Source organism: Amycolatopsis orientalis, from assembly GCF_000943515.2.
In the GTDB taxonomy this organism is placed as follows: domain Bacteria; phylum Actinomycetota; class Actinomycetes; order Mycobacteriales; family Pseudonocardiaceae; genus Amycolatopsis; species Amycolatopsis orientalis.
The window spans coordinates 6778187-6834100 of sequence record NZ_CP016174.1 but is presented as its reverse complement, the minus strand read 5'-3'; the positions used below and the strand labels follow the sequence as shown (position 1 = coordinate 6834100).

56 protein-coding genes (2 of these 56 only partly in view) are annotated in these 55914 nt (G+C 69.7%); 39 read left to right on the top strand and 17 right to left on the bottom strand.

All coding sequences use genetic code 11. The annotated features are described in order from the left end of the window. A protein-coding gene (locus tag SD37_RS29580) for an amidohydrolase family protein (RefSeq protein WP_044855412.1) crosses the window boundary here: on the top strand, window positions 1–646 show its 3' portion. 191 nt of this gene lie to the left of the window's left edge; the window shows 646 of its 837 coding nt (coding positions 192–837); the start codon falls outside the window, past its left edge; the stop codon is at window positions 644–646. A 250-nt stretch (window positions 647–896) separates the two neighbouring features. Here SD37_RS29580 and shbA read toward each other — a convergent pair whose 3' ends face one another. The 4 genes from shbA to SD37_RS29560 form a co-directional block, all read right to left on the bottom strand. After that, on the bottom strand, window positions 897–1553 hold the full coding sequence (gene shbA, locus SD37_RS29575; RefSeq protein WP_044855411.1) for an RNA polymerase sigma factor ShbA: 657 nt from the start codon (window positions 1551–1553) through the stop codon (window positions 897–899). Between the two features lie 250 nt (window positions 1554–1803). Further along, on the bottom strand, window positions 1804–2100 hold the full coding sequence (locus SD37_RS29570; protein WP_044855410.1) for a DUF202 domain-containing protein: 297 nt from the start codon (window positions 2098–2100) through the stop codon (window positions 1804–1806). Window positions 2101–2113: 13 nt separating this feature from the next. Next, a complete protein-coding gene (locus tag SD37_RS29565; protein ID WP_044855409.1) occupies window positions 2114–2464 on the bottom strand; it encodes a YidH family protein in 351 nt (116 codons plus the stop codon). Between the two features lie 10 nt (window positions 2465–2474). Next, window positions 2475–2930 carry a GtrA family protein gene (locus SD37_RS29560; protein ID WP_044855408.1) on the bottom strand — a complete coding sequence of 152 codons (456 nt, stop codon included), beginning with the start codon at window positions 2928–2930 and terminating at the stop codon, window positions 2475–2477. A 171-nt stretch (window positions 2931–3101) separates the two neighbouring features. Between SD37_RS29560 and SD37_RS29555 the strand changes: the two genes are divergently transcribed. Then, window positions 3102–3317 (top strand): hypothetical protein, encoded by a 216-nt coding sequence (locus SD37_RS29555; RefSeq protein WP_037303632.1) that lies wholly within the window; start codon window positions 3102–3104, stop codon window positions 3315–3317. Between the two features lie 81 nt (window positions 3318–3398). Then, on the top strand, window positions 3399–3704 hold the full coding sequence (locus SD37_RS29550; RefSeq protein WP_044855407.1) for a hypothetical protein: 306 nt from the start codon (window positions 3399–3401) through the stop codon (window positions 3702–3704). Between the two features lie 365 nt (window positions 3705–4069). Here the strand turns inward: SD37_RS29550 and SD37_RS29545 are convergent, their stop codons facing one another. Together SD37_RS29545 and SD37_RS29540 are read right to left on the bottom strand one after the other, a co-directional pair. Beyond that, window positions 4070–5197, bottom strand: a complete 1128-nt coding sequence (locus tag SD37_RS29545) for a glycerate kinase (RefSeq protein ID WP_044855406.1) — start codon at window positions 5195–5197, stop codon at window positions 4070–4072. After that, on the bottom strand, window positions 5194–6159 hold the full coding sequence (locus tag SD37_RS29540) for a 2-hydroxyacid dehydrogenase (protein ID WP_044855405.1): 966 nt from the start codon (window positions 6157–6159) through the stop codon (window positions 5194–5196). The genes SD37_RS29545 and SD37_RS29540 overlap by 4 nt, the downstream gene beginning before the upstream one ends. Window positions 6160–6316: 157 nt before the next feature. Between SD37_RS29540 and SD37_RS29535 the strand changes: the two genes are divergently transcribed. The 15 genes from SD37_RS29535 to SD37_RS29465 all read left to right on the top strand — a co-directional run bounded on the left by SD37_RS29535 (window position 6317) and on the right by SD37_RS29465 (window position 18857). Further along, complete coding sequence (locus SD37_RS29535; RefSeq protein WP_044855404.1) at window positions 6317–6844, top strand: hypothetical protein; 528 nt, start codon at window positions 6317–6319, stop codon at window positions 6842–6844. Between the two features lie 173 nt (window positions 6845–7017). Then, entirely contained in the window at window positions 7018–7827 is an 810-nt protein-coding gene (locus tag SD37_RS29530; protein ID WP_044855403.1) for a CoA transferase subunit A, read from the top strand. After that, window positions 7824–8579 (top strand): CoA-transferase subunit beta, encoded by a 756-nt coding sequence (locus SD37_RS29525; protein ID WP_044855402.1) that lies wholly within the window; start codon window positions 7824–7826, stop codon window positions 8577–8579. Before SD37_RS29530 ends, SD37_RS29525 begins: the two co-directional genes overlap by 4 nt. Next, a complete protein-coding gene (locus SD37_RS29520) occupies window positions 8576–9754 on the top strand; it encodes a thiolase family protein (protein WP_044855401.1) in 1179 nt (392 codons plus the stop codon). The genes SD37_RS29525 and SD37_RS29520 overlap by 4 nt, the downstream gene beginning before the upstream one ends. Before the next feature lie 28 nt (window positions 9755–9782). Next, entirely contained in the window at window positions 9783–10517 is a 735-nt protein-coding gene (gene pcaH / locus SD37_RS29515; RefSeq protein ID WP_044855400.1) for a protocatechuate 3,4-dioxygenase subunit beta, read from the top strand. Then, a complete protein-coding gene (gene pcaG / locus SD37_RS29510) occupies window positions 10517–11065 on the top strand; it encodes a protocatechuate 3,4-dioxygenase subunit alpha (RefSeq protein WP_044855399.1) in 549 nt (182 codons plus the stop codon). Before pcaH ends, pcaG begins: the two co-directional genes overlap by 1 nt. Before the next feature lie 7 nt (window positions 11066–11072). After that, window positions 11073–11852 carry a 3-oxoadipate enol-lactonase gene (pcaD, locus tag SD37_RS29505; RefSeq protein WP_044855398.1) on the top strand — a complete coding sequence of 260 codons (780 nt, stop codon included), beginning with the start codon at window positions 11073–11075 and terminating at the stop codon, window positions 11850–11852. Next, a complete protein-coding gene (gene pcaC / locus SD37_RS29500) occupies window positions 11849–12253 on the top strand; it encodes a 4-carboxymuconolactone decarboxylase (protein WP_044855397.1) in 405 nt (134 codons plus the stop codon). Before pcaD ends, pcaC begins: the two co-directional genes overlap by 4 nt. A gap of 9 nt (window positions 12254–12262) precedes the next feature. After that, window positions 12263–13069, top strand: a complete 807-nt coding sequence (locus SD37_RS29495; RefSeq protein WP_044855396.1) for an IclR family transcriptional regulator domain-containing protein — start codon at window positions 12263–12265, stop codon at window positions 13067–13069. Beyond that, window positions 13062–13631: a nucleotidyltransferase family protein gene (locus tag SD37_RS29490; RefSeq protein WP_044855395.1), complete on the top strand. Its 570-nt coding sequence runs from the start codon at window positions 13062–13064 to the stop codon at window positions 13629–13631. Before SD37_RS29495 ends, SD37_RS29490 begins: the two co-directional genes overlap by 8 nt. Before the next feature lie 31 nt (window positions 13632–13662). Next, window positions 13663–14535, top strand: a complete 873-nt coding sequence (locus SD37_RS29485) for an AAA family ATPase (protein WP_044855394.1) — start codon at window positions 13663–13665, stop codon at window positions 14533–14535. 72 nt (window positions 14536–14607) lie between these two features. Further along, the gene (locus SD37_RS29480) at window positions 14608–15192 is read left to right on the top strand and encodes a TetR/AcrR family transcriptional regulator (RefSeq protein ID WP_201788853.1); all 585 of its coding nucleotides are present in this window, start codon (window positions 14608–14610) and stop codon (window positions 15190–15192) included. A gap of 127 nt (window positions 15193–15319) precedes the next feature. Beyond that, window positions 15320–16567, top strand: coding sequence for an FAD-dependent oxidoreductase (locus tag SD37_RS29475; protein WP_335622492.1), 1248 nt, complete (start codon window positions 15320–15322; stop codon window positions 16565–16567). Between the two features lie 81 nt (window positions 16568–16648). Next, entirely contained in the window at window positions 16649–17752 is a 1104-nt protein-coding gene (locus tag SD37_RS29470) for a vWA domain-containing protein (protein ID WP_044855391.1), read from the top strand. Next, on the top strand, window positions 17745–18857 hold the full coding sequence (locus SD37_RS29465; protein WP_044855390.1) for an XdhC family protein: 1113 nt from the start codon (window positions 17745–17747) through the stop codon (window positions 18855–18857). Before SD37_RS29470 ends, SD37_RS29465 begins: the two co-directional genes overlap by 8 nt. Here the strand turns inward: SD37_RS29465 and SD37_RS29460 are convergent. After that, on the bottom strand, window positions 18835–19314 hold the full coding sequence (locus SD37_RS29460) for an Lrp/AsnC family transcriptional regulator (RefSeq protein WP_044855389.1): 480 nt from the start codon (window positions 19312–19314) through the stop codon (window positions 18835–18837). The two genes, SD37_RS29465 and SD37_RS29460, sit on opposite strands and share 23 nt — an antisense overlap. 70 nt (window positions 19315–19384) lie before the next feature. Here SD37_RS29460 and SD37_RS29455 point away from each other — a divergent pair, with 70 nt between their 5' ends. From SD37_RS29455 to SD37_RS29425, 7 genes are all read left to right on the top strand, one after another. Next, window positions 19385–20320, top strand: a complete 936-nt coding sequence (locus tag SD37_RS29455) for a threonine ammonia-lyase (protein WP_236725142.1) — start codon at window positions 19385–19387, stop codon at window positions 20318–20320. A 143-nt stretch (window positions 20321–20463) separates the two neighbouring features. Then, a complete protein-coding gene (locus tag SD37_RS29450; protein ID WP_065913011.1) occupies window positions 20464–21129 on the top strand; it encodes a TNT domain-containing protein in 666 nt (221 codons plus the stop codon). Window positions 21130–21344: 215 nt separating this feature from the next. Next, entirely contained in the window at window positions 21345–21875 is a 531-nt protein-coding gene (locus SD37_RS29445) for a (2Fe-2S)-binding protein (protein WP_037303592.1), read from the top strand. Continuing rightward, window positions 21875–24313 carry a xanthine dehydrogenase family protein molybdopterin-binding subunit gene (locus SD37_RS29440; protein WP_044855386.1) on the top strand — a complete coding sequence of 813 codons (2439 nt, stop codon included), beginning with the start codon at window positions 21875–21877 and terminating at the stop codon, window positions 24311–24313. The genes SD37_RS29445 and SD37_RS29440 overlap by 1 nt, the downstream gene beginning before the upstream one ends. Beyond that, window positions 24310–25164, top strand: a complete 855-nt coding sequence (locus tag SD37_RS29435; RefSeq protein WP_044855385.1) for an FAD binding domain-containing protein — start codon at window positions 24310–24312, stop codon at window positions 25162–25164. The genes SD37_RS29440 and SD37_RS29435 overlap by 4 nt, the downstream gene beginning before the upstream one ends. A gap of 22 nt (window positions 25165–25186) precedes the next feature. Further along, window positions 25187–25816: an SRPBCC family protein gene (locus tag SD37_RS29430; RefSeq protein ID WP_044855384.1), complete on the top strand. Its 630-nt coding sequence runs from the start codon at window positions 25187–25189 to the stop codon at window positions 25814–25816. 59 nt (window positions 25817–25875) lie between these two features. Continuing rightward, window positions 25876–26934 (top strand): NAD(P)-binding domain-containing protein, encoded by a 1059-nt coding sequence (locus tag SD37_RS29425; RefSeq protein ID WP_044855383.1) that lies wholly within the window; start codon window positions 25876–25878, stop codon window positions 26932–26934. Here the strand turns inward: SD37_RS29425 and SD37_RS29420 are convergent. Beyond that, the gene (locus SD37_RS29420; protein ID WP_044855382.1) at window positions 26903–27769 is read right to left on the bottom strand and encodes an alpha/beta fold hydrolase; all 867 of its coding nucleotides are present in this window, start codon (window positions 27767–27769) and stop codon (window positions 26903–26905) included. The two genes, SD37_RS29425 and SD37_RS29420, sit on opposite strands and share 32 nt — an antisense overlap. A gap of 177 nt (window positions 27770–27946) precedes the next feature. Here SD37_RS29420 and SD37_RS29415 point away from each other — a divergent pair, with 177 nt between their 5' ends. The 4 genes from SD37_RS29415 (at window position 27947) to SD37_RS29400 (ending at window position 34124) form a co-directional block, all read left to right on the top strand. Next, window positions 27947–31747, top strand: a complete 3801-nt coding sequence (locus SD37_RS29415) for a non-ribosomal peptide synthetase family protein (RefSeq protein ID WP_044855381.1) — start codon at window positions 27947–27949, stop codon at window positions 31745–31747. Window positions 31748–31769: 22 nt separating this feature from the next. Further along, a complete protein-coding gene (locus SD37_RS29410; protein WP_044855380.1) occupies window positions 31770–32516 on the top strand; it encodes a maleate cis-trans isomerase family protein in 747 nt (248 codons plus the stop codon). A gap of 49 nt (window positions 32517–32565) precedes the next feature. Then, window positions 32566–33144, top strand: coding sequence for a TetR/AcrR family transcriptional regulator (locus SD37_RS29405; RefSeq protein ID WP_044855379.1), 579 nt, complete (start codon window positions 32566–32568; stop codon window positions 33142–33144). 122 nt (window positions 33145–33266) lie between these two features. Next, entirely contained in the window at window positions 33267–34124 is an 858-nt protein-coding gene (locus SD37_RS29400) for an NAD(P)-dependent oxidoreductase (RefSeq protein WP_044855378.1), read from the top strand. A 13-nt stretch (window positions 34125–34137) separates the two neighbouring features. On the opposite strand, the gene iolD is transcribed toward SD37_RS29400, so the two are convergent. Genes iolD through SD37_RS29365 form a run of 7 tightly spaced genes read right to left on the bottom strand, consistent with a single transcriptional unit; the run spans window position 34138 to window position 41509 of the window. Then, window positions 34138–35982 carry a 3D-(3,5/4)-trihydroxycyclohexane-1,2-dione acylhydrolase (decyclizing) gene (iolD, locus tag SD37_RS29395; protein WP_174567863.1) on the bottom strand — a complete coding sequence of 615 codons (1845 nt, stop codon included), beginning with the start codon at window positions 35980–35982 and terminating at the stop codon, window positions 34138–34140. Further along, window positions 35979–36869 carry a 5-deoxy-glucuronate isomerase gene (iolB, locus tag SD37_RS29390; RefSeq protein WP_044855377.1) on the bottom strand — a complete coding sequence of 297 codons (891 nt, stop codon included), beginning with the start codon at window positions 36867–36869 and terminating at the stop codon, window positions 35979–35981. Before iolB ends, iolD begins: the two co-directional genes overlap by 4 nt. Next, on the bottom strand, window positions 36866–37798 hold the full coding sequence (gene iolC / locus SD37_RS29385; protein WP_044855376.1) for a 5-dehydro-2-deoxygluconokinase: 933 nt from the start codon (window positions 37796–37798) through the stop codon (window positions 36866–36868). The genes iolB and iolC overlap by 4 nt, the downstream gene beginning before the upstream one ends. Further along, entirely contained in the window at window positions 37795–38580 is a 786-nt protein-coding gene (locus tag SD37_RS29380; RefSeq protein ID WP_044855375.1) for an ATP-binding cassette domain-containing protein, read from the bottom strand. The genes iolC and SD37_RS29380 overlap by 4 nt, the downstream gene beginning before the upstream one ends. Next, a complete protein-coding gene (locus tag SD37_RS29375) occupies window positions 38577–39611 on the bottom strand; it encodes an ABC transporter permease (protein WP_044855374.1) in 1035 nt (344 codons plus the stop codon). Before SD37_RS29375 ends, SD37_RS29380 begins: the two co-directional genes overlap by 4 nt. After that, window positions 39608–40594, bottom strand: coding sequence for a sugar ABC transporter substrate-binding protein (locus SD37_RS29370; RefSeq protein ID WP_044855373.1), 987 nt, complete (start codon window positions 40592–40594; stop codon window positions 39608–39610). Before SD37_RS29370 ends, SD37_RS29375 begins: the two co-directional genes overlap by 4 nt. A gap of 24 nt (window positions 40595–40618) precedes the next feature. Next, on the bottom strand, window positions 40619–41509 hold the full coding sequence (locus SD37_RS29365) for a sugar phosphate isomerase/epimerase family protein (protein WP_044855372.1): 891 nt from the start codon (window positions 41507–41509) through the stop codon (window positions 40619–40621). A 106-nt stretch (window positions 41510–41615) separates the two neighbouring features. Between SD37_RS29365 and SD37_RS29360 the strand changes: the two genes are divergently transcribed. The 3 genes from SD37_RS29360 (at window position 41616) to SD37_RS29350 (ending at window position 44236) form a co-directional block, all read left to right on the top strand. Then, on the top strand, window positions 41616–42614 hold the full coding sequence (locus SD37_RS29360) for a LacI family DNA-binding transcriptional regulator (protein WP_044855371.1): 999 nt from the start codon (window positions 41616–41618) through the stop codon (window positions 42612–42614). A gap of 13 nt (window positions 42615–42627) precedes the next feature. Beyond that, entirely contained in the window at window positions 42628–43629 is a 1002-nt protein-coding gene (locus SD37_RS29355; protein ID WP_044855370.1) for a Gfo/Idh/MocA family protein, read from the top strand. A gap of 112 nt (window positions 43630–43741) precedes the next feature. Beyond that, window positions 43742–44236: a hypothetical protein gene (locus SD37_RS29350; protein WP_044855369.1), complete on the top strand. Its 495-nt coding sequence runs from the start codon at window positions 43742–43744 to the stop codon at window positions 44234–44236. Between the two features lie 27 nt (window positions 44237–44263). Here SD37_RS29350 and SD37_RS29345 read toward each other — a convergent pair whose 3' ends face one another. Beyond that, on the bottom strand, window positions 44264–47251 hold the full coding sequence (locus SD37_RS29345) for an AfsR/SARP family transcriptional regulator (RefSeq protein ID WP_065913010.1): 2988 nt from the start codon (window positions 47249–47251) through the stop codon (window positions 44264–44266). 454 nt (window positions 47252–47705) lie between these two features. Here SD37_RS29345 and SD37_RS29340 point away from each other — a divergent pair, with 454 nt between their 5' ends. Genes SD37_RS29340 through SD37_RS29325 form a run of 4 tightly spaced genes read left to right on the top strand, consistent with a single transcriptional unit; the run spans window position 47706 to window position 50726 of the window. Beyond that, a complete protein-coding gene (locus SD37_RS29340) occupies window positions 47706–48101 on the top strand; it encodes a GntR family transcriptional regulator (RefSeq protein ID WP_044855367.1) in 396 nt (131 codons plus the stop codon). Then, window positions 48098–48961, top strand: coding sequence for an ABC transporter ATP-binding protein (locus tag SD37_RS29335; RefSeq protein WP_044855366.1), 864 nt, complete (start codon window positions 48098–48100; stop codon window positions 48959–48961). The genes SD37_RS29340 and SD37_RS29335 overlap by 4 nt, the downstream gene beginning before the upstream one ends. Window positions 48962–48970: 9 nt before the next feature. Further along, window positions 48971–49777, top strand: coding sequence for a transporter (locus tag SD37_RS29330; protein ID WP_044855365.1), 807 nt, complete (start codon window positions 48971–48973; stop codon window positions 49775–49777). A gap of 28 nt (window positions 49778–49805) precedes the next feature. Beyond that, on the top strand, window positions 49806–50726 hold the full coding sequence (locus SD37_RS29325; protein ID WP_044855364.1) for an ABC transporter permease subunit: 921 nt from the start codon (window positions 49806–49808) through the stop codon (window positions 50724–50726). A 42-nt stretch (window positions 50727–50768) separates the two neighbouring features. On the opposite strand, the gene asnB is transcribed toward SD37_RS29325, so the two are convergent. Then, window positions 50769–52601 (bottom strand): asparagine synthase (glutamine-hydrolyzing), encoded by a 1833-nt coding sequence (gene asnB / locus SD37_RS29320; RefSeq protein ID WP_065913009.1) that lies wholly within the window; start codon window positions 52599–52601, stop codon window positions 50769–50771. Between the two features lie 340 nt (window positions 52602–52941). Here asnB and kdpF point away from each other — a divergent pair, with 340 nt between their 5' ends. The 3 genes in view from kdpF to kdpB are tightly spaced (each overlapping or abutting the next) and all read left to right on the top strand, a layout consistent with a single transcriptional unit that may run on beyond the window. After that, window positions 52942–53043, top strand: a complete 102-nt coding sequence (kdpF, locus tag SD37_RS29315; protein WP_037303559.1) for a K(+)-transporting ATPase subunit F — start codon at window positions 52942–52944, stop codon at window positions 53041–53043. Next, the gene (gene kdpA / locus SD37_RS29310) at window positions 53043–54713 is read left to right on the top strand and encodes a potassium-transporting ATPase subunit KdpA (protein ID WP_044850938.1); all 1671 of its coding nucleotides are present in this window, start codon (window positions 53043–53045) and stop codon (window positions 54711–54713) included. Before kdpF ends, kdpA begins: the two co-directional genes overlap by 1 nt. Next, window positions 54710–55914 carry the 5' portion of a potassium-transporting ATPase subunit KdpB gene (kdpB, locus tag SD37_RS29305; protein WP_044850937.1) on the top strand. Its footprint extends 889 nt past the window's final position, so only the first 1205 of its 2094 coding nucleotides appear in the window; it begins with the start codon at window positions 54710–54712; its stop codon lies beyond the right edge, outside the window. The genes kdpA and kdpB overlap by 4 nt, the downstream gene beginning before the upstream one ends.

Sequence of the window (55914 nt, the reverse complement as noted above, 5' to 3'; positions counted from 1 at the left end):
CGCGACCGCTTCCGCCGAACCCCTGATCACCGGTGTCGTCGGCTGGGTCGAACTCACCGCTCCCGATGTCGCCGACCGCCTCGCCGCCCTTTCCGGGCCACTGGTGGGAATCCGCCATCAGGTGCAGGACGAGCCGGACCCGTCGTGGCTGACGCGGCCCGAGGTCCTGCGCGGTCTCGCCGCCGTCGGCGAGGCGGGACTGGCGTACGACCTGCTGGTGAAGCCGCCCCAGCTCGACGCCGCCCTTGCCGCGGCGAAGGCGTTGCCAGATCAGGTTTTCGTGCTCGATCACGCCGCGAAGCCGCCCATCACGTCGGGGGAATGGCAGCCGTGGGCCGATGGTGTCGCCGCTCTGGGCGCGTTGGAGAACGTGTACTGCAAGCTCTCGGGGCTGGTCACCGAGGCGGACTGGGCGGAATGGAAGGTCGGGCATCTGACGCGCTGGACCGAGCACGTGCTGGAGTCCTTCGGGGCTTCGCGCCTGATGTTCGGCTCCGACTGGCCTGTCTGCGAACTCGCGGCCGCGTACGAGGTCGTCGTGGACACGGCGGTCTCACTGACGAGTTCGCTCAGCGACGCCGAGCGGCTGGAGTTCTTCGAGGGCACGGCGCGGCGGGCCTACCGCCTCGTGGGTGGGCTGGCGTGAGTCACGTGAAGGCCGTTGCGATCGGTGGTGCTGTGGTGGTCGCGCGGGCATAACCGCCCGGTCTCACACCTTGATCAACCGATCACGACCTGCGCACCGGCGACCGAGCGGGGAAGATTCCGGCCGTCCCACGGCCGGAATCCTCCCCACCCGACCACACCGCCAACCCGCACAAGCTCCACGTCAGCGGGTAAACAAATACGACCCCCTCAAGGAGTCCTTCACGGCCCGGCCGCTACTCACGAGAGGATCAGAATTCGTCCTGGTTGACCATCGTCCGCAGGCGGGCCAGTGCGCGGTGCTGCGTCACGCGCACGTTGCCGGCGGAGATCCCGAGCGCTTCGGCGGTTTCGGCGGCGGAGAGGCCGACGGCGATGCGCAGGGCGAGGATCTCCTGCTGCACACGAGGAAGGGTGGAGAGCAGGCGGCCGAGCCGGGCGCCGAGGTCCAGGTGCAGGGCGTGCGTTTCGGGCCCGTTGTCGCCGATGGGCCGCTCCGGCAGCTCCGGCACCGGTTCCGACCGGTCACGGGAGACCGCGCGGTAGGCGTCGGCGACCTTGTTGGCGGCGATCGCGTGCACGAGGTAGAGGAACGAACCGCCGCGATCCTGGTAGCCGGGCAGCGCCTTCAGCACGGCCATGCACACTTCCTGCGCGACGTCGTCCGCCGACAGGTAGGACAGGTCGCGCCCGCCCATCCGCGCGCGGCAGTACCGGACCACGACGGGCCCGATCATCCGCAGCAGCGACTGGATGGCGGCGGGATTCCCGTCGCCCGCGTCCTTGACGAGGGGGTCGAGGTCCTCCTTCGTCAGCCGTCCCCCCGGACGAGGCAGGTGCTCCGGAGTCGTGTACCCGGGGACCGCATCGGTGGTGACGGTTCTGGACGCGCTGGAGATTGCTTGCATGGTCGTCCTCCCCGGCCGACCCTGCGACCGTGGCTGTCGAGGGGCCAACACTCCGTAACTATTGAGGGCGGCAGATGCTCCGTAAGATCAGATTCACCTGCCACCGTTGCGACGCAGCGTAATCGTAGGCGTCGATCGGACGGCAGTAAAGATTTCAACTAGAGATAGCCCATTCGACGGAGTCGGCTTAATAGAACCGAGACTCTGTGTCGCGAAAAGGGACGCCGGGATCGCTGGATGTGTGCGGTGGTTAGCGCACCGCGATCAAGGCGGCCGCTGTCGCTACGACGAGTGCCGACGCGGTGACGGCCAAGGCAGGGTTAAGAGATTTCGGGATTCCGGCCTTGTGCAGTGCCCGTTCACGAACCGCGCCGATGGCGGTCAAGGTGACCACCGTGGCGCCGGCGAGCACGACCGGGACGACCGTCGCCCCCCAGCCTCGTCGTGCGGCCGAATGCAGGAGCAGGAGTGTGCAGGCAGTAGCCGCCAGCGCGGTCCGGCGCCAGGCGAGCCCCGTCCGTTCCGCTTGCGCTCCGTGATCGCTCACTTGCTCGTCCGGTTCACGAGAAGACCACCAGGGCCGCGGCGGTCAGGGTGATCACGAGAATCCCGGCGGTCAGCACGATCAGCATCCCGCTCTTCGGCAGTGGCCGTCCCGCGCGCATCGCGGTCTGCACCTGCCGCCAGCGCGGGTACGCGCTCGCCGCGAGCACGGCGGCCAGTACGACGCACAGTCCGGCGAGGACGCTGCTCAGCGCCGTCGGGTTCGGGACCAGCTGGTGCACGGCGACACCGCCGGCGAGCAGGCCCAGCGCCGTCCGGAGCCAGGCGAGGAAGGTCCGTTCGTTGGCGAGCGTGAATCGGTAATCGGGTTCCGAACCGCCGTCGTGCGGTCCGTTGATCTCTGCCACGCGTCGAAGACTAGGCGTTCTGACGCGGGAAGACCCACCAGCGAAGGACCGCGAAGCGCGCGATGCCGCCCACGACACTCGCCGCGAGCAGGGCGCCCGTCTGTTCCAGTGCCGTCGGCTCGGTGATCACCGCGTCGAGGGACGCGAGCACGATCGAGCCATACGCCGCGTAAAAGGCGAACGTCACCAGGTCCTGGAAATGCCTTTTGCCCGCGTGACTCTTCCGGGTGGCGAAGGTGACCCGTCGGTGGAACTCGGTGTTCCCGACGGTCGTGACCGCGAGCGCGACCAGGTTGGCGGCCTGCGGGCCCAGGATCGGCTGGAAGACGAGGAAAAGCACCGCTTGGAGCCCGGTGGCGACGACCCCGGCGACGACGTACCAGGCGGCGTGGTTGCCGAGTTCGTGGTGCCGCTCCGGCGCTCGCCGGATGATCCGGTGCCCAGGCGCCCACCTGGTGGTGGTCATACCGACGACGCTACCCCTCGTTTCACAAACTTGTGAAGCTAATAAAGCTGCTGAGAACTGTGATCCCCGCGACAGCGCCGTCGTTTGGTCTCCGGCGGCATCGGGTAGGCCACAGGGACCGGGTCGAGTACAGCACGCCCCGGCCAACGTCCGACGAGGAGGGAGCGGCTGATGAGCGACGAAGAGACGGCCGAGCCGGAAACGTTGCCGCCCAGTGAGGCGCTCGACGAGGACGAACTCCGCGTCGACCCGCTTGAGGAAGGCGTCGAGCCACCGGAGCACTGGAGTGGCGCCGACCGGTTCGGGACGACGCCCGCGGAGATCCGCGAAGGCGAGTCGCACGCGATGCGGCTGGCGGAGGAGGAGCCGGACGTCGGCGAAAAATGATCTTCACTCAGACGGCAGGCCATGCCGCCACCCCCTAGCGTGGTCCGTCAAGTGCAAGACCGCGACGAAGGAAGGGCAGAGATGCTGACAGTCACCGAAGCCGCCGCCGAGGCGATCACCGCACTGACCGCGCAGGAGGGATCCGAGGACAGCAGCGGGCTGCGCTTCGCGATGCATTCCCAGCAGGGAGACAGTCCGCAGCTCGCGGTTTCCGTTGCCCCGCAGCCGGAAAGCGGCGACAGGGTGCTCGGCGCGGACGGCGGCCCCAAGGTGTTCTTGGAGCCGGAAGCCGCCGCGCTGCTCGACGACAAGGTGCTCGACGTCCAGCAGGACGAGACCGGCGAAGTCGCCTTCGCCGTCCTCCCGCAGGCTCAGTCTGGTAGCTGAGCCCGGCGGGTTCAGGCTTTAAGTCCTGGCCCAGGCACGGACCAGCTCGCCGGCCCGCTGCCGTGTGCCCGGCGAGGGGGTTCCCCGAGGATGCGGGGCGCGCCTCGCGACTGTCCATAAGGGACGGTTTTGGGCGACTCGGTGTCCGATTGATGTCGATCTGTGTGGTCCTGGGCGGGGTCGTGAGTGGCAATGAGGGTTAGAACACTATTTGCCACTCACGACCACCTCGCGAGGCCGGGCAAACTACTCAAGTCGGACATTGATCGCCGGGAAAGTGTCCCTTGTGGACATCCGTGGTCACGGCCCGGCTTCCGTCAGCCAGTCCGGACTCGCACCGGGGCGCGCCATATTTGGCTTACCCCTCAATAAGTTCGCGCCCAGGCACGGACCAGCTCGCCGGTCCGCTCGCGCAGGAGTTCCGCCGCGTGCGCACGCGCGTGGTCGAGCGAAGGCGCGTGGTCGATCAGGGCGGCGCTGCCCACGACCCCGAGGCCGGCGAGCTGGGTCTCGTCCAGCTGGATCCGCCCGGCCAGCACCATCAGCGGTACCGAATGCTCCTTCGCGCGGGCCGCGATACCCGCCGGGGCCTTGCCGTCGAGACTTTGCTCGTCCAGCGAGCCTTCCCCGGTGATGACCAGATCGGCGCGTTCGATGGCGCCCGCGACCCCGGTGAGCCCGGCGATGAGCTGGAAACCGGATTCGACCGTCGCGCCGAGTCCCGCGATGGCCCCCGCCGCGACCCCGCCGCCCGCACCCGCTCCCGGGATGTCGGAGACGTCGGGGGTCCCGGCGTTCCGCAACGCCTGCGCCCAGCGGGCCAGCGCTCCGTCCAGCTGCTCGACTTCGCGCGGTCCCGCGCCCTTCTGCGGACCGAAGACCGCGGCCGCGCCACGCGGTCCGAGCAGCGGGTTCGTCACGTCGGTGGCGACGGCGACCCGCACCGAGCCGAGCCGTTCGCGCACCGGGCCGAGTTCGGCCGAGGCGACACGGCCCAGCGTGCCGCCGCCGAGTCCGACCGGCGCGCCGAACGCGTCGAACACCCCCGCGCCGAGCGCCGCCAGCATCCCGGCGCCGCCGTCGGTGCTCGCGGTGCCGCCGACGGTCAGCACGAGCCGCCGCGCGCCGTTGTCGAGCGCGTGGGCGAGGAGTTCGCCGACGCCCCAAGTGTGCGCGGCCAGCGCCACCTCCGGGCTCGGCTCGATGAACTCGATCCCGCACGCGCGGGCCGATTCGATGTAGGCCGTCCCGTCGAGCAGCACGTAGCGCGCGTCGACGGTGTCTTCGAGCGGGCCGCGGACGGGAACCTCTACGAGACGGCCACCCGCCGCGACGAGGACGTCCAGCGTGCCCTCCCCGCCGTCCGCGACCGGGCAGGCGGAGACTTCGGCCTCGGGCAGCGCGTCGCGGACGCCGTGGGCGATCGCGGCCGCGGCCTCGACCGCGGTCAGGCTTCCCTTGAACTTGTCGGGCGCGATGACCACACGAGTCATGGACGAACCTCCGTCAGCGGGTTTCCGCCGGTGAGCACCGACGCGACGTTCTCGGCCGCGAGCACGGCCATGGCAGTACGGGTCTCGACCGTCGCCGATCCGAGGTGCGGCGTCAAGACGACGTTTTCTCGATCCAGCAGGCGCGGTTCGACCTCGGGTTCGGCCTCGAAGACGTCGAGACCCGCTCCGGCGATTTCGCCGGCTTCGAGCGCGTCCGCCAGCGCCGCCTCGTGGACGACGGGCCCGCGCGTGGTGTTGATGAGGAAGGCGCCCGGTTTCATCGTCTTCAGCGCGTCGGCGTCGATGAGGTGCCGGGTCTGCGGAGTCAAGGGGCAGTGCAGGGAGACGACGTCGGAAGTTGCCAGCAGTTCACGGAAAGGCACGTACTCCGCGCCCAAGGTCCTCTCGACCTCTTCGGCGGCCCGCGACCGTCCTGAGTAGACGATCCGCATCCCGAAACCGAGCGCCCGCCGCGCGACGGCCTGTCCGATCTGGCCGAGCCCCACGATGCCGAGCGTCTTGTCCTGCAGTCCGGAACCGAGCAGGAAACCCAGGTGGAACGACCACGGCGTACGCGAGCGGATCAGCCGTTCGCCCTCGCCGAGCCGTCGCGTGACCGCGAGGATCAGCCCGAACGCCAGATCCGCGGTGGCGTCGGTGAGCACGCCGGGGGTGTTGGTGACGGTGATCCCGCGTCCGGCCAGCGCCGGGACGTCGATGTTGTCGTAGCCGACGGCCACGTTCGCCACGACCTTCAGCGCCGGGCCCGCCGCGTCGGCCACCGCACCGTCGATCCGGTCGTGCAGCATGCCGACGATCGCGGACGCGCCCTGGGCGAACTCGCGCAGTTCCTCCGGTGTCAGCGGCCGGTCGGCGCGCGACAGTTTCACCTCCCCGGCTTCGGCGAGCACTTTCAGCGCTTCGTCGGGAATCCACCGGGTCACCGCGATCGTCGAGGTCACGGGCCCAGCTTAGTGGGCGGCAGTTGGTATCCCAAACCTGAGAATCCCTGCTACGAGGGAGGCGCTTCCCCTGCGCGGGGGAGTCGTCACCACCGGTCGTGCCGGGATGGTCGTAACTGCGGAAAGGTTCCGTGAGCAGGGGATTCCAGGGGTGGAAATGAAACGATCACGAGAACTCGCGGCCATCGGGGCCGCGATGGTCATCGCTTCGACCCTCGTCGCGTCGGGCCCGGCGTCGGGGGCGGAAGAGGGCAAGGGGAAGCCGTCCGAACCGAGCCTGACCGGCAGCGCCAAGATGCTGCGCAAGGACGGCCAGGACGTCCGGTTCACCTTCGACGCGCGTGGGCTCTTCCCGGAAAGCAAGGGAAGGTTCCGGGTGAGCCACGCGGGTGAGGGGTTCTCCGCCTACTTCCAGGGCAGGGTCGACTGCCTGGTCGTCGGCGGCCCGGTCGCGGTGGTCACCGGCATCGTCGAGGACACGAACGTCCCGGAGCTCAAGGACCGCCGGGTCGGGATGACGGTCTATGACCACGGCAGGCAGGACAGGGTCGGCTACAGCTGGGGTCCCGATCGCGACAACAAGCAGATCGTGCCGCCGTGCCTGAGCAGTGCGCCCTTCGAACGGGTCGGGACCGGGGACTTCAAGGCCGTCGAATGGTTCCCGCCCGGCAGCGGGATCAGCTGAGCCGCCACCTTCGCGATCTCGGGAACGTTGGTCCGTGAAGGACTCCTTGAGGGACTCTGGGTCCCTCAAGGAGTCCTTCACGGACTCATGTCTCATGGGCCCACTCTCCGGTCGCCTGTGCTATGTTCATATGTAGAACATCTGTTCGCGATACGAACAAGCCAGGAGTGGGGATGGCGGAGCTGCTGTCGTTGAAGGACGCCGTGGCACGGCTGGTGCACGACGGGGACACCGTCGCGCTCGAGGGCTTCACGCACCTCATCCCGGTCGCCGCCGGCCACGAGATCATCCGCCAGCGCCGCACCGGGCTGACGCTGGTCCGCATGACCCCGGACATCGTCTACGACCAGCTCATCGGCGCCGGCTGCGCGAGCAAGCTGATCTTCTCGTGGGGCGGCAACCCGGGAGTCGGTTCACTGCACCGCTTCCGTGACGCGGTCCAGCATTCGTGGCCGGTACCACTGGAGATAGAGGAACACAGTCACGCGGGGATGGCGAACCGGTACGTCGCCGGTGCCTCGGGTCTGCCGTTCGCCGTGCTGCGCGGCTACACCGGCACCGATCTTCCCGCACGGACCGACACGATCAAGCCCATCACCTGCCCGTTCACCGGCGAGCAACTCGCCGCCGTCCCCGCGCTCAACCCGGACGTGTCGATCGTGCACGCCCAGCGCGCCGACCGGTCCGGCAACGTCCAGATCTGGGGTATCACGGGCGTGCAGAAGGAGGCGGTGCTGGCGGCGAAGCGGTCGCTGGTCACCGTGGAGGAGGTCGTGGACGAACTGGAGCCCCGGCCGGGTGCGATCGTGCTGCCCTCGTGGGCGGTCACCGCCGTCGCCGAGGTGCCCGGCGGCGCGAGGCCGTCGTACGCGGCGGGGTACTACGAACGGGACAACGACGCCTACCAGGCTTGGGACGCGATCGGCCGGGACAGGGAAAGCTTCACCCGCTGGCTCGACGAGCTGACGGGAGTGAAGGCATGACCGAGTACACCTCCGACGAGATGATGAGCGTCGCCGCCGCTCGCGCGCTCGGCGACGGGATGTCCTGTTTCGTGGGCATCGGCCTGCCGAGCACGGCCGCGAACCTCGCCCGGCGCGGGCACGCGCCCAACCTCACGCTGATCTACGAATCCGGCTGTCTCGGCGCCAAACCGTCCCGGCTGCCGTTGTCCATCGGCGACGGCGAACTCGCCGACACCGCGGACGCCGTGGTCAGCGTTCCCGAGGTCTTCAACTACTGGCTCCAGCCCGGCCGGATCGACGTCGGCTTCCTCGGCGCCGCCCAGCTGGACAAGTTCGGCAACATCAACACCACCGTCATCGGCCCCGACTACGCCAACCCGAAGGTCCGCCTGCCCGGCGCGGGTGGCGCGCCGGAGATCGCCGCGTCCTGCCGCGAGGTGTTCGTGGTGCTGCGGCAGAGCACCCGCACGTTCGTCGAGAAGGTCGACTTCGTGACGTCGTTCGGCCACGGCACCGGCAAGGGCGACCGCGAGCGGCTCGGCCTCCCCGGTGCCGGGCCGACGCTGGTGGTCACCGACCTCGGCCTGATGCGGCCCGACCCCGAGACCGCCGAGCTCACGCTCACCGAGCTGCATCCCGGGATCGAGGTCGATCAGGTCGTCGCCGCGACCGGGTGGAAACTGAAGGTGGCGGCCGACCGGGGAACCACCCCGGCGCCGACCGAGGCAGAACTCCGCATCCTCCGAGACCTCAAAAGGGCGAGCGCATGACCGACGTCTTCCTGTTCGACGCCATCCGTACCCCGTTCGGCAAGTACGGCGGTGCCCTGTCCGGGGTGCGCCCGGACGACCTCGCCGCCACCGTGCTGCGGGCGCTGGCCGAGCGCAACGATCTCGACCCGGCCACCGTGGACGAGGTCGTGCTCGGCGACGCCAACGGCGCGGGTGAGGACAACCGGAACGTCGCGCGGATGGCGGCACTGCTGGCGGGCTGGCCGACGAGCGTTCCCGGTGCCACGGTCAACCGGCTGTGCGGTTCCGGGCTCGACGCGGTCATGCAGGCGAGCCGGTCGGTCCAGGTCGGTGACGCGTCGCTCGCGGTCGCGGGCGGGGTCGAGTCGATGAGCCGTTCGCCGCTGGTCATGCAGAAACCGGAGAAGGCCTTCCCCGCCGGCAACCAGACGCTGTACTCCACCGCGCTGGGCTGGCGCATGGTCAACCCGAAGATGCCCGAGCAGTGGACGGTCTCGCTCGGCGAGTCCACCGAACAGCTCGCCGAGCGCTACGGCATCGGCCGTGACGAACAGGACGCGTTCGCCGTCCGCAGCCACGTCAACGCCGCCCGCGCCTGGGACGAGGGCTTCTACGACGATCACGTCGTGCCCGTCGAGGGTGTCGAACTCACCCGTGACGAAGGCATCCGGCCGGATTCCAACCCGGAGAAGCTGGCGAAGCTCAAACCCGTCTTCCGTCCACAAGGGACGGTCACGGCCGCGAACGCCTCGCCGCTGAACGACGGCGCGTCCGCGTTGCTGCTCGGTGACGAGACGGCCGGGAAGCGGCTCGGCAAGGCGCCACTGGCCAGGATCGCCGGCCGGGGCGCGGCAGGCGTCGATCCCGACGTCTTCGGCATCGGGCCGGTGCGCGCGGCCGAGATCGCCCTGGAACGCGCCGGGATCGGCTGGGACGACCTGGCGGCCGTGGAACTGAACGAGGCGTTCGCCGCGCAGTCGCTGGCCTGCCTGCGCGACTGGTCGAAGCTCGATCCGGAGATCGTCAACGTCAACGGCGGCGCGATCGCGATCGGGCATCCGCTGGGCGCCTCCGGCGGCCGGATCCTCGGCACCCTGGCCCATCATCTGCGCCGCACCGGTGGCCGGTGGGGGCTGGCCGCCATCTGCATCGGCGTCGGCCAGGGGCTGGCCGTCGTCCTCGAAGCCCAGTGATCCACTGACCCGCGCTGGAGGGAACAGCATGTCCGCACCCGCAGAACTGAGGCTCCCGCGCTACCGGCGCGATCCGGAGGGGACGCATCCGCCGCTGGACTACGCCGGCTACCGGTCGACGGCGCTGCGGCACCCCAAGGAGCCGCTGATCGTGCTCCCGCATCTGCTGACCGAGGTCACGGGGCCCGCACTGGGGCCGGGGCGGGTCGGCGAGTTCGACAACGACCTCACCAAGGGGCACGCGGGTGAGCCGCAGGGGCAGCGGATCATCGTCACCGGACGGCTGCTCGACGGCGACGGGCGGCCGATCCGGGATTCGCTCGTGGAGATCTGGCAGGCGAACGCGGGCGGGCGGTACCGGCACACCGGCGACCGCTGGCCGTCGCCGATCGACCCCAACTTCGACGGCGCGGGCCGGACGCTGACCGACAGCGAGGGCCGCTACACCTTCACCACCATCAAGCCGGGCGCGTACCCGTGGAAGAACCACGACAACGCCTGGCGCCCGGCGCATATCCACTTCTCCGTCTTCGGCAGCGCGTTCACGCAGCGGCTGGTCACGCAGATGTACTTCCCGGAAGACCCGCTGTTCTCGCAGGACCCGATCTTCAACTCCATCCCGGACGAGAAGGCGCGGCAGCGGATGATCGCCCGGTTCGACCTCGACCGCACCGAGGCCGAGTGGGCGCTGGCCTTCCAGTTCGACATCGTCGTCCGCGGCCGCGAGGCGTCGGTGTTCGAGGACGAGGAGGACGAGCACTGATGCCGGAGACGACGCCTTCCCAGACCGTCGGCCCGTACCTGTCCATCGGCCTGCCCTGGCCGGACGGGCCGGACGTCGTCCCCGCGGGCCAACCGGGCGCGATCCGCATCCACGGCCGGGTCCTCGACGGCGCGGGCGATCCGGTGCCGGACGCGATGATCGAGACCTGGCAGGCCGACGCCGACGGCCGGTTCGATCACCCCGACGACCCGCGGGGAGCGGTCGCGAGCGGATTCCGGGGCTTCGGGCGCTGCCCGACCGATCCGGACGGCAACTACGAGATCCGGACGATCAAACCCGGCGCCGTACCCGGTCCGGCGGGCAGCACCCAGGCACCGCACATCGACGTCTCGGTGCTCGCCCGTGGTCTTCTGCACCGCGTCGTCACCCGCGTCTACTTCGAGGACGACGACAATTCCGCGGATCCGGTGCTGGCCTCGGTCCCGGAGACCCGCCGGGGCACGCTGATCGCCGCTCGGACCGGCGACGGCTACCGGTTCGACATCCGCCTGCAGGGTGAGGGGGAGACGGTGTTCTTCGATGTCTAGGTTTTCGATGTCCAAGCCGGTGAAGGTGCACAGTGTCGCGGAGGGGCCCGAGGACGGTCCCGTCGTGGTGTTCGGCGGATCGCTCGGCAGCGACCACCGCATGTGGGAACCGCAGGTGAAACCCTTGGTGGACAAAGGGTTCCGGGTGGTCCGCTACGACACCCGCGGGCACGGCGCGTCCCCGGTGCCGCCCGGGCCGTACGCGCTCGAAGACCTCGGCGGTGACGTGCTCGCGCTGCTCGACGAGTACGGCGCCGAACGCGCCCACTTCGTCGGACTCTCCCTCGGTGGGATGACCGGGATGTGGCTGGGCGCGCACGCGCCGGACCGGATCGAAAGCCTGGTCCTGTGCTGCACGTCCGCGAAACTCGGGCCGCCGCGGATGTGGGCGGAGCGGGCGGAGACGGTCCGGGAGCACGGTACCGGAGCGGTCGCCGAGGCCGGAGTCGGGCGCTGGTTGACGGCGGGCTACGCGGCCGCCCATCCCGATCGCGCGGCGTACCTGCGCGAGATGATCGCCGCGGTCCCGGCCGAGGGTTACGCGGCCTCCTGCCGGGCCATCGAAGAGATGGATCTCGTCGGCGACCTGCCCAAGATCGCGGCGCGGACCCTGGTCATCGCCGGATCCGAGGATCCGGCCACCCCGGTCGAGCACGCCGAGGTGATCGCGGGCGGCATCGCGGACGCCCGGCTCGAAGTCGTCGAAGGCGCCGCGCACCTGGGGAACTTCGAAAAGCCCGAACCCTTCACCGCGCTGATCCTCGACCACCTGGAGCAGGTCCGATGAGCGACGACGCCTACGAGACGGGGATGCGGGTGCGCCGCGAAGTCCTCGGAGACGCGCACGTCGATCGCGCGGTGGCCCGCACCACCGAGTTCAGCCGCCCGTTCCAGGACTACATCACCCGGGGCGCGTGGGGTTCGGTCTGGTCGCGTGACGGGCTCGACCGCAAAACCCGCAGTTGCGTCACCCTGGCCGCGCTCACCGCGTTGCACGCCCACGACGAACTCGCCATGCACGTCCGGGCGGCAGTCCACAATGGACTCACCGCACAGGAGATCTCCGAGGTCCTGCTGCACACCGCCGTCTACGCGGGCGCCCCGGCCGCCAACGCGGCGTTCGCCGTCGCCCAGCGGGTGCTGGCCGAACTCGGTGAGCCTGCCGCCCAGGAAGAGGGTGGCGGATAGGGTTCTCATATGGACGAAGGCGAGGTGACCGAGCGCGGAGCGCACCATGTCCAGTCGCTGGAGCGTGGGCTGGCGGTGATCAAGGCGTTCAACGCGGACGCGGCGGAGCTGACACTGAGCGACGTCGCCCGCTCCACCGGGCTGACCAGGGCGGCCGCCCGCCGGTTCCTGCTCACCCTCGTCGACCTGGGATACGTGCGCACCGACGGCAAGTACTTCTCGCTCACCGCGCGGGTCCTCGAACTCGGCTACTCGTACCTGTCGAGCCTGTCGCTGCCCGAGGTCGCCCAGCCGCATCTGGAGCGGCTGTCCGCCGAGGTGCACGAGTCCAGTTCGGTGTCGGTGCTCGAAGGCATGGACATCGTCTACGTCGCCCGCGTGGCCGTCTCGCGGATCATGACCGTCAGCATCAACGTCGGCACCCGCTTCCCGGCCCACGCGACGTCGATGGGGCATGTCCTGCTGGCCGGTCTCGAAGACACCGACCTGCACGGCTACTTCGACGCGGCCAAACTCGAGAAACTGACCGCGCACACGCTGACCAGGCAACAGGATCTGCTCGCCGAGCTGGAGCGGGTCTACCGGCAGGGCTACGCGATGGTCGACCAGGAACTCGAAGAAGGCCTCCGCTCGATCGCCGCGCCGATCCGGGACCGGCGGGGCCGGGTCGTGGCCGCGGTCAACCTGTCCACGCACGCCAGCCGTACGACACCGGAGTCGGTCGAGCGCGAACTGCTGCCGCCGCTGCTCGCGACGGCCCGGGCCATCGAGGCCGATCTGGCCTCGGCGCCGCCGAGCAAGGCGGGCCATGGCTGAGGTCGCCGGGCTGCTGCTCGCGGCCGGGGCCGGGCGCCGGTTCGGCGGGCCGAAGGCACTGGCCGGCCTCGACGGCGAACCGTTCGTCGTCCGGGCGCTGCGGGTGCTCACCGAAGCGGGGTGCGCTACGGTCCGGGTGGTGCTGGGTGCCTCGGCCGACGAGGTCCGCGCGCTCCTGCCCGACCCGGAGGCGGCCCTCGTGGCCGGCGACTGGGAGTCCGGCATGGGCGCGTCGCTGCGTGCGGGCCTGAGGGCACTGGAAACGACCACCGCCGAAGCCGTCGTCGTGCACCTCGTGGATCTGCCCGGTGTCGGCGCCGACGTCGTGCGCCGGGTCGCCGACGGAGCCGACGCGGACACCGTCGCCCGGGCGGCCTTCGACGGCGTTCCCGGCCATCCCGTCGTCCTCGGCCGCCGCTGGTGGCCGGAGATCGTCGCGGGCGCGTCCGGGGACAAGGGTGCCCGTGACTGGCTCAAGGGCCGCCCGGACCTGCGGCTCGTCGAATGCGGCGACCTCGGCACCGGCCGCGACGTGGACCGCCGCGAGGATCTTCCAGGCTGATCCCTCGCTCGCCGAGGCTTACGATCGGGGCGTGACCGTCGCATCGCCGGAGAAACTGGCCGAAGCCCTCGACTCGGTCGGCTACCTCGCCGACGACGGCATAGCGACGGCCGGATTCCTCGCCCTGCGGCTCGGCCGCCCGCTGTTCTGCGAAGGCGAACCGGGCACCGGGAAGACCTCGCTCGCCTTGGCACTGGCCGAAGCACTCGGCATGCCCCTCATCCGGCTCCAGTGTCACGAGGGGATCGACGCGGCACAGGCGCTGTACGAATGGGACTTCCCCCGCCAGTTGCTGCATCTGCGCGCGCTCGAAGCCTCGGGGAACGGACATCTCGACGTCGAGACGGCGGAGCAGTCCCTCTACACCGAACGTTTCCTGCTTTCCCGGCCGCTGCTGAAGGCCTTGCAGACCGCGCCGTGTGTGCTGCTGGTCGACGAGATCGACCGGGCCGACGACGAGTTCGAGGCCTTCCTGCTGCAACTCCTCGACGAGAACGCGGTGACCATCCCGGAGTTCGGCGAGGTGCGGGCCGAACATCCGCCGCTCGTCGTGCTCACCTCCAACCGGACCCGGGAAGTGCACGACGCGCTGAAGCGCCGCTGTCTCTACCACTGGCTCGAACATCCCGGCCTCGGCCGCGAAATCGAAATCCTCCGCCGCAAGATCCCGCACCTCGGCGAGGCCCTCGCGACCCAGGTCGCGACCGCGGTGCACCGGCTCCGGGCGATGGAGTTGCTGAAGCCGCCCGGGGTGGCGGAGTCGATCGACTGGGCTCAGGCCCTGCTCGCGCTGGGCAAGTCCGAATTGGACGCCGCGGTGGCCGCGCGCACTCTCGGCTCGGTCCTCAAGTACAGCGAAGACCTCGACCGGGTCCGGGCCAAGCTGGACAAACTGCTCGCCTGATCGCCCGCCCGGGTTAGCATGACCAAGCGGAACAAAGATCCGGTAACCGTGGGGAGGTGGAGGAGCGACGTGGTGAGCAACGCCGACGAGGGCGCCACCCGGTCGAAAAGAGCCGACGCCCGGCGCAACGAGAAGACCCTGCTCGACGCCGCCGCCGCCGTCTTCGTCACCTCGGGGGTCGAGGCGCCGGTCCGGGACATCGCGGCCAAGGCGGGTGTCGGGATGGGCACGATCTACCGGCACTTCCCGACCAGGGCCGATCTCATCGTCGCCGTCTACCGGCATCAGGTCGACGCCTGCGCCGAAGCCGGGCCGGAGCTGCTGGCGTCGAGCGATTCCCCGTACGAGGCGCTACGGCGCTGGATCGACCTCTTCGTCGATTTCCTGGTCACCAAACACGGCCTCGCCGCCGTGCTGCAGTCCGACAACGCCGGTTTCGAGACGCTGCACACCTATTTCCTCGACACTCTCGTGCCCGTATGCGCCCGGTTGCTCGACGCCGCGGCCGGGGCGGACGAGATCCGCTCCGACCTGCGGGCGATCGAAGTCCTGCGCGCCGTGGGGAACCTCTGCATCGGCGCGGACAGCGATCCCCGCTACGACGCGCGCCGCATGGTCGGCGTCCTGATCGCCGGACTGCGCCACCAGGACGGTTAACCGTTCAGCATCTTCAAGAAGCCGTCCCGGGCCGGGCACTCCACATAGGACGGATGTGATCGGGCCGTCACCGTGGCGAGAAACGCGGTTTTCCAGTAGGACCAAGGTCCTCTTCGATGCCGAATCCATGGCGATGGACCGCCTGGCGCGCTACAACTCCACTATGGAACGTACGCAGTGTTGTGTGGTGGGGGGCGGTCCGGCGGGAATGGTGCTCGGCCTGCTTTTGGCGCGGGCCGGGGTCGAGGTCACGGTCCTGGAAAAGCACGCGGACTTCTTCCGCGATTTCCGCGGCGACACGGTGCATCCTCCGACGTTGATGTTGCTCGACGAACTCGGTCTCGGCGAGCGGTTCGCGGAACTGCCGTCGAAACGGCTGGAGAAGATGCGGATGCATATCGGCGACACGACCATCGTCGCCGCCGATTTCAGCCGGATTCCCGGGCCGCACAAGTACATCGCGATGGTCCCGCAATGGGACTTCCTCAACCTGCTCGCCGAAGCCGCGGCCGAGGAACCGACGTTCACCCTGCGCATGGGGGCGGAGGTGACGGGCCTGCGCGAGGGCGGCGGCGTGCGTTACCGCGATTCCGACGGCGTCGAGCGGGAGCTGGCCGCGTCGCTCGTGGTCGGCTGCGACGGCCGTGACTCCCTCGTGCGCGCCGAGGCCGGTCTCGTGCCGGAGGAGTACGAGGTGCCGATGGACGTCTGGTGGGTCCGGGTACCCAAACTCCGCGACACGGGCAAAGAGGCCCAGGTGTTCGGCCGGTTCGCGGACGGGCTCGCCGGCGTGACCATGGACCGCGGTGACTACTACCAGACGTCGTACCTGATCAGGAAGGGCGAGGACGAGGCGCAACGGGCCGAGGGGATCGAGAAGTTCCGTGAGCGGATCGGCGGCCTGTTCGGCTGGGGAGACGGCGAGCTCGAAGCGATCCGTGACTGGGACGACGTCAAACTGCTGAAGGTCCGGATGACCAAGCTCCCGCGGTGGTACTCCGGCCGGGTGCTGTGCCTCGGCGACGCCGCGCACGCGATGTCGCCGGTCGGCGGGATGGGCGTCAACATCGCGGTACAGGACGCGGTGGCGGCCGCGCGGATCCTCGCCGCACCGCTGCTGCGCGGCACCCTGACCGCGCGTGACCTCGCCCGGGTGCAGCGGCGCCGGTCCGTGGCCGTCTCACTGGCCCAGAAGCAGCAACTGGGGGAGCACAAGATCCTCATCGAGCCCGCTCTCGACGGGACGCTGACCGGTGCCACGGTGCCGTTCCCGCTCCGGCTCTCGGATCGCTTCCCGCTGCTCACCGGCGTCGCCGCCTTCCTCGGCGGCATCGGCCCCCTGCGGGAGAAAACGCCGGTGTTCGCCCGCCGCTGACCCCGCGTTTCGTCCTCTGGATGCGGTAGTTGCCCGCGCAACTACCGCATCCAGAGGACGAAACGCGCGCACAATGGGGGAGTGAGCGATCCTTTGGCGGGTTTCGTCGGCTTCGCGGAGGCTTTGCGCGAAGCGGGCCTGCCGTGCGACGCGCACCGGGTCCAGGCGTACCTCGCGGCCGTGGGCGAGGTCGACCTCGCCGACCCCGAACAGCTGTACTGGGCCGGACGGCTGACGCTGTGCGCCGACCCCGACGACCTCCCGCGCTACGACGCGGCGTTCGACGGCTGGTTCACCGAGACCGAGGCCGGACCACGACGGCGGGGCAAGGAAGCGGCCCCGAAACGAGCCAGGATCGCCACGCTCGTGCAGGCGTCAGGCCAGGGCGAGTCCGGCGCGGAGCCCGACCAGCTCCGCGTGGCGGCGAGCGAGGACGAGATCCTGCGGCATCGCGACCTCGCCGAACTGACCGTCGCCGAACGCGCCCACCTGCGGGAACTGCTCGCGAATCTGCGCCCCGCCCTGCCCCTGCGGTCGTCGCCGCGCCGCCGCGCCGCCCGGCGGGGCACCCTCGATCCGTCTCGTACGCTCCGGGCGATGCTGGCGGGCGGCGGCGAACCCGCGCGGTTGGCGTACCGGCGGAGAGGCGCCAAGCCGCGTCGTCTCGTCCTCCTGATCGACGTCTCCGGTTCGATGGGGCCGTACGCCGACGCGCTGCTGCGGTTCGCCCACGTCGTGGCCCGATGCGCACCCGGCCGGGTCGAGGTCTTCACCCTGGGTACCCGGCTCACCCGGGTTTCGCGCCAGCTGCGGCTGCGCGATCCCGAGCACGCCATGCTCGCCGCGGCCGCCGCGGTCCCCGATTTCGCGGGCGGGACCCGGCTCGGCGAGACCCTGCGTGCCTTCCTCGACCGCTGGGGGCAACGCGGTGTGGCCAGGCGATCCGTGGTCACCGTGTTCTCCGACGGCTGGGAACGCGGCGATCCCGGACTGCTCGGCGAGCAGCTCGCCAGGCTGCGGCGGCTCGCGCACGTCGTATTCTGGGTGAATCCGCACGCGGGGCGGGCGGGTTACGCTCCCGTGCAATCCGGCATCGTGGCCGCGCTCCCGTACCTCGACCGGTTGCTGGCCGGGCACAGCCTGGCCACCTTGGAACGACTGCTTGTGGAGATCGCCGATGCGTGACGTACTGGACGAACTGCACCGCCGGTGGACGGCAGGCGAGACGGTGGGGGTCGGCACGGTGGTGGCGACGTTCTCGTCGGCGCCGCGGAGCCCGGGTGCGGCGATGCTCGTCGCTCCTGACGGCACGGTCACCGGCAGTGTCTCCGGCGGCTGCGTCGAGGGCGCCGTCTACGAACTCGCGCAGCAGGTGGTCGCCGAGCGCGCGCCCGTGCTGCAGCGCTACGGCGTCACCGACGACGACGCCTTCGCCGTCGGGCTGACCTGCGGCGGGATCATCGACATCTACGTCCAGCACGTCGACCGTGACTCGATGCCGGAACTCGGCGACGTCGTCGAATCGGTCCACAGTGGACAGCCGGTCGCGGTGGTGACGGTGGTCGAGCACGAACGGCCAGGGCTGGTCGGCGAGCATCTGATCGTCTGGCCGGATCGCGTCGCCGGTTCGCTCGGCTCGTCGCGGATGGACGACGCCGTCGTGGACGACGCGCGCGGCATGCTCGCCGGCGGCCGCACCGGCACACTGCACTACGGGCCGGACGGCCAGCGCCGCGGCGAAGGGATGACGGTCTTCGTCAACTCCTTCGAGCCGCCCGCGCGCCTTCTCGTCTTCGGCGCGATCGACTTCGCGGCCGCGATGGCGAAAATGGGCGCGTACCTCGGCTATCAGGTCACGGTCTGCGACGCGCGGCCCGTTTTCGCGACGAAGAGCCGGTTCCCCGACGCGCACGAGGTCGTCGTCGACTGGCCGCATCGCTACCTCAAGGCGGAGGCCGAAGCGGGCCGGATCGACGGCCGGACCGCGATCGCCGTGCTCACCCACGACCCGAAGTTCGACGTGCCGCTGCTGGAGGTCGCGTTGCGCCTCGACGTCGGCTACGTCGGCGCGATGGGTTCGCGCAAGACCCACGACGACCGGTTCGCGCGGCTGCGCGAGGCCGGGCTCACGGAGGCGGAACTCGAACGGCTGTCCTCGCCGATCGGCCTCGACCTCGGCGCGCGGACGCCGGAGGAGACGGCGGTGTCGATCGCGGCGGAGATCATCGCGCTGCGGTGGAGCGGGTCGGGTTCGCGGCTCGCCGACCTCACCGGCCGGATCCACGGCTGACCCCGGGCACCGGGATCGACTGACTCGATTTGACCACCTCGAAGGCGGGCAGGGTCTCGAAGCGTTTGACGTGCTCGTCGAACAGTTCCCTGGACAGGTACCGGCTGGCCTTGAGGTCCGGGTTGAGCAGGACGACGACGTAGTCCCATTGCCCGACGATGCTGTAGCAGTGCTGGACCCGGGGTTCGGCCAGCATGCGCTCGCGGAACGCGGTGTGGCTCTTCGTGTCGTCGTCGGTCAGCGCGACCAGGATGACCGACGTCATCCCGGCGCTCAGCGCCTCCGGATCGAGCACGGCGACCTGCGCGCGGATCACACCCGCGGCGCGCAGCCGGGTCAGCCGTCGCTGGACCGCGCTCGGGGACAGGCCGACGGAGTCACCCAGTTCGTGCAGCGGGCGGGCCGCGTCGGCCTGCACGAGGTCGAGCAGCAGATGGTCGATCTCGTCGAGAGGCACGCAAGATTTTTGCACGCGAGCAGGAAAATTTACAATCGGGATGATCGGCTCCCGGCCTAGCTTGGGCGTCATGACCGACATCGACCTGCAGCTGGACCACGTCGCCGAGGCGGCGAAAGTGATCGATCCCTTGTTCCTCAATTCCCCGCAGTACAGCGACGAACAGCTGAACGAGCGGCTCGGCAGGCGGGTGCTGGTGAAGATCGAGACGCTGAATCCGTTGCGCAGCTTCAAAGGCCGTGGCGCGGAGTATTTCGCCGCCGGGCTGGAACCGGGGACGACCCTGGTGTGCGGGACCAGCGGCAACTTCGGGCAGGCCATCGCGTTCGCCGCCCGCAAACGCGGCTTGCGGGCCGAAGTGTTCGTCCCCGCCGACGTCTCGCCGGTGAAACTGCGGCGGATGAAGGCACTGGGCGCACGGGTGCGCCGGGTCGAGGGCGAGGCGAAGGACGCCGCGGCCGCCTTCGCCGCCGAAGCCCCGGACCGCGTCTTCGTGGTCGACGGGCGGGATCCCGCGATCGCCGAAGGGGCGGGCACGATCGGCCTGGAACTGGCGGCGGAGAGCGGGATCGACACGGTCGTGCTCCCGGTCGGCGACGGCGCGCTGATCGCCGGGGTGGCGTTCTGGCTCAAGGCGCATCACCCGGACATCCGCGTCGTCGGCGTCGGGGCGAAGTCGGCGCAGGCCATGGTGACGAGCTGGCGGGCCGGTGAGCCGGTCACCGTCGAGCGGGCCAATTCGTTCGCCGCCGGCATCTCGATCCGGACCCCGCGGCCGGAATCCGTGCGGCGGCTGCGCTCGCTGGTCGACGATTTCGTGCTGGTCGGCGACGACGATCTGCGGGCCGCCATGCGGCTGGGCGCGGAAACCCTCGGTGTCGTCCCGGAACCCGCCGGCGCCGCCGGGCTGGCCGCGCTGACCGTGCACGACCTCCCGGGTGACCTGGTCGCCACCGTGGTCACCGGGGCGAACGCGGACCTCTCGGTGCTCGGCATGACGACCTGAGGCCGGTGGCTCTCACCGTATCAAGCGTGGGGCTCATGACCCACTGATGCCGGGCGGTCCGGTAGCGGAATTAGCCGGTCGGCTCAACGAAGTCAGTCGATCAGCCGTCGCCCGCCCGGCGCACCGGCTGGTGTGCTCGGAGCATGCTGCTGAGACGCACCTTGACGGTGTTCGCCGCCATCGGCCTGCTCCTCGCCCCTGTCACGGCCCAGACCGCCGCCGCACAAACGACAGCACAGACCGGCGCCGCCCAAGCCGGATCGCTCACCGAATGCTCGGAAGCCGATCACCACGGTGACAAGCGGCTCGGCCCGGAGAAACTCCCGGTGCTGGGCGACGTCGGTTTCCAGCTCATCGGCTACCGCCGCACCGGGACACTGACCGAGCAGCGTTTCCTCGACACCTATTACGATCCGGCGGTCTCCTCGTGGCGCTACCCGCCGAAGAACGGCTACGTCCTGCGCCCCGACGGGACGCCCATCCAGTACGTGATCACGTTGACGCCGGGCAAGCGGATCGACCGGTACGGCAGCGAGTACGGCTCGTTCCTCGCGCCGAAGGGCTCTCCGTACGCTTCGAGGGCGACCCCGCCGCAGAGCCTCGACTCCGCGCCGGCCGCGAGCTGCAACTATCACGCCTATCGGGTGGCGAAGTCCTTCGCGGTCCAGTCCGGTCCGATCGCCGCGTGGTTCGCCCAGCCGGGTGGCGGCCTCCAATACCAAGTGGACGGTGCGTTGCTGCCCGGTTCACCGCCTTCGGTCAATGTCGGATGGTTGATCGCCAACGGATTCCTCGAGCGCTTGAAGTAAGGCTCACAAGTCCGCGCTTGCGGCGAAAAATCTTGACTTGCACCGCGTCTGCGGTTCCGACTGGGAGTGACCCCCTGGTGGGGGTTGTCCCGGCCGGGCAGAAGTAGCACGCTCGGCTGTGAGTCCGATCACGGTCCGCCCGTGACCGCCGACTGACCGGCCGCTCCCGAACGACCCCGGGCCAGCGCGGGGTTTCTCTTGCTTTTGGAGGCCTGATGCGCATCACCGTCACCGTCGACGGCACCAGCTACACAGACGACGTCGAGCCCCGCACCCTCCTCGTGCACCATCTGCGCGAACGGGTCGGGAAGGTAGGCACCGTGGTCGGTTGCGACACCAGCAACTGCGGTGCCTGCACCGTCCACCTCGACGGGCACAGCGTGAAGTCCTGTTCGGTACTCGCGGTCCAGGCCGACGGCTGCGAGGTCACCACGATCGAGGGCCTGGCCCGTGACGGCGAACTCCACCCGGTGCAGAAGGCCTTCCACGAGAACCACGCGCTCCAGTGCGGTTTCTGCACGCCCGGCATGATCATGCAGTCCATCGACCTGCTCGCCGACAATCCCGATCCGGACGAGAAGGCCGTGCGGGAAGGACTCGAAGGCAACCTGTGCCGCTGCACGGGGTACCAGAACATCGTCCGCGCGGTCCGCGATGCCGCCCACCAGATGCGGCCCGGTGCCGGTCCGGAGGCCGAGCGGCTCGCCTCGGACACCGCCTCCCGCGTCGGCGCGGGTGGTGAGTGATGACCTCCACGATCGAACCGGAGGTGGGCAAATCCCGCCGTCGCAAGGAGGACGAGCGCCTCATCACCGGCAGGACCCGCTGGACCGACAACCTGACGCTGCCCGGCATGCTGCACCTCGCGGTGCTCCGGAGCCCGTTCGCGCACGCCAGGATCACCTCGATCGACGTCACCGAGGCGAAGTCGGCGCCGGGTGTCGTCGCGGTGTTCACCGGTAAGGACCTCGACCCCGAAAGCGCCATCGGCATGCCGTGCGCGTGGCCGATCACCCCCGACATGAAATCGCCGAGGCGCCCCGTCCTCGCCTCCGACACGGTGAACTTCGCCGGTGAAGGCGTCGCGGTGGTCGTCGCCCGCACGTCGGCCGAAGCGCACGACGCGCTCGAAGCGATCGACGTCGAGTACGACGAACTGCCGGTCGTCCTCGGGCTTGAGAACGCGCTCGCCGAGGGCGCGCCGCTGGTCCACGAAGAGCTCGGGACGAACCAGAACGCCGTCTGGGTCTTCGATTCCGCCGACGCGGGAACGGGATCCAGCGTCGAGGACGCGATCGCGAACTCGGAGGTCGTGCTCAAACGGCGTTTCCGGCAGCAACGGCTGGTCCCGGCGTTCATGGAACCGCGGTCATGCGTCGTCGACCCCACCGGCAACCAGCTGGTGATGTGGTCGGCCACGCAGATCCCGCACATCCTCAAGACGATGACCGCGGCCACGCTCGGCCTCCCCGAGCACAAGGTGCGGGTGATCGCGCCGGACGTCGGCGGCGGGTTCGGCGGCAAGATCGCCGTGCTGCCCGAAGAGATGATGGCGACGCTGATCGCGCGGCGGCTGGGCAAACCGGTCAAGTGGACCGAGTCGCGTTCGGAGACGATGGTCGCCGCGCATCACGGCCGCGACCAGATCCAGGACCTCACCATCACCGCGAACCGCGACGGCACGGTGACCGGGCTCAAGGTCGAACTGCTCGCCGACATGGGCGCGTACCTCGGCCTCGTCGGCCCTGGCGTGCCGATCCTCGGCGCGTTCATGTTCAACGCCATCTACAAATTCCCGGCGTACCACTTCGCCTGCACCAACGTGTTCACCAACACCACGCTCACCGACGCCTACCGCGGCGCCGGGCGGCCGGAGGCCACGTTCGGGATCGAGCGGATGATGGACGAACTCGCCGTCGAACTGGATATGGACCCGTTGGAGCTCCGCGAGAAGAACTGGATCAAACACGAGGAGTTCCCGTTCACCACGGTGGCCGGGCTGACCTACGACTCGGGTGACTACGAGGCGGCCACCGCCAAGGCCAAGGAGCTGTTCGACTACGACGGCCTCCGCCGCGAACAGCGGGAACGGCGGGAAGCGGGCGACCCGGTCCAGCTCGGTATCGGCATCTCGACGTTCACCGAGATGTGCGGGCTGGCGCCGTCGCGGGTGCTCGGTTCGCTGGACTACGCGGCGGGCGGCTGGGAACACGCGGAGATCCGGGTACTGCCGACCGGCAAGATCGAGGTGATCACCGGCGCCTCCGCACACGGACAGGGGCACGAGACGGCGTGGAGCCAGATCGTCGCCGACAAACTCGGCGTCCCGTTCGAGGACGTCGAGGTCCTCCACGGCGACACCCAGTCCTCGCACAAGGGCATGGACACCTACGGTTCGCGATCGCTGGTCGTCGGCGGGATCGCGGTGATGAAGGCGGCGGACAAGGTGCTCGCCAAGGCGAAGCCGATCGCCGCGCATCTGATGGAATGCTCCGAAGACGACCTCGAGTTCGAGGCGGGCAAGTTCACCGTCAAGGGCACGGATTCGTCGACGTCGATCCAGGACATCGCGTGGGCGGTGTTCTCGGCGCACAACCTGCCGGACGGGGTCGAGCCCTCGCTGGATTCGGCGGACACCTTCGATCCGGAGAACTTCTCCTTCCCGCACGGCACGCATCTGTGCGCGGCCGAGGTCGACACCGAGACCGGACGGGTGCGGTTGCGGTCCTACGTCTGCGTCGACGACGTCGGGGTGGCCGTCAATCCGCTGATCGTCGAAGGCCAGGTGCACGGCGGGCTCGCGCAGGGCATCGCGCAGGCGCTGTTCGAGGAGGCCGTCCACGACGAGGGCGGGACGCTGACCACCGGGACGTTCGCCGACTACCTGCTCCCGTCGGCGGCCGACCTGCCCTCCTTCACCACCGACCGCACCGAGACCCCGTCGACGACGAACCCGTTGGGCGCCAAGGGGGTCGGCGAGGCAGGCACGATCGCCTCGACCCCGGCCGTGGTCAACGCCGTGATCGACGCCGTCCGCCATTTCGGCGTGAACGACATCGAAATGCCGCTGACGCCGATGCGGGTCTGGCACGCCATCCAGCACCGGACGGCGTCGGCGGGCGGGCTGGGGTCCGAAGCCGGTGGCGGTCTCGGTTCGATCGACGCTTCCGGAGGTGCCCAGTGATCCCCGCCCCGTTCGACTACGTCGCTCCGTCCACAGTGGACGAGGCGATCAGTGCCCTCGCCGAGGCGGGCGAGGACGCCAAGGTGCTGGCGGGCGGGCAAAGCCTGCTGCCGGTCCTGCGGATGCGGCTCGCCACGCCGACCACGCTGATCGACCTCGGGAAGATCGGTGAGCTGCGCGGTGTCCGTGAGGAGGGTGACGCACTGGTCATCGGCTCGATGACCACGCATTACGACGTCCAGCGGGACGCGCTGATCGCCGAGCACGCCGCGCTGCTCAAATCCGCCACCGACACGGTGGCCGATCCGCAGATCCGCCACCGCGGCACGTTCGGCGGCGCCCTCGCGCACGCCGATCCCGCCGGCGACCTGCCGGCGCCCGTGCTCGCGCTCGGCTGCGAACTCGTCGTGGCCGGACCGGGCGGGCGGCGAACGGTGCCCGCGGCGGACTTCTTCCAGGACATGTTCACCACCGCGCTCGCCGCGGACGAGCTCCTGGTCGAGGTCCGCGTGCCGAAGCACACCGGCTGGCGTGCCCACTACGAGAAGTTCAACCGGGTCGCGCAGGCGTGGTCGATGGTCGCCGTCGCGGCCTGCGTCCGCACCGAGGCGGGCACCATCGAGGAGGCGCGGGTCGCGCTCACCAACATGGGCTCGACACCGGTGCGGGCGGCCGGGGTCGAGGCGGCGCTGGTCGGCTGCGCGGCCACCGCCGAGGCGATCCGCGGCGCGGCCGAACGCGCGGCCGAGGGCACGGATCCGATGGCCGACGGCAACTCCGACGTCGAATACCGGCAGCACCTCGCCAGGGTGCTGACCGGACGGGCGGTTCTCGCCGCGGCAGGTTCCTGACGAAGAGAAGGGAGGTCGGCCCGTGCGGCTCGACCACGAATTCACCGTCCTGGCCCCGGCCGACGAGGTCTGGCGGGCCGTCGTCGATCCGGAGCGGGTGGCGCCGTGCATGCCGGGTGCCACCGTCACCGGGGTCGAAGGCGACACCTTCAAAGGCACGGTGAAGGTCAAGCTCGGGCCGATCTCCCTCCTCTACAAGGGGTCCGGCGAGTTCGTCGAAAAGGACGCGGACGCGAAACGGGTGGTGATCAAGGCGTCCGGCAAGGACGCCCGCGGCGCGGGTACGGCGTCGGCGACGGTGACGCTCACCTTGACGGAGAAGGACGGCGTCACCCATGGCGCCGTCGCCACGGATCTTTCGGTCACCGGCAAACCGGCGCAGTTCGGGCGCGGGATGATCTCCGAGGTCGGCGGCAAGATCCTCGACTCGTTCGCGGAGTGTCTGTCCGGTGAACTCGGCACGCCCGAACCCGAGAAACCCCAAGAACGCCCGCCGTTGCAGGCGGTCAAGCCGGTGCCCGAGGGCGAGGCCATCGACCTGATGGAGTACGCGGGCGGGTCGGTGGCCAGACGGGCCGCGCCGGTGCTGATCGCCCTCGCCGGGGTGCTCCTGATCGTCGCGATCGTGCGGGCACTGAAGCGCCGGGTGTGACCTAGGCGGCGCTGTGACCTGAAGAGAAATATCGGGAGTCCGCCACCGTTGAACCCGATATGAAGGCGGATCACGAAGTCGACGTGGCGGTGATCGGGGCGGGCCAGGCCGGTCTCTCGGCGGCGTACCACCTGCGTCGCGCGGGATTCGCCAACGAGGCCGGCTTCGTCGTGCTCGACCACGGCAAACGACCCGGTGGCGCGTGGCAGTACCGCTGGCCTTCGCTGGTGATGGAGAAGGTCCACGGCGTCTACGACCTTCCCGGGATGGCCTTCGGCGTCCCGGATCCGAAACTGCCCGCCGCCGAAGTCGTTTCCGACTACTTCGGCCGTTTCGAACGCACCTTCGACCTTCCGGTCCATCGCCCCGTCGACGTCCTGTCGGTGAACGCCGAGGGCGACAGGCTGGTCGTCGCGAGCGCGGCCGAAACGTGGGCCGCCCGTGCGGTGATCAGCGCGACCGGCACCTGGGACCGGCCGTTCTGGCCGTACTACCCGGGACAGGAGACCTTCCGCGGCCGTCAGCTGCACACCGCCGACTACACCGGTGTCGGTGACTTCCGGAACAAGCGTGTCGTCGTGGTCGGCGGCGGGGCGTCGGCCGTCCAGCTGCTGCTGGAGATCGCGCCCCACGCCCGGTCGGCGCGCTGGGTGACCCGGCGCCCGCCGGTCTGGCGCGACGAGCCGTTCAGCGAGGACTGGGGCCGTGAAGCCGTCGCCAAGGTCGACCGGCGGGTCCGGGCCGGCCTGCCGCCGGAAAGCGTCGTCAGCGTGACCGATCTGGCGGTGACACCCGAGGTTCGGGCGGGGCTGGACGCGGGCATCCTCGACCGCCGCCCGATGTTCGAGCGGATCACCGCGGACGGCGTGGTGTGGGCGGACGGCACCTTCGAGCCCGCCGACATCATCCTGTGGGCCACCGGTTTCCGCGCCGCCATCGACCATCTCGCGCCACTGCGCCTGCGCGCGTCCGGGGGCGGCATCCGGATGGACGGCACCCGCGTCGTCGCCGAACCGAGACTGCACCTGATCGGCTACGGCCCGTCCGCCAGCACCGTCGGCGCGAACCGCGCGGGCCGCGCCGCCGTCACCGAGATCCGGCGGCTGCTCGGACGCTGAGGTCGTCGAGGATCCCGGCCAGTCCGGCGGGCTTCCGGAAGAAACCGGCGTGACTGCTCTCGAGGTCCCGGACGTCGAACGGGTTGTCCGGGGTGAGCGCGTCGCCCTCGGCGATGTAGCGGTCCTGCGCGGCGAGCGGCATCGAACGATCCTCGGTCAGCCGGACGAACGTACGCGGGATCCGGCCCCACGAATCCTTGTCGGCGCGCAGGTCCCACGTGGGGTCGGTCAGCCAGAAGACCTCGTCCGGTTGACTCGTCACTACGACCTGGAGGAATTCCTCTTCGGTGAGTTCACCGGCGATGGCGTCGCGCAGGGCCGCCCGTCCCGCGCGATCGGCGCCACGCCAGTTGATCCGGATGAACCCCTGGCGCGACGGGTCACCGACGAAAAGGGGTGCCAGCGCGGGGAAGAGTTCGGAGGACGCCCATTCGGGCAGCGCCGGGTATTCCCCGGGCGCGAGGTCCACCGGGCACTGGGCGGCGACGTAGACGAGCCGGTCGATCAGTTCGGGGATCGCGTTGGCGGCCGCGGTGACCGGGAGCCCGCCGAAGCTGTGCCCGACGAGGACGACCGGGCCGTGGGGGCGCACCCGCTGTACGGCGTCGACGACCGCCCCGGTGAAGTCGTCCGCGGTCAGGTCGCTCATCACCGACGGTTCGGCGGCGAAGGTTTCGAGGTCCTGCTCGTGGTAAGCCCTGGTGAAACCCGCGCCCCTGCCGGGGAGATCGAGGGCGAGCGTCCGATGCCCGCGTGAGGCCATCTCCCGCTGGATGGCCGACCAGGAGTGCGCCGAACTTCCCGAACCGTGCACGAAGACGAAAGTGGGAATCATGCTTCGAGTGTGGCGTGTTTTCCGCCCCTTGAGAGACCCGTCGCCCCAAAGGGCGGGGAAGAATGGTCGGCCGGGCGTATTCCGGATTAGCGATTATCGGCCGGTATCCCGGGCCGCTCTCCGCCACTCCTTTGACCGGGAAACAGAAACGACGGAATTCGCACTGGGGGATGCTTCATGACGTCTACCGAGAACGCCGCGCCTTTGCCCGGTATCCGTTCCGGGACCTGCCTTCCGGATCTGCTCCGGCAGTGGTCGGGAACGCGGCCGGACGCTCCGGCCGTGGTCGACGGTGACCGGGAACTGACCTTTCGCCGACTCGAAGAAGCGAGCCGGGAACTCGCCGCCCATCTCGCCGGTCTGGGGATCGGCGCGGACGATCTCGTCGGTCTTCACGTCGAGCCTTCCGCGGACCTGATGATCGGCGCGTGGGGAATCCTCACCGCGGGTGCCGCTTATCTGCCGTTGTCCCCGGAATACCCGGAAGAGCGGCTGCGCTACATGCTCGACGACAGCCGCGCCGGCGTCGTCGTCACGCAGCCGCATCTCGCCGGGCGGCTCGCCGGGCTGGTGCCCGCCGGGACGCGGATCGTGTCCGTGGCCGACGCCCGCGGCGCGACCGGCGACGTTCCGCGCGGTCCCCGGCCGGACTCGCTCGCGTACGTCATCTACACCTCGGGCAGCACCGGCAAGCCGAAGGGCGTGATGATCGAGCACCGCGGTGTCGTCTCCCAGCTGCGCTGGCTGCACGCGTGCGGTCATCTGGCCACGAGCGTCACCGTGCTGCAGAAGACACCGATGAGCTTCGACGCCGCGCAGTGGGAGATCCTGGCGCCCGCCGCGGGCGCCAGGGTGGTGATGAGCGCGCCCGGCGCCTTCCGGGATCCCGAAGCCCTGATCGACACCGTGGTGAAGCACGACGTCACCACCCTGCAGTGTGTTCCGACGCTGCTGCAGGCGTTGCTCGACACGGAACGCCTCGCGACCTGCACCACGGTGCGGAAGGTGTTCTCGGGCGGTGAGGCGCTTTCGCGTCAGCTGGCCAAGGAACTCACCCGCGAGTTGCCGTCGGCGCGGCTGGTCAACCTCTACGGGCCGACCGAATGCACGATCAACGCGACCGCCCAGCTCGTCGATCCGGACACGATCGACGAGGGCGCCGGGACGATCTCGATCGGCGTGCCGGTCGACAACACCCAGTGCTTCGTGCTCGACGACCGGCTCGCCCCGGTCGACATCGGGGAGACGGGTGAGCTGTACATCGGCGGGGTCCAGCTGGCCCGCGGCTACCTGAACCGGCCGGAGCAGACGCGCGAGCGGTTCGTGCCGAATCCGTTCGTGCCGACGGAACGGCTGTACCGCACCGGGGATCTCGCCTACTGGAACCCGGACGGCACCCTCCAGTTCGTCGGCCGTGCCGACAACCAGGTCAAGCTGCGCGGCCACCGCGTCGAACTGGACGAGATCGCCGTGGCGATCGAGGAGCACACCTGGGTGCGCCGGGCCGCGGCGGTGGTGACCGACGACGCGCGGACCGGCTCCAAGGCGCTCGTCGCCTGCGTGGAACTGAATCCGCGGGAAGCCGCGCTGATGGACCAGGGCAACCACGGCGGGCACCATCAGTCCAAGGCCAGCAAACTGCAGGTCAAGGCGCAGCTGTCCCATCCGGGGGTGCGCTCCGCCGCCGAGCTCGACGGCCGTCCGGTGCTCGCGCTGCCGGGAAAACGGGAGACCGGCCAGCAGCGGCGTGAGGTCTTCGCGCGCAAGACCTACCGGTACTACGAGGGCGGCACGGTCACCCGCGACGACCTCGCCGCGCTCCTGACGCCGGGCCCGGTCAGCACGTATTCGCGGGCACCCGGCGACCTTTCGTTCGCCGAACTGGGCGAACTGCTGCGATGGTTCGGCGAGTTCCGCAGCGACGAGCGGCTGCTGCCGAAGTACGCCTACGCCTCGCCCGGCGCGTTGTACGCGACGCAGGTGTACCTGGAGACCAGCGGCCTCGACGGGATCGGCGCCGGGATCCACTACTACCACCCGATCGACCACACGCTGGTCCACGTCGGGCCGAGCACGAACACCGGGCACTCGGTGCACTTCATCGGCCGCACCGCGGCCATCGAACCGGTCTACAAGAACAACATCCGTGAGGTCCTCGAATTCGAAGCGGGCCACATGGTCGGCGTCTTCGAGGAGATCCTGCCCGGATACGGCCTCACGATCAGCCCCTCGGCGGGCGACCCCGACGTGGCCGCCCGCCTCGGCGCCGCCGACGGCGACCATTACCTCGGCACGTTCTCCTGGCACGCCAACGACGGCAGGCCGCGACGGGACGACACCGAACTGTTCGTCCAAGCCCATCCGGACCGGGTCGAGGGGCTGCCCGCCGGTACCTACCGGTGGCGGGACGGGGATTTCGAGCGGCTTTCCGGCACGCTGATCGAGGCCAGGCACGTGATCGCGATCAACCAGCAGGTGTACGGGCGCGCGGCCTTCGGGATCACCGCCGTCAGCCGCGCGAACGAGGAACGGCTCGAGTACCTCGGTCTGGGCACGAAGCTGCATCACCTGCAGCGCAACGGTTCGGCGCTGGGCCTCATGTCCTCGGGCTACAGTTCGAAGAGCGGCAACCCGTTGCCCGCCGCCCGGCGGATCGACGACATCCTCGCCGGACAGGGGATCGCGCCCGGCCCGTCGTACTTCTTCCTGGGCGGCAAGGTGAGCCGGGAGCAACAGCGCAGTGCGGGAATGCGTGAGGACGCCGTGCACATGAAGGGCCCGGCGGAGATCATCCGGGACGAGCTGGCCCAGACCCTGCCGGACTACCTGGTCCCCAACCGTGTCCTCGTACTGGACGAGTTGCCGTTGACCGCCAACGGAAAGGTCGACGCCAAGGCGCTGGCGGAGTCCGACGTCGTCCGTTCCGCGAGCGGTGACACGCCGTACGTCGCGCCGTCGACGGATCACGAACGGTGGCTGGCCGAGGTATGGGGCAAGGCGCTGAAGTACGACGACGTCTCGGTGCGCGACGACTTCTTCGCCGCCGGGGGCAACTCGCTGATCGCGGTCTCCCTGGTGAACCGGATCAATCGCGAGTACGGCATCCGGCTGCCGCTCCAGGTCGTCTTCGAGTGCCCGAAGCTGGCCGATCTCGCCGCCCGCATCGGCGAGGACTCCGCCACGCCGTCTTCGCGGCTGGTCCCGCTGGCGGCCGGCGGTGGCAGCCCGGTGTTCTGCTGGCCCGGACTCGGCGGCTACCCGATGAACCTGCGGCCGCTGGCCACGGAAAACGGCCTGGGACGGCCGTTCTACGGAGTGCAGGCCCACGGAGTCAACGCGGACGAGACGCCCTACGCCACCGTCGAGGAGATGGCGAAGGCCGACGTCGCCGAGATCCGACGAGTCCAGCCGGAGGGGCCTTACACTTTGTGGGGCTACTCGTTCGGCGCCCGTGTCGCCTTCGAAGCGGCGTGGCAGCTGGAACAGCAGGGGCAGCGCGTGGACGACCTGCTGCTGATCTGCCCCGGCAACCCCGAAGTCGGGGGCGGCGGCGAACGGGTGGCGAGCTACACGAACCCGGCGTACCTGACGATCCTGCTCTCGGTCTTCCTCGGGTCGATCTCCGGGCCGGAACCGCTGGCCTGCCGGGAAACCGTCCGCGACGAAGAAGGTTTCGTGGCTTTCGTGGCGGACCTGCTGCCCGGCCTCGACGAACGGCTGATCCGGCGGATCATCCGCATCGTCGAGGAGACCTACGAGTTCGACTACAGCTTCCGCGAACTGGCGCGGCGGCGGATCGAGGCTCCGGTGACCCTCTTCAAGGCCGACGGCGACGACTACTCGTTCGTCGAGAACAGCTCCGGGTATTCGGCCACGCCGCCGGAGGTGATCACGCTCGACGGCGATCACTACAGCGTCTTGAAGCGTGACGGGGTCGCCGAACTGGTCTCGGCGATCCGCGCCCGGCCCGCTCGCTGAACCGACGAAGGGAGAACCAGCAGTGACCGACTCCCTCGGTCCCCGCCTCAAGGTCGGTGTCGTCGTCCCGTCCACCAACACCTCGGCCCAGCCGGAACTGGACGCGATGCGCCCCGACGGCGTCACCAACCACACGGGCCGGATGCTCATCGACGACGACCCCATGGTCGACGAGCCCGGTTTCGACCGGGTCATGCGCGGCATCCGGTCCTCGACGCATCCGGCGATCCGGAGTGTCGCCTGCTGCGATCCCGGCTGCGTGCTCATCGGGGTCTCCCCGGAAAGCTATTGGGAGGGAACGGAAACGCAGGGTCAAGTGCTGGCATCGATGCGGGCGGCCGCGGGTGGCAGGCCGGTGACGATGAGCCCGGAAGCGATCAAGGCCGCGCTGTCCGCCCACGACGTCCGCCGGATCGCGGTCATCACGCCGTACCTGCCGGTCGGCGACGATTCGGTGAGCCGGTTCTTCACCGACAGCGGCTACGACCTGCTGAGCGTCCAGGGCCTCGGAATGCCGAGCCCGGCCAAGATCTCCCACGTCTCCGAGACCGGACTCCGGGACGCGGTCAAGGAGATCGACAGCGCCGACGTCGAAGCGATCGTCCAGGTCGGGACCAATGTCGCGATGTCGCGGCTGGCCGCGGCGGCGGAATTCTGGCTCGGCAAACCGGTCCTCTCGAACAACACCGTCCTGTACTGGCACGCGCTGCGCCAGAACGGGATCGCCGACCGTGTGCGCGGCTTCGGCTCCCTGCTGGGGGAGCACTGAGCCGCGCGGGTATTTGACCGAGCATTACAGAACGTGCCATGCTGGCGGCATGCCCCGTCCCAAGGGATTCGATCCCACCGAGGTGCTCGACGCCGCCGTCGGCACGTTCTGGCGCAAGGGGTACGCGGCCACTTCGGCCCAGGACCTGGTCGAAGGCACCGGCCTGGGCCGGGGAAGCCTGTACCACTCGTTTTCGAGCAAGCAGCAGCTGTTCAAGGAGGCGCTGCGCCGGTACGAGGAAACGTCGGCCACGCGGGTGGAGGAGATGCTGACCGCTCCCGGCACCATCCGGGAGCGGATCCGGCGCGTGCTGATGGACGTGGTCGACGACGAGACGGGCTCCTCGGACGGGCACCGTGGCTGTCTCGCCGTCAACGCCGCCCTCGAACTCGGCGGGATCGACGACGAGGTCACCGCCCGCGTCCGCCACAACTTCGAACGAGTGGAAGACGCGTTCCACACCGAGTTCGCCGCCGCACGGCAGGAGGGCGAGATCGGCGCGGAACGTGATCCGCGGGCGCTGGCGCGGTTCACCCTCGCCGCGATGTACGGCCTGCGGGTGCTGGGGAAGACCGCGGACCGGCGGGCGCTCGCCCAGGTCGTCGAAACCACCATCCAGGCGTTCTGATGTTCCAGGTCTCGTAACCCCGCCCCCGCCGCAGCGCGGATTCCCCGTGAAAGCGTTCTTTAACGAACGTTCCATCAAGGCCGGGCCGTTCCCTGGCCCTGGAGAAGGAGTGAAAGCAGGACATGACGGTTTCCGTCGCGGTGCTCGGCACCGGCATCATCGGCGCCCCGGTGGCCCGCAACCTGAGCGCGGCCGGATTCAGCGTACGCGCCTGGAACCGCACCGCGGCCAAGGCCGAAGCCCTGTCCGGGGACGGTGTCCAGGCCGTCGCGAGTCCGGCGGAAGCCGTCGAGGGCGCCGCGGTCGTGATCACCGTCCTCACGGACGGCGCGGCGGTGCTCGAGGCGATCCGCGCGGCCGCCCCCGCCGCCGGCACGATCTGGGTGCAGCTCAGCACCGTGGGCGAGGCCGTCGACGAACTGGCCGCCTACGCCGACGAGCAGGGCCTCGTCTTCGTCGACGCGCCGGTGCAGGGAACCCGCCAGCCCGCCGAACAAGGCCAGCTGACCGTGATGGCGGCGGGCGCGGCCGAGGCGCGCGACACCGTCCAGCCACTGTTCGACGCGATCGGCAAGCGCACGCTGTGGGTCGGCGAGGACGGCCGCTCCGGCGCCGCGAGCCGGCTGAAGCTGGTGCTGAACACCTGGGTGCTCGCGCTGACCCACGGCGTCGGCGAGGCACTCGCCCTGGCCGAAGGTCTCGGCGTCGACCCGCGGCACTTCGTCGACGTCGTCACCGGGAGCCCGATGGACAACGGCTACTTCCAGGGCAAATCCGCCGCGATCCTCAAGAACGACTACACCACCGCCTTCTCCGTCGACAACGCGGAGAAGGACGCCCGGCTGGTGCTCGAAGCCGCGGCCCGCGCGGGTATCCGGATGGACGTCATCGAAGCCGGCCGTGCCCGCTTCGCCCGCGCGTCCCAGGCCGGGCACGGTGACGAGGACATGGCCGCCGGCTACTTCGCCAGCTTCGAGTAGCGCGTTCAGTCCTCTAAATGCGGCCCTCCAGGTACCTCACCTGGGCGGCCTTTCTCTCGTCGTAGCCTTCCCGGCCCGAAAGGTGCTCCGGAACGCCGACCTCCCACCAGGCGCCGGCCTCGGTCCACGAGTTCGGCTGGGTGCGCACGACGACCACCGCCGGTCGCTTCTCGGCCACGGCGGCTTCCCGTGCTTTCGCGTAGGCCGCCCGCACATCGTCCACAGAGGACGCGGTGAACACCGCGCACCCCAGCGATTCCGCGTGCCGCGCGAAGTCGACCCGCGGTGGCGACGGATGCGCCGTCCGGCAGTCGGCGAGGAGGTTGTTGAACGGCTTGCCTCCTTGCCCCTCCTGCAACCGGGCGATGACCGCGTAACCGTCGTTGTCGCAGACCACCGCCACGAACGGATGGCCGGCGAAGGCGGCCGAAAACAGTTCCGAGTTCAGCATCAGGTACGAGCCGTCGCCGAGCATCGTGGTCACCAGGCCACCGGTATGCGCCATCGCCGCGCCCCAGGCGCCCGCGAGTTCGTAGCCCATACAGGAGAATCCGTACTCGACGTCCATGCTGATCGAGCCCGATCCGCGCCAGCCGCCGATCAGCTCTCCCGGCATCCCGCCGGACGCGGTCATCACGTAGTCCCGCGGTTCGGAGAGGTCGTTGACCACGCCGACGACCTGGGCGTAGGTCGGGACCTCGCCGGAAACGGCGCGCAACGAGTCGATCCGCGCGTCCCACCGGCGGCGTTCCGTGGCGGCGCGCTCGGTCCACGAAGTCTCGACCTGCCAGCTTTCCAGCTGGGCCGCCAGCTCCGCGAGGCTCGCGTCGGCGTCGCCCACGACGGGCATCGCGCCGTGCTTGACCGCGTCGAACCGGGCGGCGTTCAGGGTGATCAGCCGGACACCGGGGGAGAAGACCGTCCACGACGCCGTGGTGAAGTCCTGCAACCGGGTCCCGACGGCCAGGACGACGTCGGCCTCGGCGGCCAGCACGTTCGCCGACGTCGAGCCGGTGACGCCCAGCGGACCGGCGTGCAGCGGATGGTCGTGGGGGACCAGGGTGCGCCCGGCCGTGGTTTCGGTGACCGGGACGCCGTGGCGCTCGGCGAAGGCCATCGCCCGCGCGCCGGCACCGGAATACCGGACCCCGCCCCCGAGCACCAGCAACGGTTTCCTGGCCGACCGCAGCACGCCCGCCGCCTCGGTGAGGGCGCGGCGATCCGGGCGGGGACGCTGCGGGCAATGGGTCACCGGCGCGAACAGCGCGTCCGGGAAGTCGTAGGTCTCCACCTGGACGTCCTGGGGCAGCGCCAGCGTCACCGGACCCGCGTCCGCCGGATCGGTCAGCACCCTGGCGACCTGCGGCAGCGTCGAAAGCAGTTGTTCCGGCCGGGTGATCCGGTCGAAGTACCGGCTCACCGCGCGGAAGGCGTCGTTGACCGTGGCCGTCGGATCGCCGAAATGCTCGACCTGCTGGAGCACCGGATCCGGCGCGCGGCCGGTGAAGGTGTCGCCGGGGAGCAGCAGCAGGGGCAGCCGGTTGGCGTGCGCGACCCCGGCCGCGGTGACCATGTTCAGCGCGCCGGGCCCGATCGACGAGGTCACCACGCCCACCTGGCGCCGGTGCGTGGCCTTGGCGTAGCCGACGGCCGCGAGCGCCATGCCCTGTTCGGTCTGGCCACGCCACACCGGCAGCTCGTCGCGGTGCTCCTCCAGCGCGGTACCGAGGCCCAGTACGTTGCCGTGCCCGAAGATCGCGAACACCCCGGGGAACAGCGGCACCTCCCGGCCGTCCAGGGTCTCCGACCGCTGGGCGAGCAGCCAGCGCACCAGCGCCTGTGCGGTGGTCAGCTTCATGACACCCGTCCTTCGTGGCTCGTGACCGGGCAGCGCGGGTCGGCTTCCTGGCCGTCCCAGGTCTCGCGGACCCAGCCGTGCGCGGGGTCGTCGCAGAAGGCCATCGACCGTTCGGCCGCGGGCCCGGCCAGGACGTTCAGGTAGTACATCGGATACCCCGGGGCGGCGACACAAGGACCGTGATAGCCACGCGGGATCAGGAAGACGTCGCCGTCGCGGACCGCGACGTCCTCGTCCAGCTCACCGTCCGAAGTGTACGTCCGATGGAGGCCGAAGCCCTCGCGTGAAGGGGTCACGCCGTCACGGCCGGCGATGCGGAAGTAGTAGATCTCCTCGTTGACGACCTCGCATTCGGACACCTCGTCGTGTTTGTGCGGCGGATAGGACGACCAGTTGCCGCCGGGGGTGATCAGCTCGCACGCGTTGAGCTTGTCGGCGTGGTCCCACACCCCGGGCACCCCGAAGTTGGTGACCTGCCTCGTCGCCTGCCCGGCGCCGCGCACCTCCACCGGCACGTTCTCCGCCGGCCCGTAGCGAGGTTCGAAACGGCGGGTGCAGCGCGCCATCGGTAGCGCCAGCTCGATGCCGCCGGCCGTCGACAACTCGACTTCGGCGTCGCGTGGCACGTAGGCGAAATCCGTGACCCGGCTGAACACCGAGTCGCGTCCGGTGAGTTCGAAGACAGCTCCGTCGACGCGGACCGTGCACGCGCCGGACAGCGGCAGGACAAACGCTTCGTACTCGCCCGTGCGCACCACCCGGGACTCCCCGGCGGCCAGCGAGAGGACCCTCAGGCCGCTGTAGTCCCAGCCCGCCGAGTCCGGGGTGAGCCGGACCGGGTCCCGCTCGTCCGAAAGTGTCCCGAGTGGACGGTGCAGCTTGCTCACAGCAACTCCTCGATCTCGTCGGCGGTGGGCATGGCGTCGGCGCAGGCGAGCCGGGAAGCGACGAGCGCGCCCGCCGCGTTGGCGTAGGCGGCGATGCGCACCGGATCCCAGCCGGACAGCAGACCGTGGATCAGCGCACCACCGAATCCGTCACCGGCGCCGAGGCCGCAGACGACGTCGACCCGCTGCGGCGGCACCGTCCAGCGTCCCTCGGAGGTGGCCACCAGGACACCCTCGGCCCCCTTCTTGATCACCGCCAGCCCGACGCCCCTGGCCAGCATCCGGGACGCGGCCTCGTCGGGATCCGCCGTGCCGACGGCGACCTCCGCCTCGGCGCGGTTGCCCACGGCGACCGTGACGTGGTCGAGCATCCAGCCGATCTCTTCGCGCGCTGTCGCGGTGTCGGGCCAGAACATCGGCCGGAAGTCGAGGTCCAGCACGGTATGCGACCGGCGCCCGCGCCGCCGGAGCATTTCGCGCTGTGTGCCGCGTGCAGGTTCGACGGACACGCCGGTCCCGGTGACCCACAACAGCGGCACCGTTTCCACGATGTCCCAGGGCACGTCGGCCTCGCCGAGGGTCAGATCCGGCGCGATCGGGGCGCGGTAGAAGAGCAGCGGCGGATCCGACGGCGGGTTCAGTTCGCAGAACACCACCGGCGTCTGCAGGCCCGCCGAGGTCCCGACGTGGTCGGGCGACACGCCGAACTCCCGCAGGGCCTGCCGTACGTAGTCACCGAACCCGTCCGGGCCGACCTTCGTCAGGACCGACGTCGACCGGCCGAGCCGCGCGGCGGCGACCGCGACGTTGGTCGCGGTGCCGCCGAGCGATTTGGCGAAGGTGCTGACCCCGGCCAGCGGCACGCCGCTCTGCTCGGGGTAGAGGTCCACCCCGACCCGGCCGACGGTCAGTGCTTCGAGAGTGGTCATGAAGGGGACTCCACGGCTCGCAATTCGTGTTCGAGGGCTTCCAGTTCCGCGCCGCCCGCCATCTGCCGGGTCAGTTCGGGCAGGTCGATCTCGGACTTCTCGTAGCTGCCGAGCGGCGCACCCCGTTTGAGCAGCAGGAACCTGTCGGCCACGGGATAGGCGTGATGCGGGTTGTGCGTGATCAGCACGACGCCGAGGCCGCGGTCGCGGGCCTGCGCGACGTACTTGAGCACGACACCCGCCTGTTTCACGCCCAGCGCCGCCGTCGGCTCGTCGAGGATGAGCACCTTCGCCCCGAAGTGCACCGCCCGCGCGATGGCGACGCACTGCCGCTCGCCGCCGGACAGCGTGCCGACCGGCTGCTCCACGTCACGCAGGTCGATGCCCATGTCGGACAACGCCTTCTTGGTCGTCTCACGGCCCTTCTTCCGGTCCAGCGCCCGGAACGGGCCGAAACCGACCGTCGGTTCGGAGCCGAGGAAGAAGTTCCGCCACACGCTCATCAGCGGTACGACCGCCAGATCCTGGTACACCGTCGCGATACCGCGGTCGAGCGCCTCACGGGGCGAGGCGAACCTGACCGGTTCGCCCTCGACCAGGAACTCGCCCTTGTCGTGCTGGTGGACCCCGGACAGGATCTTGATCAAAGTGGACTTGCCCGCCCCGTTGTCACCGAGCACGCAGGTGACCTCGCCCGCGTCGACCACGGTGGACACGTCCCGCAAGGCGATCACGCTGCCGTAGGTCTTGCCGACGTCCTTGACCTCGAGGAGATGACTCATCGCCGTACCCTTTCCGCGCGCCGCCGGAAGGCGTTGTTGACCAGGACCGCGGACAGCAGCATCACGCCGAGGAACAACATGAACCAGTCGCTGTCCCAGCGGGCGAACACGATGCCCTGCCGTGCCATGCCGAAGATCAGCGCGCCGATCGCGGCGCCGAGCGCCGAACCGAATCCGCCGGTCAGCAGGCAGCCGCCGATCACGGCCGCGATGATGTACTGGAACTCCAGTCCGATGCCCTGGTTCGCCTGGACGCTCGCGAACCGCAGGATGTTGATCGAGCCGACCAGCCACGCGGCGAGCGCGGTGGTCATGAACAGCATGATCTTGGTGCGCACCACCGGAACGCCGACCGCGCGCGCACTCGGCGCGGAGCCGCCGACGGCGAAGACCCAGTTGCCGAGCCGGGTCCGGACCAGCAGCCAGGCCGCCACCAAGGCGAACCCGATCCACCAGACGATCGAGATCTGGAACGCCGTCCCGCCGATGTCCACTGTGGACGCGAAGACGAAACCGGCGGACTCGTAGCCGTCGGTCGCGCGCATCCCGGAGACCTGGACGGTGCCGGTGACCAGCCGCGTGACGCCGAGGTTGAGCCCCTGCAACGCCAGGAACGTGCCCAGGGTGACGATGAAACTGGGCAGTCCGGTGCGCAGAACCAGCCAGCCGTTGAACGCGCCGACCGCGAGCGCGAAGACCAGCGAGGCGAGCAACGCGAGCCAGACGTTCCAGCCCGCCTGCGTCGCCAGAGTGGCGGTGACGAGCGCGGTGGACGCCGTCATGACACCGGCCGAAAGGTCGAACTCGCCGCCGATCATCAGCAGGGAGACGGCGACCGCCATGATGCCGAGCGTCGAGGCGTCGTCCAGCCAGGTCGCCACCCCACTGCCGCTGAAGAACTGGTCCGTGACGAGGGTGAAGAACAGGAAGACCACGACGGCGCCGAGTAGCGCGCCGATCTCGGGCCGGACGATCAGCCGGTCGAGCAACCGCGGTTTCGCGATCCGTTCGTCGAGGGTGGTGCTTGTCATCGCGTGCCCCTTTGCACGTACTGGCCGACGGTGTCCACAGTGGATTTGTCGACCAGGTCGGGCCCGGTGAGGACCGGCTTCCCGCCGCCGACGACGTTCGCGTTGTCCCGGTAGAGCTTGAGGAACTGCACCGGGAGGTAACCCTGCTCGTACTGCTGCTGATCGACCGCGAAGACCACGTCGCCGGACTTGATGGCGCCCACCACGTCGGTGTTGAGGTCGAACGTGCCGACCTGCGCCCGCGAGCCGACCGCCTTGATCGCGCTCACCGCCCGCGCGGCGACCTGCGAGTTCAGCGTCAGCACCGCGTCGAGTGAGGAATCGGTCTGCACCGCGCCCCGGATCCGGGATTCCGCGTCGGCCGGGTTGCTGATGTCGACCTGGAGCGTCTGAACGTCGCCCGCGAACCCGGTCTTGGCGCCGTCACAGCGCTGAGCCTGCCCGATGTTGCCTGCTTCGTGGATCACGCAGAGCAGTTTCTTCTTGCCGAGTTCCCTGAACTTCTTCCCGGCCTCCTCGCCGGCGATGGACTCGTTCTGCCCGACGTGGGTGAGCGCGCCGTAGGCGGCGCTCTTGTCCTCGCCGGAGTTGATGGTGATGACCGGGATCCCCGCGCGGACCGCGTTCTCGACCGAGGTCTTGAGCGCTTCGGGGTTGGCCATGGACACCACCAGCCCGCCGACCCGCTGGGCGACCGCATTGTCGACCAGTTTGGCCTGGTTTCCGGGATCCCCGTCGGAGTTGTACTCGACCTGGACCCCGAGCTGCCTGCCCGCCTCCTCGGCACCGTTCTTGACCACGTTCCAGAAGGCGTCACCGGCGGTGCCGTGCGAGATGACCGCGACCCGCAGTGGCCCGGCGGGCTGAGTCGTCACCGGGGCGGCGCCCTCGGCGCGTTTCTCCTCGGCCTTCGGCCCGGTGCACGCGGACAGGAGCATCAGCCCCGCCACGGCCACCAGAAATACTTTCAAGCGATGGGACATCGTCGTCTCTCCTCGCTTCTTCCGTTACCTGGCAGCCGGGAGCCGGCTGACGATCTCACCGAGATGGGCCAGGCTCCTGGTCACATCCCGTTTCGGCAGGTCTTCCGGGCTCCCCTCGCTCAGCGCTGTGTCCTGCTCGAGGACGTACCACCCGGCATAGCCCGCCTCGTGGACGGACCTGACCATCGCTTCGATGTCGACGTCCCCTTCGCCCAGCGGGACGTACAAACCTTTGCCCACCGCTTCGGCGTAGGGAAGCCTTCCGGCGCGGACGTCTTCGGCGAGTTCGCCGCGGACGTCCTTGAGGTGCAGGTGACCGACCCGGCCGGGATGGCGGCCGGCCAGCGCGACCGGGTCGGTGCCGCCGATCAGGAGATGCCCGGTGTCCAGGCACAGCGGGAGATCGGAATCGGCGAGGAAGCGCTCGACCTCGTCCTCGGTCTCCACGTGGGTCCCCACATGCGGATGCAGCACGGTGCGAAGTCCATGGCGTGCGCCGATCTTCGCGATCTCGCCCGAGGTTTCGATCAGGGTCGCCCATTCGGCGGCGGTCAGTTCCGGCCGGTCGTCGTAGCCGTCGAGCCCCGTGGCGGCGGCGAGCACGAGCATGTCGCCACCGCACGCGGCGAACAACGCCGCGGACTCCTCCGCCTCCGCCAAGGCGGCCTCGGGATTCTCGTGCAGGACGACGGCGAGAAAACCGCCGACCAGTTCCAGCCGGTGTCCGCCGAGCAGCGCGCGCAGCGCGGCCGGGTCGCGCGGGAGATACCCGGGAGGGCCGAGTTCGGTGGCGCGCACCCCCAGTTCCGCCATCTCGCCCAGTACGGTCCCCGCGTCGAGAACGCGGCCCCAGCCGGGGACTTCGCAGACACCCCAGGAGATCGGGGCGGCGGCGATTCGGATCCGGGATGTCATCGGCGACCTCCGGTAGGGGAGTGGATTAGAGCGCTCTATTGATTAGAGCGCTCTAATCATGTAGCGTCCGTCACAGTAAAGTCAAGGGCGGGGAGGACACTCGGAGATGGCACGACCGACGATGGAGGACGTCGCCGCGAAAGCGGGGGTTTCCCGTGCGCTCGTGTCACTGGTGATGCGGAACGCGCCGAACGTCTCCGACGAACGGCGGACGCGAGTGCTGTGCGCGGCGCACGAACTCGGCTACGAACCGCACGCGATGGCCAGGTCGCTGGCCAGCCGGACCTCGACCGTCCTCGGCGTGATGGTCTCCGATCTGCGCAACGCGTTCTTCGCCGACGTCGTCGAAGGGCTCGACGCGGCGGCCGAGGCGGCGGGCTTCAACCTGATCCTCAACACCGGTGGCCGCAGTCCCGCCCGTGAACGGGCCGCGCTGCGGAACCTGCTCTCCTTCCGGCCCGCCGGGGTGATCCTGCTGTCGCCGGTGCTGCCAGCGGCGGCGATCGAGGAAGCGGCCGGACAAGGTCCCGTCGTCCTCGTCTCGCGCAGCTCACGTGTACGAGGGGTGGACACGGTGAACGACGACGGCGAGGCGGGGTCCGCGCTGGCCGTCGAGCATCTGGTCTCCTTGGGGCATCGGCGGATCGCCCATCTGGACGGCGGGGTCGCGGCCGGAGCGGCGGCCCGGCGGCGGGGATATCAGCGGGCGATGCGGCGGCATCGGCTGCATCCGCTCATCGTGCGCAGCGAACACACCGACACCGCCGGGGAGAAGGCCGTGCACGAACTGCTCGGCGACCACACCCGGGAGACGCTGCCGACGGCCTTGGTGGCGGGCAACGACTTCAACGCCGTCGGCGCGATCTCCGCACTGGAAGAGGCGGGCCTGCGGGTGCCGGAGGACGTTTCGGTCGTCGGCTACGACAACACCTCGCTCGCCGCGCTGCGCCATCTCTCCCTGACCACCGTGGACCAGCCGCGCACCGAAATGGGACGGCTGGCCGTCGAGGCCCTGCTCGAACGGATCCGGGGCGAACGCACCGAACCGGTCCGCCATCTGCTGCATCCGTCGCTGGTGGTCCGCTCCACCACCGCCCCGCTTTAGAAAGGTCACGAGAATGAGGTTGGGACTCGCCGGCACCGGCCGGATCGGCACTTCGCACGCCGAAACCTTGAAGGGCTTCGACGAGGTTTCGTCCGTGATCGTGGCCGACGTCGACGCCGGACGTGCCCGGTCGGCCGCGGCCAAGCTCGGCGTCGAGGCCGCGGACGACCTCTCCGCGCTCTTCGCGTCCTCTTTGGACGGACTGGTGATCACGGCCGCCACGGACGCGCATCCGGAACTGATCCTCAGGGCCGTGGACGCGGGGATCCCGGTGTTCTGCGAGAAACCCGTCGCCGCCGACATCCCCGGCACGCTCGCGGTGATCGACAAGATCTCCGCTTCGGACGTCCCGGTGCAGATCGGTTTCCAGCGCCGGTTCGACGGCGGCTACGCGGCCGCCCGGGCCGCGGTGGCGTCGGGTGAGCTGGGCTGGCTGCACACCTTGCGCGCGACCACCTTGGATCCGGCGCCGCCTCCCGCGGAGTACGTCGCGCATTCCGGCGGCCTGTTCCGTGACTGCGGGGTGCACGACTTCGACGTCGTCCGGTTCGTCAGCGGCCGCGAGGTCGTCGAGGTGTACGCGGTCGGGGCGAACAAGGGCGAGCGGTTCTTCGTCGACGCCGGTGACGTCGACACCGCGGCCGCGACCCTGACCCTGGACGACGGCACGCTGGCCGTCGTCTCGCTGACCCGCTACAACGGCGCCGGCTACGACGTACGGTTGGAGGTGCTCGGCTCGGCCGGGAACGCCGTGGTGGGCCTGGACGAGCGCACGCCGCTCACCTCGGTGGAACCCGGGGTCCAGCCGTTGCCCGGCCCGGCCTACCCCGGGTTCATGGAACGCTTCCGCCCCGCGTACGTCAGCGAGCTGAAAGCGTTCCTCGACGTCGCCGCCGGTCGCGCGCCGAGCCCGTGCGGAGCGGCGGACGCGCTGGAGGCGTTCTACATCGCCGAGGCCTGCGAGGTCTCGCGCCGCGAACGCCGCCCGGTCCGCGTCGAGGAGGTGCGCGTCTGAAGGAGAGACAGCTTGCTGCCACCGGCTGCCGCCCTCGGTGACCCCTCGCTACAGTGACCGCGGATCATGACGGGCGGCGGGTTTCGTGTCGCCGGAACGCGCGAGGAGTGCGATGCAGCCGAATCCGCCCCAGCACGGGTTACCTCAGTACGGGTTACCTCAGTACGGTCTGCGGCCCAAGCCGAGGGCGAACACCGCGGCCGCGGTGACCGCCGGGATCCTGGGCGTCCTCACCGCCTGCATGCTCGTCTGGTTCGTGCTGTACAACGTCATCTACGCCAGTGCGCCCGAGGGCGGCTGGTCCGGCCAGGTGATGCAGAACGTCGTCTTCGGCGTCATCGCCGCCGTGGTGCTGATGGTCGCGGCGGCGTTCACGTTCGCCCGCAGGATTCCCGGTGCGTGGACACTGTTCGGGTTCTGCGTGTTCTACGTGATGGCGGTCCTCGTGGCGACGCCGCTGCTGTGGGGAACGCCTTTGAGCACGCACCTCAAGTGGATCTTCGGCTTCCAGAAGAGCAACGGTGTCGCGATCGCGCTGGTGATCATCTTCGGGATCCTGACGGCGATCACGGCGGCGATCGCGGGCAGCGTGAAGTCCCGCGGCTGAGCGGGGTCGTGAGTGCCTTGCCCCGTGCTAAAGCTCGTCCAGGATCAGCTTCGCGCGTTCCTCGACGAGCCGGTAGCCGGAGCGCGAGGCGAGTTCCAGCGCCAGTTCGCCGTGCGTCCTGGCTTCCGCGAGCTTTCCCAGTTCGCGCAGGGTTTCCGCGAGCCCGGTGCGAGCGGCGGCCTCGCACCAGAAGAAACTCGTCGTGCGCGCGATCGACAACGCGAGCCGGTGGTGTTCGGCCGCCTCTTCGGGACGGCCGAGCCGCAGGCACACTTCGCCGAGTCCGACGAGCGTCCAGGCTTCGGTGCCCCGGTCGCCGATCTTGCGGGTGAGTTCGACGGCTTCGAGCGCGTCCGTGCGGTTCTGCTCGCTCGGGTCCTGCCTGCTTTCGAGTACGGCCCTGCCGGAGAGGGCCGTGGCTTCGCCGTAGGTGTAGCCGAGTTCGCGGTTGGCCGCGAGCGCGCGGGTGTAGAACTCGTAGGCCTCGTCGAGCAGGCCGAGATCGCGGTGCACGTTGCCGAGGTCGACCAGCAGGACGGCGACGCTGAACCGCGCGCCGTCCCGTTCGGACACCGCGAGCGCGCGGGTGAAGTTGGCGAGTGCCTCGTCGAGCTGACCGGTCTGCCAGTACGGGAAACCGAGGTTAGCGAGCGCCATCGAGACGCCCGGCATGTTGAGTTCTTCGCACAGTCGCAGGGATTCCAGCCCGCAGCGGATCGCCTCCTGCGGATCGCCGAGGCGCTGGTGCACCGCGCTCAGGTTGTTAAGCACGGCCGCGCGGCCCGCGTCCCAGCCTTTGAGGAGGTCTCCGCGCAAGGCGCTGGTGAGGTGTTCGCGCGCCTCGTCGTAGCGGCCGGAGTTGACGCAGGCGAGGGCGATGCTCAGGTGCATAGCGGCCTGGGCTTGTCCGGCCCCGTCGCGGCGGGCGGCCTTGAGCGCAGTCGACGCGGTGTCGATCCATTCCGCGTGATGGCCGCGCTGGTGGAAGAAGGCGCGAAGCGCGTCGGCGAGATGCCACGAGAACTCTGGCGGGCCGTGTTCGGCGCTGTGCTCGACGGCGGCGGCGAGGTTCGGCCACTCGGCGTCCAGCCAGGTCAGCGCCTCGTCGGTGTCGGCGAAGGGGTTCTCGTCCGGCTCTTCGCGTGGCAGCCGCAGGAAGTGGGGGATGAGCACGCGGCCGGCGGCGTCGGCGGTGGTCAGATAGCTCTCGAAGAGCCGCCTCTCCGCCGTGTCGCGTTCGGTCTTCGGGTCCTCGGACAGCGTGCGGCCTGCCGCGAAACTGCGGAGAAGGTCGTGGAACCGGTAGCGGCCGGGTGTGTAGCGCTCGACGAGGTGAGCCGCCGCGAGCGCCTTGAGCTGCTGGTTCGCCCGGGACAGCGGGGCGCCGGTCAGCGCCTGCGCGGCGGGCGCGGTGAACGTCTGGCCGGGGACGAGCGCGAGCCTGCGGAACAGCACGCGGTGCTCCTCGGGCAGTGCCCGGTAGGAGACGCCGAACGCGGTGGTCACCGCGCTTTCCTCGGCGCCGTCGACGGTCAGTTCCGCGAGCGGGTCACCGACGGCCAGTTCACGGGCGAGTTCGGCGATCTCGGGTTCGCCGCTCGCGCCGAGGTTGGCCGCCGCGATCCGCAGGGCGAGCGGGAGATGCCCGCACAGCCGGGCCAGCTCGGCCGCCGCGCCCGCCTCGGCGGCGACGGTTTCGCTGCCGAGTACGGCTTCCAGCAGGTGCCGCGCGTCTTCGGCGGGCAGTACGGACAGCGGGAGCGCGCGGGCGCCGGTGCGGGCGATGAGATCGCCGAGCCGCTGGCGGCTGGTGACCAGGACGGTGCCCGACGGCGGCAGCAGCGGCATGACCTGCCCGGTGTCGCGCACGTTGTCGAGGACGAGAAGGACCCTCTTGTCGGCGAGCAGGGAACGGAGGAGCGCGGCCCGGGTGTCGGTGTCCGGTGGGATCGCCTTCGGTGCGGTGCCGAGTGCCTGCAGCAGCTGGGTGAGCGCGACCGCCGGGGTGAGCGGCTCGTGGTCGGGGTCGAAGCCCCGCAGGTCGAGGTAGAGCTGGCCGTCGGGGAACGCGTCGCGGACGCGGTGGGCCCAGCGGACGGCGAGCGCGGTCTTGCCGACCCCGGCGGTCCCGCTGATCACCCAGATGTCCGTGCCCTCGCCCGCCGGCCGGGTCGCCTCGTCGAGCCGGTCCAATTCGGCCGCGCGTCCGGCGAACCCGCGGACGTCGTGCGGCAACTGCGCCGGGCGGACCGGTTCGGGTTTGACCGCGCTCCGCACCGGTTCGAGAGCCGGGTCCTCCGCGAGGATGGCGGCTTCGAGTTTGCGCAGCTCCGGGGACGGATCGAGGCCCAGTTCGGTAGCGAGCCTGTCGCGCAGGGAGCGGAAGGCTTCGAGCGCGTCGTCGGTGCGGCCTTCGCGGTGCAGGGCGAGCATGAGCTGCCCGACGAACCGCTGGCGCAGGGGATGCGCGGCGACCAGCCCGGTCAGCTCCGCGAGCCCCTCCCGGCCGCGGCCGAGCCGCAACTGGGCCTCGGCGCGATCCTCCAGTGCGGTCCAGCGCGCTTCGTTGATACCGCCGCGGAGCCGCTGGGCGACCTCGCCGCTCACGACGTCGGACAACGCCTCGCCGCGCCACAAGCCGAGCGCCTCGTCCAGGAGTTCGACGGCGGTCTCGTCGTCGGCCTTGCGGGCCCGCGCGGTCAGCTCGGTGAAGCGGTGCAGGTCGACCTGGCGGGGATCGACCTTCAGCAGGTACCGGGTTCCTTCGGAGACGATCTCCGGCCCGCCCGCGCCGCGGAACACCGCGCGCAGCCTGGACACCAGCGCTTGAACGGTGTTCCGGGCACTCGCCGGCGGTCGTTCGGGCCAGAGCAGATCGATGATCCGGTCGCGCGGTACCGGCTTGCCCGCCTCCAGTAGCAGCACCGCCAGCACGAGCCGTTGTTTGGGCGAACCGAGATCCACCGGGCCGCCATCGGCCCACGCCTCGACGGCGCCGAGGACGCGGAACTCCACGCGGCCACCTCCGCTCACCCTCGTCAGAGCCTGCAAGCGTAGTGCAAGCGCCCTGCATCCGGACGCCGTGATCCTCAAGGGGTGTCCACCGAGGACCCGTCGCCGGAACCGTGCCCAACCAACAAGACGGGCAGGACCCCCCATTCGGTTCCGGTACGACGGTGGACACCTTCAACTTGCACAGGCACCGCCTTCTGACGGCGGTGGGGGTTGGGGGTAGTGCCAGCTCGACGTGACCCTCGTGCCGTCGACCTGGCGCTCTTCGTGACTGGGGCTGGGGCTTTTTCTCGTCGCCGTATCTCGGCGACCTCCCGGGGAGGGCTGGGCGGGCCGGGGTGCGGCTCGCCCACGCCCGGGTTCCCGCGTTCAGAGGACGAAATGCGTTCGCCGCCTTGACAAGGGCACCCTTCTGTCTGCACCCTTTCACTACTTAATTAGTGAAAGGGTGTTGCCAGTGGTCACCTTCCACCTGGACAAAGGGTCGGGCGTCGCCACCTACGTCCAGCTCGTCCAGCAGGTCAAACACGCCCTCCGGCTGGGCTTGCTGGAGCCGGGCGACCGGCTGCCGACGGCGAAGGAAGTGGTCGCCGAGCTGGCGATCAACCCCAACACCGTCCTCAAGGCCTACCGCGAGCTAGAGCGCGAAGGGCTCGTCGAAGGGAAGCCGGGTCTCGGCACCTTCGTGCAGAAGACGCTCGGTGGCGCTTCGTTCGCGGAGCACGCGCGGTTGCGGAAGAGCCTGGGTGGCTGGGTCCGCGACGCCCGGGAATCGGGACTGGACCAGGAAGACGTCGAGGCGTTGTTCACCTCCGTGGTGGCCGATGGCTTTCGAGGGGAGCGAACCGCGTGAATGAGAAACCCGTCATCGAGGCCACCGGTCTCGGCAAGCGTTACCGTCGCAAGTGGGCGCTGCGCGACTGTTCCCTGGCCGTCCCGAAAGGCCGCGTCGTCGCACTCGTCGGGCCCAACGGCGCCGGCAAGACGACCTTCCTGCACCTGGCGGTCGGGCTGCTCGACGCGACGCTCGGCTCGGTCTCGATCCAAGGCACCGCCGCGTTCCTGGCGCAGGACAAACCGTTGTACCCCGGCTTCAGCATCGCCGAGATGCTCAAGTTCGGCAGGCGCCTGAACCCCGGCTGGGACGACGAGTTCGCGCTCAAGCGCATCGACGCGCTCGGGCTTCCCTTGAAACACAAGGTCGGCAAGCTGTCCGGCGGGCAGCGCGCGCAGGTCGCGCTCACCGTCGCGCTCGCGAAACGCCCGGATCTCCTGGTACTCGACGAGCCGCTCGCGAACCTCGACCCGCTGGCCCGCCACGAGGTCATGCGCGGCCTGATGGAAGCGGTCGCCGAAACCGGGATGACCGTTCTGCTCTCCTCCCACGTCGTCTCCGATCTGGAGAACACCTGTGACTGGCTGATCGTCCTCAACGGCGGCCGCGTGCAGGTCAGTGGCGACATCGACGAACTCGTCGCCGGGCACCGGATCCTTTCCGGACCGGCGGACGAGGCCGACGCGCTGGCCGAACGCGTCGCGTTCGTGGACGAGGCACGGGCGGGCAGGCAGGCGACCGTCTTCGCCCGCACCGGCCCGGTCCCGCTGGGTCCACAGTGGACCGACCGGCCGGCGAACCTGGAGCAGCTGGTGCTCGCCTACCTCAGGCGCCCCGACTCCGCGACACTGCCGCGCCCGACACTGGCCTCGGCGTAAGGGGGAACGATGTTGTGGCTCACCTATCGTCAGCACCGCATGCAGCTGATGGTCACCGCGGGTCTGCTCGTCGTGGTCGGGATCCTGTTGCTGATCAACGGGAACACCGCGGCGGACAGCCCGAATCCGGCGAAGCACTTCGCCGACCTCTACACCTATCTGTCCTGGCTGCAGGTCGTCCCGGTCGCGATCGGGGTGTTCTGGGGCGCCCCGCTGCTCGCGGCCGAATACGAGCGGGGCACCACGAAACTCGTCTGGACCCAGTCGATCTCGCGGTTCCGCTGGCTGGGCGTGAAACTGGGGTTCCTCGCCGTCCTCGCCACGCTGGCCGGGCTCGCGTTCGGCGCGATGATGCAGCGCTGGCTGGAGGTCTTCCCGACCGATCGCGGGGACACGGACTTCACCAACCGCTTCGACAACCCCGTCCTGTTCGCGATGACCGGCGTCGCCCCGGGCGCGTGGTGGCTCTTCGGGTTCGTCCTCGGCACCGCCGCCGGCGCGCTCATCCGCAAAACGCTCCCGGCCATCGCCGCCACCATCGCGGTGACCGTGGGCCTGATGATCGGCGTCACCAGCGTCCGCGACTTCTACGCCGAACCGAAACTCGTCGACCTGGGCGGCGCGGGCCCCACCGGGCACGATCCCGGCGGCCGGGTGGTCGAGATGGTCATGGACGCCGCCGGTGAGGTCACCGCGCTCAAGATCCTGCCGCAGGACTTCTACTGGCGTTTCCAATGGACCGAAGCCGCGATCCTGCTGGGCGTCTCCCTCCTGCTCACCGCCACCGCGGCCTTCGCCATCCGGCGACGCTCCTAGAAAGACGCTCCTGGAAAGGGAAACGTTCTTGCTCTGGCTCACCTGGCGGCAGCATCGTGCTCAGCTGCTCGTCACCCTGGGGTTCCTGGCCGTGCTCGGCGGGGGCCTGCTCGTGTCCGGGCGGATCGCCCTCGACGCGGCGAACGGCCATATCTCCTCGTACTGCTACGGGGGCGGTGTGCCGTGCCGCGAACGCGACGCCGGACTGGAGGATCTCTACCAGACGATCTACCCGATGATCGTGATCCTGCCGTTCGTCCCGTTGCTGGCCGGCGTCTTCTGGGGGGCGCCGCTGCTCGCCAGGGAGTACGAACGCAACACCCATCAGCTGGCCTGGACGCAGTCGGTGAGCCGCGGCCGCTGGCTGGGCGTCAAATTCGGTGTCCTCGCTTTGTGCGCGGCGCTGGCCGGGCTCGCGTCGGGGCAGATGTTCGGCCGGTGGCTGGAGATCTTCCCCGGCAAGGCGGAGACGCTCGCCGAAACCTCGTACTTCGGCGCCGTCGGCATCGCGCCCGCGGCGTGGTGGCTGTTCGCCTTCGCGCTCGGCACCGCGGCCGGGGTGCTGGTGCGCAAGACCTTGCCCGCCATCGCGATCACGGTCGGGGTGTTCGTCGCGGCGTCGATCGCCCTGCTGATCCTGCGGCCGCATTACGCCGAACCGGTGCGCACGATCGGCGCCGATCCGTCCGCCAGGGACGGGCTGATCGTCGACGCGGGCCGGGTGGCGCCGGACGGGCGTGAGCTGCGGTTGCTGGACGACGTGCCCGAATGCTCGCGCGGCAGGGGAATGAACGCCTGTGTCGAAGCCGCGGGCTACCGCGACTTCACCGTGTACCAACCCGCCACCCGGTTCTGGCGGTTCCAGTGGACCGAGGCGGGCATCCTGCTCGCCGCGGCGGCGGTGCTCGGAGGCATCGCGGCAGGGGGAACGGTCCGCCGCCGTCGCTGAGCGGGCGACGACGGCGGACCACCCGGCCGGCGCTGGGACGACTCAGTCGAGCTGCAGCTCGGGGGAGTACAGGTCGAACCAGTGGTAGAGGTCCAGCGCCCGGTCGAGCCCGGTGCGCTGGGCCGAGGACATCGTCACCGGATCCACTTCGGACACCCGGTGCAGCCAGTCGCGGTCCACCAGGGAGAACACCGGGTTGTCCCGTTCGGACAGTGCCTCCTTGACCTGCTGCTGCAACGCTGCCGCGTAACCAGGGTCCTGAGTGGACGGATACGGGCTCTTGACCCGGTCACGCACCGACGCGGGCAGCACGTGTTCCGTGGCGTGCCGCAGCAGGCTCTTCTCCCTGCCGTCGAACGTCTTCAAAGACCACGGCGTGTTGTAGACGTACTCGACGAGCCGGTGGTCGCAGAACGGCACGCGCACCTCGAGCCCGACGGCCATCGACGCCCGGTCCTTGCGGTCCAGCAGCATCCGCACGAACCGGGTCAGGTGGAGGTTGCAGACCGTCCGCATCTTGCGGTCCTGCTCGCTCTCACCGTCGAGATACTCGACCTGGGCCACGGCGGAGCTGTACTGGTCGGCGATGTAGCCCGGCAGGTCCAGCTTCTGCCGGACGTCCTCGCGCAGCAGGGTTTCCCGCTCATTGGTGAGCCCCATGCGGAAGGCGAGCCAGGGGAAGGTCCCCGAGTTCACGGCGGCCTCGTCGTGGAACCAGCGGTACCCGCCGAAGACCTCGTCGGCGGATTCACCGGACAACGCCACCGTGGATTCCGCCCGGATCGCCTTGAACAGCAGGTACAACGAGGTGTCCATGTCACCGAGCCCGGCCGGGATGTCCCGAGCGGTCAGCACCTTGCGCCGGACATCGGGATCGCTCAGCTCCGCCGGGTTCAGCACGACGTCCTGGTGGGCGGAGCCGACCAGGTTCGCGACATCGCGGATATAGGGCGAGTCCGGGGTGTCGCGCACCTCGTCCGGCTTGAAGTTGTCCTCCTGGCCGAGGAAATCGACCGAGAACGTGCGCAGCTGTTCGCCCTGTTCCGCCAGCCGGGCCGCGGCGAGGCCGGTGACGGCGCTGGAGTCGAGCCCGCCCGACAGCAGGACGCAGCGGGGGACGTCGGCGATCAGCTGGCGGTGCACGATGTCGGTCATCAGCTCACGGACCCGTTCGACCGTGGTCTCCTGGTCGTCGGTGTGCTGCTTCGCGTCGAGCTTCCAGTAGGTCCGCGTGCGGATCCCGGAGCGGTCGACGGTGACGATGGTGCCCGGCCCGACCTCGTGCATGCCCTTCCACAGCGACCAGCCGGGGGCCTTGGTCATGGCCATCAGCTCACGCAGGCCGTCGGTGTCGACCACCTTGCGCGCCAAGGGGTTCGCGAGGATCGCCTTCGGCTCGGAACCGAAGAGCACGCCGTCCGGGGTCGGGTAGTAGTAGAACGGCTTGATGCCCATGCGGTCGCGGATCATCACGAGCTTCTCGTCGCGCTCGTCCCAGATCGCGAAGGCGTACATCCCGTTGAGGTGATCGACGACCTCGTCGCCCCACTCCAGGTAGCCGTGCAGCACGACCTCGGTGTCGCTGTCGGTCTCGAATTTGTGGCCCCGCCGGGAAAGCTCCGCGCGCAACTCGGTGAAGTTGTACGCCTCGCCGCTGTAGACCATGGCCGCCAGCCCGGCTTCGGCCATCGGCTGCCTGCCGCCCGGCAGATCGATGATCGCCAGCCGCCGGTGGCCCAGCGCCACGTTCGGCCGGACCCAGGTGCCCGAGTCGTCAGGACCCCGGCAGGCCATGGTCTCGGTCATCGCGTCGATAACCTCGCGGCGCTGCGTCAGGTCGGTGCCGAAGGAGACCCACCCTGCGATTCCGCACATCGCTACCTCCTGTTGCTTAGCACATACAACTATCTGTAACACCGGTGTAACACGCTTCGCTGCGGTTGTCTGCCCGAATTGCACGCTCCGTCCGCACTGCGTCACGGGCTGTGGGGCACATCACCGGGCATCAAGAAGCCGTAAAGGCACCCGATCGGGGCATCAAGACACCATCAGTCCCCGGTCTCGGTGGTCTGTGCCAAGCGCACTGTTGCGGGGTCCTGGTCGCCGATGGGGTGACCTTTCCTGAGAGGTGCCTAGTGGCCGACTTGCTCTACGCCGTGCTCCTGATCGGCGTATTCGTGGTTCTCGCCCTGACCCTGCGTGGTCTGGAGAAGCTGTGACCGGCACGGGGACCACCGCCAACGTCGTCGGCGGACTGCTGGCGCTGGGGCTGATCGTCTATTTGTTCATCGCACTGGTCAGGCCGGAGAAATTCTGATGTCAGACACCACGGCCGGCCTCCTGCAGGCCGGCCTCCTCCTCGTCGCGCTCGCCGTGGTCTACCGGCCACTCGGCGACTACATGGCGCGCGTCTTCTCTGTGTCCTCCACGGAGAAGCACACCAAGGCCGAACGCGGCCTGTACCGCCTGTTCCGGGTGAACCCCGGATCGGAACAGCACTGGAAGACCTACGCGTCCGCCGTGATCGGCTTCTCGTTCGTCTCCGTCGTCTTCCTGTACCTGCTTCAGCGGCTTCAGCCGGTCCTGCCGTGGAGCCTCGGCAAGGAAGCGGTCTCCCCGGCGGTCGCCTTCAACACCGCCGTCAGCTTCGTGACCAACACGAACTGGCAGTCCTACAGCCCCGAAGCGACCATGGGTCACTTCGTGCAGATGGCCGGGCTGACCGTGCAGAACTTCCTGTCCGCCGCCGTCGGGCTCGCGGTCGCCGTCGCGGTGGTGCGCGGATTCGTCCGCTCGAAGACCGACCGCCTCGGCAACTTCTGGGTGGACCTGACCCGCGGCACGATGCGGATCCTGCTGCCGATGGCGTTCGTGGCCGCGCTCCTGCTGATCGCGCTCGGCGTCGTCCAGAGCCTCAAGAGCGGCGTCGACGTCCTCAACCCGGACGGGAGCACGAGCAAGATCGCACTCGCCCCGGCCGCGAGCCAGGAGGCGATCAAGGAACTCGGCACCAACGGCGGCGGCATCTTCAACGCCAACTCCGCGCATCCGTTCGAGAACCCGAACGCCTGGACCAACCTGATCGAGATCTTCCTGATCCTGGTCATCCCGGTCTCGCTCACCCGGACCTTCGGCAAGCTCGTCGGCAACACCAAACAGGGTTACGTCCTGCTGTCGGTGATGGCCGGGCTGTTCACCGCGATGCTCACGGTCACCTGGCTCGCCGAAGCCCACGCGAGCGGTCCGGCGCCATTGGCCGCCGGGGCGAACCTGGAGGGCAAGGAACAGCGGTTCGGCATCGGCCTGAGTTCGCTGTTCGCCAACGCCACCACCGGCACGTCCACCGGCGCGGTCAACAGCATGCACGACAGCTACAGCGGACTCGGCGGCGGCGGAGCACTGCTCAACATGCTGCTGGGTGAGATCTCGCCGGGCGGGGTCGGCACCGGTCTCTACGGCATCCTCGTGATGGCCGTGATCGCGATGTTCCTCGCCGGGCTGATGGTCGGCCGGACACCGGAGTACCTGGGAAAGAAGCTCGGCAAACGCGAGGTCACCTGCGCGGCGGTCTCGATGCTCGCCATGCCTGCCGTGGTCCTGCTCGGCGCCGGGATCGCGCTGATGAACCCCGGCAACCTCGCCGCGTTGAACAACCCCGGCGCCCATGGGCTTTCCGAGGTGCTCTACGCCTACGCGTCGGCGGGCAACAACAACGGCAGCGCGTTCGGCGGGATCACCGTCACCAACGACTGGTTCCAGTCCTCGCTCGGGGTCGCCATGCTGCTCGGCCGGTTCATCCCGATCCTCGCCGTGCTGTGCCTGGCGGGATCCCTTGCCGCGCAACGGAAGGTCCCGGAGACCGCCGGCACGCTGCCCACCACCGGACCACTGTTCGGCACGATGCTCGCGGGCACGATCGTGCTCGTCGCGGCCCTCACCTTCATCCCGGCGCTCGCGCTCGGGCCCATCGCAGAGGCACTCGCATGACCATGACTCAAGAACGCACCCCGGAGGAGATCTCCCAGCACCACGTGGAGAACACCGGGCGCGTCGGTGCGGGGATCTTCAGCCCCCGCCAGCTGCTGACCTCGCTGCCGGAGGCGCTGCGCAAGCTCAACCCCCGCCACCAGCTCGCCAACCCGGTCATGTTCGTGGTGTGGATCGGCTCGGCGCTGACCACGGTCTTCGCCGTCACCGACCCGAGCGTGTTCACCATCCTCATCACGATCTGGCTGTGGTTCACCGTCCTGTTCGCGAACCTGGCCGAGGCGGTCGCGGAGGGCCGGGGCAAGGCGCAGGCGGAAACCCTGCGGCGCAGCAAGAAGGAGACCATCGCGCGCCGTCTCACCGAGGACGGCGACGAGGAACAAGTGCCGGGTGCCGACCTCCGCGTCGGCGATCTCGTGGTCGTCGAGGCCGGACAGGTCATCCCCGGTGACGGCGACGTCGTCGAAGGTATCGCGACCGTCGACGAATCGGCCATCACCGGCGAATCCGCCCCGGTCATCCGCGAGTCGGGCGGCGACCGGTGCGCGGTCACCGGCGGCACCACGGTGCTCTCGGACCGCGTCGTCGTGAAGATCACCACCAAACCCGGCGAGTCCTTTGTGGACCGCATGATCGCCTTGGTGGAAGGCGCTTCCCGGCAGAAGACGCCGAACGAGATCGCGCTGACCATCCTGCTGTCGACGCTCACGATCATCTTCCTGCTCGCCGTCGTGGCCCTGCAGCCGATGGCGGGGTACTCGGGCAGCCAGCAGTCCGTGATCGTGCTGACCGCGTTGCTGGTCTGCCTGATCCCGACGACGATCGGCGCGCTGCTGTCCGCGATCGGCATCGCCGGGATGGACCGGCTGGTGCAGCGCAACGTGCTCGCGACCAGCGGTCGCGCGGTGGAGGCCGCGGGCGACGTCTCGACGCTGCTGCTCGACAAGACCGGCACGATCACCTTCGGCAACCGCAAGGCCACCGAGCTGATCCCGGTCGGTACCTCCACTGTGGACGACATCGCCAAGGCGGCGCGGCTGTCCAGCCTCGCCGACGGCACCCCGGAAGGCCGCAGCATCGTCGAACTCGTCGCGAGGGAGCACGGGCTCGCGGAGACCGCGTCCGACGACGAGAAGCTCGCGGAGTTCGTCGCGTTCACCGCGCAGACCCGGATGAGCGGCATCGACATCGGCGAGCGCCA

Coding starts and splice junctions, on each gene's coding strand:
- shbA (WP_044855411.1), bottom strand. CDS start 1,553: ATGCAAGCAATCTCCAGCGCGTCCAGAACCGTCACCACCGATGCGGTC.
- SD37_RS29560 (WP_044855408.1), bottom strand. CDS start 2,930: ATGACCACCACCAGGTGGGCGCCTGGGCACCGGATCATCCGGCGAGCG.
- SD37_RS29555 (WP_037303632.1), top strand. CDS start 3,102: ATGAGCGACGAAGAGACGGCCGAGCCGGAAACGTTGCCGCCCAGTGAG.
- SD37_RS29550 (WP_044855407.1), top strand. CDS start 3,399: ATGCTGACAGTCACCGAAGCCGCCGCCGAGGCGATCACCGCACTGACC.
- SD37_RS29545 (WP_044855406.1), bottom strand. CDS start 5,197: ATGACTCGTGTGGTCATCGCGCCCGACAAGTTCAAGGGAAGCCTGACC.
- SD37_RS29535 (WP_044855404.1), top strand. CDS start 6,317: ATGAAACGATCACGAGAACTCGCGGCCATCGGGGCCGCGATGGTCATC.
- SD37_RS29530 (WP_044855403.1), top strand. CDS start 7,018: ATGGCGGAGCTGCTGTCGTTGAAGGACGCCGTGGCACGGCTGGTGCAC.
- SD37_RS29525 (WP_044855402.1), top strand. CDS start 7,824: ATGACCGAGTACACCTCCGACGAGATGATGAGCGTCGCCGCCGCTCGC.
- SD37_RS29520 (WP_044855401.1), top strand. CDS start 8,576: ATGACCGACGTCTTCCTGTTCGACGCCATCCGTACCCCGTTCGGCAAG.
- pcaH (WP_044855400.1), top strand. CDS start 9,783: ATGTCCGCACCCGCAGAACTGAGGCTCCCGCGCTACCGGCGCGATCCG.
- pcaG (WP_044855399.1), top strand. CDS start 10,517: ATGCCGGAGACGACGCCTTCCCAGACCGTCGGCCCGTACCTGTCCATC.
- pcaD (WP_044855398.1), top strand. CDS start 11,073: ATGTCCAAGCCGGTGAAGGTGCACAGTGTCGCGGAGGGGCCCGAGGAC.
- pcaC (WP_044855397.1), top strand. CDS start 11,849: ATGAGCGACGACGCCTACGAGACGGGGATGCGGGTGCGCCGCGAAGTC.
- SD37_RS29495 (WP_044855396.1), top strand. CDS start 12,263: ATGGACGAAGGCGAGGTGACCGAGCGCGGAGCGCACCATGTCCAGTCG.
- SD37_RS29490 (WP_044855395.1), top strand. CDS start 13,062: ATGGCTGAGGTCGCCGGGCTGCTGCTCGCGGCCGGGGCCGGGCGCCGG.
- SD37_RS29475 (WP_335622492.1), top strand. CDS start 15,320: ATGGCGATGGACCGCCTGGCGCGCTACAACTCCACTATGGAACGTACG.
- SD37_RS29465 (WP_044855390.1), top strand. CDS start 17,745: ATGCGTGACGTACTGGACGAACTGCACCGCCGGTGGACGGCAGGCGAG.
- SD37_RS29455 (WP_236725142.1), top strand. CDS start 19,385: ATGACCGACATCGACCTGCAGCTGGACCACGTCGCCGAGGCGGCGAAA.
- SD37_RS29450 (WP_065913011.1), top strand. CDS start 20,464: ATGCTGCTGAGACGCACCTTGACGGTGTTCGCCGCCATCGGCCTGCTC.
- SD37_RS29445 (WP_037303592.1), top strand. CDS start 21,345: ATGCGCATCACCGTCACCGTCGACGGCACCAGCTACACAGACGACGTC.
- SD37_RS29440 (WP_044855386.1), top strand. CDS start 21,875: ATGACCTCCACGATCGAACCGGAGGTGGGCAAATCCCGCCGTCGCAAG.
- SD37_RS29425 (WP_044855383.1), top strand. CDS start 25,876: ATGAAGGCGGATCACGAAGTCGACGTGGCGGTGATCGGGGCGGGCCAG.
- SD37_RS29420 (WP_044855382.1), bottom strand. CDS start 27,769: ATGATTCCCACTTTCGTCTTCGTGCACGGTTCGGGAAGTTCGGCGCAC.
- SD37_RS29415 (WP_044855381.1), top strand. CDS start 27,947: ATGACGTCTACCGAGAACGCCGCGCCTTTGCCCGGTATCCGTTCCGGG.
- SD37_RS29405 (WP_044855379.1), top strand. CDS start 32,566: ATGCCCCGTCCCAAGGGATTCGATCCCACCGAGGTGCTCGACGCCGCC.
- SD37_RS29400 (WP_044855378.1), top strand. CDS start 33,267: ATGACGGTTTCCGTCGCGGTGCTCGGCACCGGCATCATCGGCGCCCCG.
- iolD (WP_174567863.1), bottom strand. CDS start 35,982: ATGAAGCTGACCACCGCACAGGCGCTGGTGCGCTGGCTGCTCGCCCAG.
- iolC (WP_044855376.1), bottom strand. CDS start 37,798: ATGACCACTCTCGAAGCACTGACCGTCGGCCGGGTCGGGGTGGACCTC.
- SD37_RS29380 (WP_044855375.1), bottom strand. CDS start 38,580: ATGAGTCATCTCCTCGAGGTCAAGGACGTCGGCAAGACCTACGGCAGC.
- SD37_RS29375 (WP_044855374.1), bottom strand. CDS start 39,611: ATGACAAGCACCACCCTCGACGAACGGATCGCGAAACCGCGGTTGCTC.
- SD37_RS29370 (WP_044855373.1), bottom strand. CDS start 40,594: ATGTCCCATCGCTTGAAAGTATTTCTGGTGGCCGTGGCGGGGCTGATG.
- SD37_RS29365 (WP_044855372.1), bottom strand. CDS start 41,509: ATGACATCCCGGATCCGAATCGCCGCCGCCCCGATCTCCTGGGGTGTC.
- SD37_RS29360 (WP_044855371.1), top strand. CDS start 41,616: ATGGCACGACCGACGATGGAGGACGTCGCCGCGAAAGCGGGGGTTTCC.
- SD37_RS29355 (WP_044855370.1), top strand. CDS start 42,628: ATGAGGTTGGGACTCGCCGGCACCGGCCGGATCGGCACTTCGCACGCC.
- SD37_RS29350 (WP_044855369.1), top strand. CDS start 43,742: ATGCAGCCGAATCCGCCCCAGCACGGGTTACCTCAGTACGGGTTACCT.
- SD37_RS29330 (WP_044855365.1), top strand. CDS start 48,971: ATGTTGTGGCTCACCTATCGTCAGCACCGCATGCAGCTGATGGTCACC.
- asnB (WP_065913009.1), bottom strand. CDS start 52,601: ATGTGCGGAATCGCAGGGTGGGTCTCCTTCGGCACCGACCTGACGCAG.
- kdpA (WP_044850938.1), top strand. CDS start 53,043: ATGTCAGACACCACGGCCGGCCTCCTGCAGGCCGGCCTCCTCCTCGTC.